This window comes from Clostridium sp. AM25-23AC, from assembly GCF_003435125.1.
Classification (GTDB): domain Bacteria; phylum Bacillota; class Clostridia; order Lachnospirales; family Lachnospiraceae; genus Pilosibacter; species Pilosibacter fragilis.
This window is the reverse complement of sequence record NZ_QWGI01000019.1, coordinates 1-57,671: the sequence shown is the minus strand read 5'-3', so window position 1 is coordinate 57,671 and position 57,671 is coordinate 1. Positions and strand designations below refer to the sequence as shown.

The 57,671-nt window shown below is 49.6% G+C and carries 51 protein-coding genes (1 of these 51 running past the window's edge); 40 read left to right on the top strand and 11 right to left on the bottom strand.

Features of this window, described 5'->3' with window-relative positions; genetic code table 11:
* The 11 genes from DW677_RS12200 to DW677_RS12150 form a co-directional block, all read left to right on the top strand.
* Positions 1–448, top strand: the 3' portion of a protein-coding gene (locus DW677_RS12200) for a hypothetical protein (protein ID WP_117470792.1). The gene continues 98 nt to the left of window position 1, outside the view; only the last 448 of its 546 coding nucleotides appear in the window; the start codon falls outside the window, past its left edge; the stop codon is at positions 446–448.
* Positions 449–645: 197 nt separating this feature from the next.
* Positions 646–1,389 carry a lysophospholipid acyltransferase family protein gene (locus tag DW677_RS12195; protein WP_015553585.1) on the top strand — a complete coding sequence of 248 codons (744 nt, stop codon included), beginning with the start codon at positions 646–648 and terminating at the stop codon, positions 1,387–1,389.
* 102 nt (positions 1,390–1,491) lie between these two features.
* Positions 1,492–2,655, top strand: a complete 1,164-nt coding sequence (pheA, locus tag DW677_RS12190) for a prephenate dehydratase (RefSeq protein ID WP_347473191.1) — start codon at positions 1,492–1,494, stop codon at positions 2,653–2,655.
* Positions 2,656–2,775: 120 nt separating this feature from the next.
* Complete coding sequence (locus DW677_RS12185) at positions 2,776–4,341, top strand: exopolyphosphatase (RefSeq protein WP_021904852.1); 1,566 nt, start codon at positions 2,776–2,778, stop codon at positions 4,339–4,341.
* A 46-nt stretch (positions 4,342–4,387) separates the two neighbouring features.
* A complete protein-coding gene (locus DW677_RS12180) occupies positions 4,388–6,592 on the top strand; it encodes an RNA degradosome polyphosphate kinase (protein ID WP_117567403.1) in 2,205 nt (734 codons plus the stop codon).
* Between the two features lie 254 nt (positions 6,593–6,846).
* The gene (gene htpG, locus DW677_RS12175) at positions 6,847–8,853 is read left to right on the top strand and encodes a molecular chaperone HtpG (RefSeq protein ID WP_117567401.1); all 2,007 of its coding nucleotides are present in this window, start codon (positions 6,847–6,849) and stop codon (positions 8,851–8,853) included.
* The gene (locus tag DW677_RS12170; protein WP_117567400.1) at positions 8,843–9,808 is read left to right on the top strand and encodes a CPBP family intramembrane glutamic endopeptidase; all 966 of its coding nucleotides are present in this window, start codon (positions 8,843–8,845) and stop codon (positions 9,806–9,808) included. The genes htpG and DW677_RS12170 overlap by 11 nt, the downstream gene beginning before the upstream one ends.
* 237 nt (positions 9,809–10,045) lie before the next feature.
* The gene (locus DW677_RS12165) at positions 10,046–10,561 is read left to right on the top strand and encodes a deoxyuridine 5'-triphosphate nucleotidohydrolase (RefSeq protein ID WP_117567398.1); all 516 of its coding nucleotides are present in this window, start codon (positions 10,046–10,048) and stop codon (positions 10,559–10,561) included.
* Positions 10,562–10,671: 110 nt separating this feature from the next.
* Positions 10,672–11,478: a tetratricopeptide repeat protein gene (locus DW677_RS12160; protein ID WP_117567396.1), complete on the top strand. Its 807-nt coding sequence runs from the start codon at positions 10,672–10,674 to the stop codon at positions 11,476–11,478.
* A gap of 8 nt (positions 11,479–11,486) precedes the next feature.
* Positions 11,487–12,740, top strand: a complete 1,254-nt coding sequence (gene hflX, locus DW677_RS12155) for a GTPase HflX (protein WP_117567394.1) — start codon at positions 11,487–11,489, stop codon at positions 12,738–12,740.
* Between the two features lie 36 nt (positions 12,741–12,776).
* Entirely contained in the window at positions 12,777–13,646 is an 870-nt protein-coding gene (locus tag DW677_RS12150; protein ID WP_117470798.1) for a YitT family protein, read from the top strand.
* 194 nt (positions 13,647–13,840) lie between these two features.
* Here the strand turns inward: DW677_RS12150 and DW677_RS12145 are convergent, their stop codons facing one another.
* Together DW677_RS12145 and DW677_RS12140 are read right to left on the bottom strand one after the other, a co-directional pair.
* Entirely contained in the window at positions 13,841–14,791 is a 951-nt protein-coding gene (locus DW677_RS12145) for a transporter substrate-binding domain-containing protein (RefSeq protein WP_117470799.1), read from the bottom strand.
* A 419-nt stretch (positions 14,792–15,210) separates the two neighbouring features.
* Positions 15,211–15,684 carry a hypothetical protein gene (locus DW677_RS12140; RefSeq protein ID WP_117567420.1) on the bottom strand — a complete coding sequence of 158 codons (474 nt, stop codon included), beginning with the start codon at positions 15,682–15,684 and terminating at the stop codon, positions 15,211–15,213.
* A gap of 287 nt (positions 15,685–15,971) precedes the next feature.
* Here DW677_RS12140 and addB point away from each other — a divergent pair, with 287 nt between their 5' ends.
* Positions 15,972–19,520 (top strand): helicase-exonuclease AddAB subunit AddB, encoded by a 3,549-nt coding sequence (gene addB, locus DW677_RS12135; protein ID WP_117567392.1) that lies wholly within the window; start codon positions 15,972–15,974, stop codon positions 19,518–19,520.
* Positions 19,520–23,191, top strand: coding sequence for a helicase-exonuclease AddAB subunit AddA (gene addA, locus DW677_RS12130; RefSeq protein ID WP_117567390.1), 3,672 nt, complete (start codon positions 19,520–19,522; stop codon positions 23,189–23,191). The genes addB and addA overlap by 1 nt, the downstream gene beginning before the upstream one ends.
* Positions 23,192–23,403: 212 nt before the next feature.
* On the opposite strand, the gene DW677_RS12125 is transcribed toward addA, so the two are convergent.
* On the bottom strand, positions 23,404–24,024 hold the full coding sequence (locus DW677_RS12125) for a hypothetical protein (RefSeq protein WP_117470727.1): 621 nt from the start codon (positions 24,022–24,024) through the stop codon (positions 23,404–23,406).
* Between the two features lie 204 nt (positions 24,025–24,228).
* Between DW677_RS12125 and DW677_RS12120 the strand changes: the two genes are divergently transcribed.
* The 6 genes from DW677_RS12120 to DW677_RS12100 all read left to right on the top strand — a co-directional run bounded on the left by DW677_RS12120 (position 24,229) and on the right by DW677_RS12100 (position 30,162).
* Positions 24,229–24,900, top strand: a complete 672-nt coding sequence (locus tag DW677_RS12120; protein WP_117567388.1) for an MBL fold metallo-hydrolase — start codon at positions 24,229–24,231, stop codon at positions 24,898–24,900.
* Positions 24,901–25,026: 126 nt separating this feature from the next.
* Entirely contained in the window at positions 25,027–25,155 is a 129-nt protein-coding gene (locus DW677_RS19100) for a hypothetical protein (RefSeq protein WP_278286998.1), read from the top strand.
* Positions 25,156–25,282: 127 nt separating this feature from the next.
* A complete protein-coding gene (locus DW677_RS12115) occupies positions 25,283–25,801 on the top strand; it encodes a dihydrofolate reductase (RefSeq protein WP_117472104.1) in 519 nt (172 codons plus the stop codon).
* Positions 25,802–26,270: 469 nt separating this feature from the next.
* Complete coding sequence (locus DW677_RS12110) at positions 26,271–27,155, top strand: sulfide/dihydroorotate dehydrogenase-like FAD/NAD-binding protein (protein ID WP_015553565.1); 885 nt, start codon at positions 26,271–26,273, stop codon at positions 27,153–27,155.
* A gap of 22 nt (positions 27,156–27,177) precedes the next feature.
* Entirely contained in the window at positions 27,178–28,572 is a 1,395-nt protein-coding gene (gene gltA, locus DW677_RS12105) for an NADPH-dependent glutamate synthase (RefSeq protein ID WP_117484773.1), read from the top strand.
* A gap of 219 nt (positions 28,573–28,791) precedes the next feature.
* Positions 28,792–30,162, top strand: coding sequence for an MATE family efflux transporter (locus tag DW677_RS12100; protein ID WP_181968347.1), 1,371 nt, complete (start codon positions 28,792–28,794; stop codon positions 30,160–30,162).
* Positions 30,163–30,361: 199 nt separating this feature from the next.
* Here the strand turns inward: DW677_RS12100 and DW677_RS12095 are convergent, their stop codons facing one another.
* Both DW677_RS12095 and DW677_RS12090 read right to left on the bottom strand, forming a co-directional pair.
* Positions 30,362–31,381 carry a GGGtGRT protein gene (locus tag DW677_RS12095; protein WP_015553562.1) on the bottom strand — a complete coding sequence of 340 codons (1,020 nt, stop codon included), beginning with the start codon at positions 31,379–31,381 and terminating at the stop codon, positions 30,362–30,364.
* Positions 31,382–31,512: 131 nt separating this feature from the next.
* Entirely contained in the window at positions 31,513–32,205 is a 693-nt protein-coding gene (locus DW677_RS12090; protein WP_015553561.1) for a hypothetical protein, read from the bottom strand.
* A gap of 499 nt (positions 32,206–32,704) precedes the next feature.
* Between DW677_RS12090 and DW677_RS12085 the strand changes: the two genes are divergently transcribed.
* The 3 genes from DW677_RS12085 to rpoN all read left to right on the top strand — a co-directional run bounded on the left by DW677_RS12085 (position 32,705) and on the right by rpoN (position 35,078).
* The gene (locus DW677_RS12085; RefSeq protein ID WP_015553560.1) at positions 32,705–32,956 is read left to right on the top strand and encodes an acyl carrier protein; all 252 of its coding nucleotides are present in this window, start codon (positions 32,705–32,707) and stop codon (positions 32,954–32,956) included.
* Positions 32,957–33,095: 139 nt separating this feature from the next.
* Positions 33,096–33,749 (top strand): endonuclease III, encoded by a 654-nt coding sequence (gene nth, locus DW677_RS12080; protein ID WP_117567386.1) that lies wholly within the window; start codon positions 33,096–33,098, stop codon positions 33,747–33,749.
* A gap of 6 nt (positions 33,750–33,755) precedes the next feature.
* Positions 33,756–35,078 (top strand): RNA polymerase factor sigma-54, encoded by a 1,323-nt coding sequence (gene rpoN, locus DW677_RS12075; RefSeq protein ID WP_117470721.1) that lies wholly within the window; start codon positions 33,756–33,758, stop codon positions 35,076–35,078.
* 200 nt (positions 35,079–35,278) lie between these two features.
* Here rpoN and DW677_RS12070 read toward each other — a convergent pair whose 3' ends face one another.
* Positions 35,279–36,121 carry a D-amino acid aminotransferase gene (locus DW677_RS12070; protein WP_117470720.1) on the bottom strand — a complete coding sequence of 281 codons (843 nt, stop codon included), beginning with the start codon at positions 36,119–36,121 and terminating at the stop codon, positions 35,279–35,281.
* 444 nt (positions 36,122–36,565) lie between these two features.
* Here DW677_RS12070 and DW677_RS12065 point away from each other — a divergent pair, with 444 nt between their 5' ends.
* Positions 36,566–37,297 carry a GTP pyrophosphokinase family protein gene (locus tag DW677_RS12065; RefSeq protein ID WP_015553556.1) on the top strand — a complete coding sequence of 244 codons (732 nt, stop codon included), beginning with the start codon at positions 36,566–36,568 and terminating at the stop codon, positions 37,295–37,297.
* Positions 37,298–37,355: 58 nt separating this feature from the next.
* On the opposite strand, the gene DW677_RS18805 is transcribed toward DW677_RS12065, so the two are convergent.
* Entirely contained in the window at positions 37,356–38,216 is an 861-nt protein-coding gene (locus DW677_RS18805) for a GNAT family N-acetyltransferase (protein ID WP_242992164.1), read from the bottom strand.
* Between the two features lie 291 nt (positions 38,217–38,507).
* On the opposite strand from DW677_RS18805, the gene DW677_RS12055 reads away from it, so the two are divergent.
* From DW677_RS12055 to purD, 16 genes are all read left to right on the top strand, one after another.
* Complete coding sequence (locus tag DW677_RS12055; protein WP_015553554.1) at positions 38,508–38,867, top strand: CidA/LrgA family protein; 360 nt, start codon at positions 38,508–38,510, stop codon at positions 38,865–38,867.
* Positions 38,868–38,869: 2 nt separating this feature from the next.
* On the top strand, positions 38,870–39,544 hold the full coding sequence (locus DW677_RS12050) for an LrgB family protein (RefSeq protein WP_015553553.1): 675 nt from the start codon (positions 38,870–38,872) through the stop codon (positions 39,542–39,544).
* Positions 39,545–39,869: 325 nt separating this feature from the next.
* Positions 39,870–41,663 carry an oligoendopeptidase F gene (gene pepF / locus DW677_RS12045; protein ID WP_117567384.1) on the top strand — a complete coding sequence of 598 codons (1,794 nt, stop codon included), beginning with the start codon at positions 39,870–39,872 and terminating at the stop codon, positions 41,661–41,663.
* 290 nt (positions 41,664–41,953) lie between these two features.
* On the top strand, positions 41,954–42,721 hold the full coding sequence (locus DW677_RS12040; RefSeq protein ID WP_117567382.1) for a nitroreductase family protein: 768 nt from the start codon (positions 41,954–41,956) through the stop codon (positions 42,719–42,721).
* A gap of 179 nt (positions 42,722–42,900) precedes the next feature.
* Positions 42,901–43,818, top strand: a complete 918-nt coding sequence (pyrF, locus tag DW677_RS12035; RefSeq protein ID WP_015553547.1) for an orotidine-5'-phosphate decarboxylase — start codon at positions 42,901–42,903, stop codon at positions 43,816–43,818.
* A gap of 127 nt (positions 43,819–43,945) precedes the next feature.
* Positions 43,946–44,779: a dihydroorotate dehydrogenase electron transfer subunit gene (locus DW677_RS12030; RefSeq protein WP_117567380.1), complete on the top strand. Its 834-nt coding sequence runs from the start codon at positions 43,946–43,948 to the stop codon at positions 44,777–44,779.
* Complete coding sequence (locus DW677_RS12025) at positions 44,776–45,678, top strand: dihydroorotate dehydrogenase (RefSeq protein ID WP_117567378.1); 903 nt, start codon at positions 44,776–44,778, stop codon at positions 45,676–45,678. The genes DW677_RS12030 and DW677_RS12025 overlap by 4 nt, the downstream gene beginning before the upstream one ends.
* Positions 45,679–45,708: 30 nt before the next feature.
* A complete protein-coding gene (gene pyrE, locus DW677_RS12020) occupies positions 45,709–46,383 on the top strand; it encodes an orotate phosphoribosyltransferase (protein WP_015553544.1) in 675 nt (224 codons plus the stop codon).
* A 14-nt stretch (positions 46,384–46,397) separates the two neighbouring features.
* Positions 46,398–46,547 carry a hypothetical protein gene (locus DW677_RS18335; protein WP_015553543.1) on the top strand — a complete coding sequence of 50 codons (150 nt, stop codon included), beginning with the start codon at positions 46,398–46,400 and terminating at the stop codon, positions 46,545–46,547.
* Positions 46,548–46,742: 195 nt separating this feature from the next.
* Positions 46,743–47,210 carry a VanZ family protein gene (locus DW677_RS12015; protein WP_015553542.1) on the top strand — a complete coding sequence of 156 codons (468 nt, stop codon included), beginning with the start codon at positions 46,743–46,745 and terminating at the stop codon, positions 47,208–47,210.
* Positions 47,191–47,508: a DUF6142 family protein gene (locus DW677_RS12010; protein WP_021904813.1), complete on the top strand. Its 318-nt coding sequence runs from the start codon at positions 47,191–47,193 to the stop codon at positions 47,506–47,508. Before DW677_RS12015 ends, DW677_RS12010 begins: the two co-directional genes overlap by 20 nt.
* An 85-nt stretch (positions 47,509–47,593) precedes the next feature.
* Positions 47,594–49,663: an aminopeptidase gene (locus tag DW677_RS12005; protein WP_117567376.1), complete on the top strand. Its 2,070-nt coding sequence runs from the start codon at positions 47,594–47,596 to the stop codon at positions 49,661–49,663.
* Between the two features lie 402 nt (positions 49,664–50,065).
* Positions 50,066–50,584 (top strand): 5-(carboxyamino)imidazole ribonucleotide mutase, encoded by a 519-nt coding sequence (gene purE / locus DW677_RS12000; RefSeq protein ID WP_015553540.1) that lies wholly within the window; start codon positions 50,066–50,068, stop codon positions 50,582–50,584.
* A 208-nt stretch (positions 50,585–50,792) separates the two neighbouring features.
* Positions 50,793–51,824 carry a phosphoribosylformylglycinamidine cyclo-ligase gene (purM, locus tag DW677_RS11995; protein WP_117485311.1) on the top strand — a complete coding sequence of 344 codons (1,032 nt, stop codon included), beginning with the start codon at positions 50,793–50,795 and terminating at the stop codon, positions 51,822–51,824.
* Entirely contained in the window at positions 51,818–52,411 is a 594-nt protein-coding gene (gene purN / locus DW677_RS11990) for a phosphoribosylglycinamide formyltransferase (protein WP_015553538.1), read from the top strand. The genes purM and purN overlap by 7 nt, the downstream gene beginning before the upstream one ends.
* An 80-nt stretch (positions 52,412–52,491) precedes the next feature.
* Positions 52,492–53,775, top strand: coding sequence for a phosphoribosylamine--glycine ligase (gene purD / locus DW677_RS11985; protein WP_117503539.1), 1,284 nt, complete (start codon positions 52,492–52,494; stop codon positions 53,773–53,775).
* 1 nt (position 53,776) lies between these two features.
* Here the strand turns inward: purD and DW677_RS11980 are convergent, their stop codons facing one another.
* Entirely contained in the window at positions 53,777–55,120 is a 1,344-nt protein-coding gene (locus tag DW677_RS11980) for a recombinase family protein (RefSeq protein ID WP_242992165.1), read from the bottom strand.
* Between DW677_RS11980 and DW677_RS18800 the strand changes: the two genes are divergently transcribed.
* Positions 55,004–55,243 (top strand): hypothetical protein, encoded by a 240-nt coding sequence (locus DW677_RS18800; protein WP_242992166.1) that lies wholly within the window; start codon positions 55,004–55,006, stop codon positions 55,241–55,243. The two genes, DW677_RS11980 and DW677_RS18800, sit on opposite strands and share 117 nt — an antisense overlap.
* 412 nt (positions 55,244–55,655) lie before the next feature.
* Here DW677_RS18800 and DW677_RS11975 read toward each other — a convergent pair whose 3' ends face one another.
* From DW677_RS11975 to DW677_RS11965, 3 genes are read right to left on the bottom strand one after another with little or no spacing between them, the layout of a single operon-like run.
* The gene (locus tag DW677_RS11975; RefSeq protein ID WP_117485321.1) at positions 55,656–56,120 is read right to left on the bottom strand and encodes an ImmA/IrrE family metallo-endopeptidase; all 465 of its coding nucleotides are present in this window, start codon (positions 56,118–56,120) and stop codon (positions 55,656–55,658) included.
* A gap of 17 nt (positions 56,121–56,137) precedes the next feature.
* Entirely contained in the window at positions 56,138–56,875 is a 738-nt protein-coding gene (locus DW677_RS11970; protein WP_117567374.1) for a Fic family protein, read from the bottom strand.
* Between the two features lie 20 nt (positions 56,876–56,895).
* Positions 56,896–57,219, bottom strand: a complete 324-nt coding sequence (locus tag DW677_RS11965) for a helix-turn-helix transcriptional regulator (protein WP_117485327.1) — start codon at positions 57,217–57,219, stop codon at positions 56,896–56,898.
* Positions 57,220–57,671: the final 452 nt, after the last annotated feature.

The window sequence follows — 57,671 nt, the reverse complement described above, 5'->3', positions numbered from 1 at the left end:
CGGTCTGACGGGATGGGGACTTGAGATCCTTTTGACTTCCGTGGAAGGCTTTGCGGCTGGAGATATGAAATTCATGGGAAAGACATCAATATACATGTTCCCGATATATGGAATGGGAATCCTTTTGGGGCCCATCGGGAAATGGGTGGACAGTTGGATCGGAGACCGGGGACAGATCGCGGTAAAGGACAGGATCTTCCGACATGGGATCCTGGACATGGTCCTGATCTTTTTCGCAGAATACCTCACGGGGACATTCTTGAAAAGCCTTGGGATATGTCCGTGGGATTACACCGGGCGAATGCTGAGCGTTGACGGCGTGATCCGGCTGGATTTTGCTCCGTTCTGGTTCATGACAGGACTTCTCTTTGAATATCTGACAGGAGGAAAAGAGGAAATCCTTTCCAGAGATCCGGAAACGGAAAAGCCAATATATAGACAGATTTGAGCTGGATTTTAGATGGATTCGAGGTGCATTTGAGTTGCAAATAAGAGGTTTATTTAATATAATATAACTTATGAACCTCATTGCTGTAACTCTTTAAAGTGTATGAAAGGCAATTGTTCAATAGGTGGGCACACCTGCTGTGCTGACCGTAAGAGAGCACCGTTACTGTTAAAGAAAATATGGGAGGTTTGTTACTTATGATAAGATTATTACTTGTCCTGTTCACACTGGTGGGATTTTTGATCTTCAGCTATCCGTTCCTTGTGGCACAGGTATCGCTTGGAAAGAAAGATCCCCACGCGCGGGATCTGGAGACGATCAAGGTCGTCCGGTCCGTGTTCAAGGTACTCTTAAAGCTGGCGGGGGTGACCGTGACGGTGAAGGGCGCGGAAAATATACCGGAAGACACAGCGGTCCTCTATGTTGGAAACCACAGAAGCTATTTTGATATTCTTGCGGGCTACACGACAGTTCCGACACTGCTCGGTTTCGTCGCAAAAAAGGAGATGGAAAAGATCCCACTCTTACGCACCTGGATGGTGAACGTGAACTGCCTGTTCTTAGACAGAAAGAACATCAAAGAAGGCTTAAAGATGATCCTTCAGGGAATCGAGAAGGTAAAAAACGGCGTTTCCATCTGGATTTTCCCGGAGGGAACGAGAAATCCGAACGAAGATATCACGGAGCTCCTTCCGTTTAAAGAGGGGAGCTTAAAGATTGCGGAGAAATCCGGCTGTCCGGTGGTCCCGGTGGCGATGACAGGAACGGCGGAGGTGCTGGAAAAACACTTCCCGTTTATCACCCCGTCCCATATTACGATCTACTACGGAAAACCGTTCTATGTAAAAGAATTGGAAGCCGAAGATCGGAAACATCCGGGTGCTTACACTAGAAATGTATTGATCAGAATGCTGAAAGAAATGCAGGAAGAAAAACAATAAGGTTTCAGGCGGATAAAATGGCTTGAAATGATATGACAGGACAAGGTTTCGGAGAGATCTGCTGAAAAAGCAAAAGAAATTTTGGGAAATACCTGGGGAGAAATGACAGAAAGCAGAGGCATAAAATATATGAAAAATCTTGACTTAAAAGAATGCAGGGACAAGCTGGACGTGATCGATAAAGAGATCGTCCGTCTGTTTGAGGAGCGCATGTCCGTATGCGGAGATGTGGCGGAATATAAGATCGGAACAGGAAAAGCCGTTTACGATGTGGCGAGAGAGGCACAGAAGATCGCAGCGGTCCAGGAGCTGGCCCACAGTGAGTTCAATAAAGAGGCGGTAAAGGAGATCTTTTCCCAGTTAATGTCCGTCAGCCGCAGATACCAGTACAGCCTGTTATCCGCTCACGGTATGGGAATGGACACCGGATTTACGGAAGTGGAGACCATCGGGAAGAAGAATAAAAAGATCGTCTTCCAGGGCGTCGAGGGCGCTTACAGCCATGCCGCCGCGAAGTTATATTTCGGCGAGGACGCGGATCTTTACCATGTTCCGGAGTTCGAGGACACGATGCGCGAGGTGGAAGAGGGACGCGCTGATTATGCGGTACTTCCCATCGAGAATTCCACAGCCGGTTTCGTGATCAACAACTACGACCTGCTCTTAAAGTATAAGAATTACATAGTCGGCGAGGTCTATGTCCCGGTTGCCCATATGCTGCTCGGCGTTCCGGGAGCGGAGCTCTCCGATATCAGGACCGTTTACTCCCATGCCCAGGCTCTGGCCCAGAGCTCTGATTTCCTGTCCGCCCATAAAGACTGGAAGCAGATCGCTGTCTTAAACACGGCTGTAGCTGCAAAGAAGGTCATGGAGGAGAAGGATCCGTCCCAGGCGGCTGTCGCAAGCCGTACAGCGGGAGAACTCTATGGAATGGAGATCCTCGCAAAGGAGATCAACAACGTCAAGGGAAATACGACAAGATTCCTGATCCTCGGAAAAGAGCCGGTGTACGCAAAGACCGCCGGAAAGATCAGCGTGGCTTTCGAGATCGCCCATAAGAGCGGTTCCCTATACAACATCCTTGGAAACTTCATTTTCAACAATGTCAATATGACGATGATCGAATCCAGACCGATTCCGGAAAAGAGCTTCGAGTACCGGTTCTTCGTGGATTTCGAAGGAAATTTAAGCGATGCGGGAGTGAGAAACGCGCTGACCGGTCTTGCTGCGGAAGCTTCCGTCATGAGAATTTTAGGTAATTATTAGAGAGATACGGTCCGGGAAAATCCGGACCGATTCTTGTATCAACAGATATTTGATGCAGACGATATGGCGGACACAAAACGGGTCCGGCGATCGTCGTGCACAGAGCAAGGAGGAAAAAACATGGCAGCCCTTACATTTGCAGCCATCGATGTGGGATCCTTTGAGGTGGAGATGGGGATCTATGAGATCTCAAACCGCAACAAGATCCGAAAACTGGATCAGATCCGTCACGTCACTGCGCTGGGAAAAGATACCTACAATAACGGAAAGATCAGCTATGAGATGGTGGAGGAGCTTTGCGATGTGCTTGCGGATTTTGCAAGGATCATGAAATCCTATAAAGTCACGGAATACCGTGCCTACGCCACAAGTGCGATGCGCGAGGCGAGAAACAATAGGATCGTTCTGGATCAGATCCGTGTCCGAACCGGGATCCAGGTACGGATTATCAGCAACTCGGAACAGCGATTTCTGGGCTACAAGGCCATCGCGGTGTCCGATGACGAGTTTGATGAGAATATCCAGCAGGGAACCGCGATCGTGGACGTGGGATTCGGCAGCATGCAGATATCCATGTTTGATAAAAACCTTCTGGTGAATACGGAAAATCTGCCGTTAGGTGTTCTGAGGATCCGCGGTACTCTGGAAGAGGTCGATACGACGATGGAACAGTACCGGGAGCTTATTGATGAGATGGTGGACAATGAACTCCAGAACTATAAAAAAATGTATTTAAAGGAGCGGAAGATCAAGCATCTGATCGGGATCGGTGAGAACATCCTGTATCTGTTTCGGTACGAGGAAGACGGAAAGCCGCTTTCGAGGATCACGAGAGAGCAGTTTGAAGAGTTTTACACCCGCCTGAGCACGATGAATGAAGAGCAGATGGAGGAGCATTTCGGGGTGAACCGGGAGTACGCTTCCTTACTTATGCCATGCGCGGTGATCTATAAGAAGTTTCTTGAGATGACGGGAGCAGAGATGATCTGGATCCCCGGGGTACGGCTCTGTGACGGGATCGCGGCGGAGTTCGCGGCGGACAAGAAGCTTATAAAATTCCGGCACAATTTTGATAACGATATTATCAGCACTTCCCGTTCCATGGCAAAACGCTACCAGTGCTTAAGCCGGCACACGGAGACTGTCGAGAAATATGTGCTCCAGATCTTCGATACAATGCGGAAATACCACGGAATGGGGCAGAGAGAGCGCCTGCTTTTGCAGATCGCGGTGCTGATCCATGCCTGCGGAAAGTTTATCAGTGTCCGGAATTCCAATGAGTGCGCTTACAACATCATCATGTCCACGGAGATCATCGGTATCTCCCATTTGGAGCGGGAGATCATCGCAAATGTGGTCCGCTATAATATCCGGGATTTCGATTACAATATGGTTCGGATGGAGACAGAATTAGATGAAGTGACGGACAGCTTCAGCGGTCAGAACGAGGTCATGCTTCTGATCGCAAAGCTCACAGCGATGCTGCGTCTGGCGAATTCCATGGACCGCGGACACAGTGCGAAGCTCGCGGACTGCCGGATGACCGTGAAGGATCAGAACCTGATCATCACGACAGATTATCACGGCGATATTACGCTGGAGGCTGTTTCTTTTGAGCAGAAAGCAGCGTTCTTTGAGGAAATTTTTGGAATTCGGCCGGTGCTTCGCCATAAAAAGTATGTATAGTCAGGTCTGACCGGAACCAACGCATTCAGGGAGGCGGAAAAGAAAGATGAAAAAAGAAGAAAAAAAAGACAATGCACAGAAGGCCAGAAAAGGAAAAGAACAGGGAATTGAGTATTTTCAGGATCCTAAGAATTATGTAAACCGAGAACTGAGCTGGCTGGAGTTTGACTGCCGTGTACTGGAGGAAGCCAGAGATAAGACCAACCCACTCTTTGACCGTTTAAAATTCTTAAGCATCACGGCATCAAATCTGGATGAGTTTTTCATGGTCCGCGTGGCCTCCTTAAAGGACATGGTCCATGCCGGATATAAAAAACCGGATATTGCCGGAATGACGGCTCAGGAACAGCTGGATAAGATCAGCGTCCGGACCCATGAACTGGTGGTTCAGCAGTATAATACCTACAACCGGTCCCTGCTCCCGGCACTCAGAAACAACGGATTAAATCTGATCGAGTGCCATGAGGACCTGACACCGGAACAGGGAGTGTTCGTGGACCGGTATTTCAAGGAAGAGGTCTATCCGGTACTCACCCCGATGGCGGTGGACTCCTCGAGACCGTTCCCCCTTGTCCGGAATAAATCCTTAAATATCGCGGCACTGCTGAAGAAAAAAGACGGCGATGAGGAACTGGAATTTGCCATGGTACAGGTTCCGGCGGTACTCCCGCGGATCTTAAGCCTCCCGGTGACCACCGATGAGAACCACAACGAGACGCGGAATGTGATTTTCCTGGAGGAGATCATCGAGCGGAACATGCAGCAGCTGTTCTTAAACTACGATATCGTGACCTCCCACCCGTTCCGAATCATGAGAAATGCCGATTTCTCCCTTGACGAGGAGGAAGCTGTGGATCTTCTCGAGGAGATCGAGAAGCAGTTAAAGCGCAGGCAGTGGGGCGAGGTCATCCGTCTGGAGATCGAGGATAAGGCGGATCAGAGACTCCTCAAGGTATTGAAACGGGAACTTGAGGTCAATGAGGAAGACATCTTCGAGATCCCGGGCGCTCTGGATCTGACGGTCCTTATGAAGATGTACGGCCTTGACGGATACGACCATTTAAAGACACCGAAATATACGCCTCAGCCGGTTCCGGCACTGATGAATGATGATGATATCTTCACGAATATCCGGAAAGGTGATGTTCTCCTGATGCATCCTTACGAGACCTTTGATCCGGTTGTGGATTTTGTGAGAAGCGCGGCAAGAGATCCGGAGGTGCTGGCGATCAAGCAGACCCTCTACCGTGTCAGCGGAAATTCCCCGATCATCGCGGCCCTGGCTGCAGCGGCGGAGAACGGAAAACAGGTATCGGTACTTGTGGAGCTGAAAGCCAGATTTGATGAGGAGAACAACATCATCTGGGCGAAGAAACTTGAGAAAGCAGGCTGCCATGTGATCTACGGTCTTGTGGGCTTAAAGACCCACTCGAAGATCACCCTTGTGGTCCGGAGAGAGGAGGATGGCATCCGCAGATATGTTCACCTCGGAACCGGTAACTACAACGATTCCACCGCAAAGCTCTATACGGACTGCGGAATCATGACATGTCATCCGCTGATCGGTGAGGATGCCACAGCAGTTTTCAACATGCTTTCCGGTTATTCGGAACCCTTGAACTGGAATATGCTCTCTGTGGCACCGCTGTGGCTGAGAACAAAATTCCTGCGTCTCATTGAGCGTGAGACGAAGAATGCCCGGGCAGGAAAGCCGGCTTCCATTATTGCAAAGATGAACTCTCTCTGTGATAAAGAGATCATCGCGGCCTTATATGAGGCGTCCTGCGCTGGTGTCAGGATCCATCTGGTGGTCCGTGGAATCTGCTGTCTGAAGGCAGGAATTCCGGGACTTTCCGAGAATATTGAAGTCCGCTCCATCGTCGGGGAATTTCTGGAACACGCGCGGATCTTTATCTTCGAGAATGACGGAAGCGAAGAGATATACATGGGAAGCGCCGACTGGATGCCGAGAAACCTGGACCGCCGCGTGGAGATCCTGTTCCCGGTACTGAGGGAAGAGTTGAAAGACAGGATCCGGAAGTATATGGAGCTGGAGCTTGAGGACAACTTAAAAGCCCATGTCTTACAGCCGGACGGAACATACGAGAAGCCGGACCGCCGTGGAAAACTCCCGGTGGGATCCCAGATGGCACTCTGCGAGATGGCTGTGGCTGCGGCGAAGAACGAGCGGAAGAAACATGAGCAGGAGGAGACTGCAAGAGTGTTTATTCCGATCGAGAGCGAGAATTAAGTGAGATCATAAATTGACTGACCCGCCCATAGCAAAGGCGAAAGAGAAAAAAGTTTATAAAAATTTTATTAGCACTCATCAAAAATGAGTGCTAATTTTATTGACATTTTGATTTCCTGGTATTAAAATATGTCATGTTGAACAGAACAGCTGTTAAAAAGGCAGCTGGAAAACGATAAATGAAAATAAGCGGTCCGAAGGAATTATGAGAAATTCCCCCGCGCCGCAGGAATAGAAATAAGGAGTGGTTTAACATGGCAAAAAGTGGAAGTCTTTCAATCAACAGTGAGAATATATTCCCGATCATCAAAAAATGGCTGTATTCCGATCACGATATCTTCTACCGTGAGTTAGTCAGCAACGGCTGCGATGCCATCACAAAATTAAAGAAGCTGGCCCTGATGGGCGAGTACGAGACACCGGATGATGAGACCTATAAAGTTCAGGTTACTGTAAACCCGAAGGAAAAGACGATCCGGATCGAAGATAACGGTCTCGGAATGACAGAGGACGAGGTTGACGAGTATATCAACCAGATCGCTTTTTCCGGTGCGCAGGATTTCTTAAACAAGTACAAAGATAAAGCAAACGAGGACCAGATCATCGGTCACTTCGGACTTGGTTTTTACTCCGCGTTCATGGTAGCCGACAAAGTAACGATCGATACCTTATCCTACAAGCCGGATGCAAAGCCGGTCCACTGGGAGTCTGAGGGCGGTACCGAGTTCGACATGAAAGAGGGCACAAAGGAAGGACACGGAACCGTGATCACCCTGTACCTGAATGAGGACAGCGCTGAGTTCGCAAATGAGTACCGTGCAAGAGAGATCCTCGATAAATACTGCGCGTTCATGCCGGTTGAGATCTACTTAAACGATGAGACTGCAGAGCCGCAGTACGACACGATCGAAAAGGACGAGCTCACCGATAAAGATACAATTATCGAGACGATCGTAGAGCCTGCAAAGACAGAGGAGAAGGAAAAAGAGGACGGCACTAAGGAGACAGTTGAGGTTTCCCCGGCGAAAGAGAAATATAAGATCGCAAGACGCCCGGTTGCCGTAAACGATACGAACCCGCTCTGGAACAAGCATCCGAATGAGTGCACAGACGAAGAGTACAAGGAGTTCTACCGTAAGGTATTCCAGGATTTCAAGGAGCCGTTATTCTGGATCCACCTGAACATGGACTACCCGTTCAACTTAAAGGGTATCCTCTACTTCCCGAAGATCAATATGGAGTACGAGAGCATCGAAGGCAAGATCAAGCTCTATAATAATCAGGTATTCATTGCCGATAATATCAAGGAAGTCATTCCGGAATTCCTGATGTTGTTAAAAGGAGTGATCGACTGCCCGGATCTTCCGTTAAATGTATCCAGAAGTGCTCTCCAGAATGATGGGTTCGTTAAGAAGATCTCCGACTATATCACAAAGAAGGTTGCGGACAAGCTGTCCGGCATGTGCAAGACAGACCGCGAGAATTACGAGAAATACTGGGACGACATCAACCCGTTCATCAAATTCGGCTGCTTAAAGGATGAGAAGTTTGACGAGAAGATGAAAGACTACATCCTCTACAAGAATCTGGACGGCAAGTACCTGACTCTCGCTGACTGCCTGGAGGAGAACAAGGAAAAACACGAGAACAAGATCTTTTATGTAACTGACGAGAAAGAGCAGAGCCAGTATATCAACATGTTCAGGGAAGCTGGAATCGACGCTGTGATCCTTCCGAATCCGATCGATTCTCCGTTTATGCAGCATGTGGAGCAGAAGAATGAGGGCTTGAAGTTCCTGCGCATCGACGCGGATGTCAACGAGACCTTCAAGGATTCTGAGGAGACAGATGAGGCCGCGAAGGAGCAGGAGAAGAAGGATGCCGAGACTCTTGCGGAGGTCTTCAAGAAGGCCATCGGAAATGACAAACTGAACGTCAAGGTCGAGAAGCTGAAAAACGAGGGCCTCGCGTCCATGATCACTGTGTCCGAGGAGAGCCGCAGAATGCAGGATATGATGAAGATGTACAGCATGTACGGCGGCGGTTCCGATCTGTTCCCGGCGGAGGAGACACTTGTCCTCAACGCAAACAACGGCCTTGTAAAGTATGTGTTAAACAACAGGGACGGCGAGAAGACACCGATGCTCTGCGAACAGCTCTATGACCTTGCAAAGCTCGCTCACGGAAGTCTTTCCCCGGAGCGTATGACAAAGTTCATTGCGAGAAGCAGTGAGATCATGAAGGAAGAATATGGTGCATAAACGAAGAGATTTTCTGATCACGTTTACAATTTTATGCCTTGCCATGTGCGCCTGCTCAGGGTTCCAGTACCTGGGCAGCGCTTTCTATGGCCTGGTATGGCACCGGATCCATGGCCTGGGAAGCGGCGGAGCGCGTCTGCTTTCCGGGCTTTTTGATTCCCCGTGGACGGGAGTCCTGGTGCAGTATATCTTTTCTATCGGAGTTCCGTTCCTTCTGGTAATTCCGATGACATGTTTTGTGAGATCGGATCGGAGACCGGTTCATACACTTCCGGCGGAGGTCTGGATGTCGGCGCTTTTCATGTGCCTGGGACTTGGGTACATCTTTAATTTCCTCGGCGTGTTCCTGGACGTATTTATTTCCATGTTCACGGGAGTTCCGGCTACGGATATGAACCCGGTGATGGACGCTCTGGATGAGCTGACACCGGGAATGGTGATCTACACCTGCCTGATCGCCCCGTTTATGGAGGAGTTTATCTTCCGGGGAGTTCTCCTAAAGAAGGCGAGACGGTTCGGGGACCGGACGGCGGTTGTCTTCTGTGCGGTCATGTTCGGACTCATGCACGGAAATTTAAACCAATGCCTGTACGCGGTGGTGATCGGGCTGATCCTCGGTTATGTGGCGGTGCGGACGAACCGGATCTTCTATAACGTGCTGCTCCATATGGCGGTGAATTCCTTTTCCATGGTTCTTGTGCTGGTGGAAAATGGATTAAATGCGCTGGGGATGGGCGCGATGGCAGCAGCGTTTTCTGCGGCAGGCTTTGTTATGATCCTGCTTCTCGTTGCAGCCGGAATCTATTTTTTCTTCCGGGATGGACGCCGCTACTGGTGGCAGATGGGACGCCAGAACGGGTGGCCGACACCGTACAGGAAGTATGTGTACCTGAATCCGGGATTTATTTTATATGTGATCATTTTCGGGATTGAGATGATATCGTATATTTTATAGAGAAAGGTTTCGGGAAAACAGCAGCCTGGAGAGAACATCTGAGAGTGTCGCGGCTGTTTGGATAACCACATAAAAATGTACGTGCGAGGCGGAATCATCCGGCAGAATATACTGTGGGCAGTGGACACATTGCCGCAATAACGCAGTGCATTCTGCCGGATTTTCTGTCTGAAACGCTTGAAAAGGGGGCGGGGTCTTGGTATAGTAGTGGGAGACCATTTACGAAGAGGAGACATCATGCAGAGAATCGCAAAATTTGAAAAAGTAAGCTTTGAGCAGTTTAAAAAAGACTGGCAGGGGGAACACCCGCAGGATACAGAAGAAGTGATCAGGGAAATCTACGATGGGATCAGACTTCCGAAGCGTGCCACAGCAGGCTCTGCCGGATATGATTTCTTCGCACCGGCAGCGTTCACGCTGAAACCGGGCGAGATGACAAAGATCCTCACAGGGATCCGCGCCCGGATCGATGACGGCTGGGTATTAAAGCTCTATCCGAGAAGCGGACTTGGATTTAAGTTCCGTCTGCAGTTAAACAATACCGTCGGGATCATCGACAGCGACTACTACGGATCTGACAACGAGGGCCATATCCAGGTGAAGCTCACCAATGACAGCCGCGAGGGAAAGACCGTGGAAGTGGAATCAGGAACAGGTTTCTCCCAGGGGATTTTCGTGGAGTACGGAATTACGGTGGATGATGAGGCCGATGAGGTGAGAAATGGTGGATTCGGAAGCACGACGCGTGCGTAAAATGTGGAGAAAGGGAAAGAATTCCCGAGGCCAGAGCGTGCTGAAGCTGAAGGTTCATGAAAAGACTTTACAAAGCGTATAAAGAAACGAAATAAAACGTAAAATTTAAAATGTATAAACAGTATAAGAAAACAAGAAAAATAAGCAAAATAAAAAAGAGCATTGTATCAGCGTTATTTCTATCCGGTATGCTGCTCCTCCTCACCGGTTGCAGCCATGTGACCAGTGAGATGAAGGAGAGCAGGGAGAACGGCATCGCCCTCATGGAAAGCGGTGATTACGAGGGGGCTGTCGCGGAGTTTGACAGCCTGATCGACCAGACAACGCGGGTGACCTCTTTTGAGATCGATGTATTAAAGTACCGCGGTGAGGCAGAATTTATGCTGGGGGACTATGGTGCCGCGGCGTATACTTACGATACCCTGACGAAGGTGGATAAGCCGAGAGCCGAGTATTACTACCTCGGCGCGGTGAGCCTCGCGAATTCCGGGGATCAGGATGGTGCTGAGAACCGCTTGGAGTCCGGTAAGAGCGCGGATGCGAAACATGAGGTTACAGGCTACGCAGAGGCGATGGAAGCCCTGGGGGCGGCATATATGACTGCCGGAGACGAGGAGAAGGCGGATGAGCTCTACCAGACTCTCGTGGATGAGGGCTTTTCCAGCACGGAAGTTTACAACCGCTGGATGATGGCTGCGATGGAAAAAGGCAATTATGAGGAAGCGCTGCAGCACGCGGAGGCGGGACTTGCCCTCTCTGATGACCGGGCAAAGAAAGAGATCGCCTTCAACCAGGCCGTGTGTTATGAGTACCTGGGCCAGTATGAGAAGGCGCTGGAGCTGTTCCGAAGCTACGAGGAGCAGTATGGACAGGACGAGAAGGCAGATCATGAGATCGCGTTTCTCGTGACAAGATAGGAGAAAGAATGGCAGAATTGATAGAGATCGGTGAGCAGCAGGAACGGGTCATCCTGTTTGCTGCCAGCACGAACGCCTCCGATGACACGGAGGAGTCCGTGGAGGAGCTTCGGGAGCTTGTAAAGACCGCGGGAGCTGAGACCGTGGGAGTCGTGATCCAGAACCGGGAAAATATCCATCCGGGAACATACCTCGGAAAAGGTAAGATCCAGGAATTGAAGGAGATGGTCTGGGAGTCCGGCGCTACCGGCGTTGTCTGCGACGATGAGCTCTCCCCGGCACAGTTAAAAAACCTGGAGGACGCTCTGGACACGAAGGTCATGGACCGGACGATGATCATCCTCGATATCTTTGCCGCCCGTGCAAAGACAAGAGAGGGGAAGATCCAGGTAGAACTTGCGCAGTTAAGATACCGCGCCGTCCGCCTTGTGGGTCTCAGGAATTCCCTGTCGAGACTTGGCGGCGGAATCGGTACGAGGGGACCGGGTGAGACGAAGCTTGAGGTGGACAGAAGACGGATCCACGAGCGGATCAGCCAGTTAAAATCGGAACTCCAGGATGTGGAGCGCCACAGGGATGTGGTACGGAAACAGAGAGAGCAGAGCGGAACGCTGACGGCGGCCATTGTGGGTTACACGAACGCCGGAAAATCTACGCTCTTAAATAAGCTCACAGGAGCCGGGATCCTGGCGGAAGATAAGCTTTTCGCGACCCTGGATCCGACGACGAGGGCGCTGACGCTTCCAGGCGGGGAAAAGGTCCTTTTGACGGACACAGTAGGATTTATCAGAAAGCTTCCGCACCATCTGGTGGAGGCGTTCAAGAGCACTCTGGAGGAGGCGCGGTACTGTGATGTGATCCTTCATGTGGTGGACTGTTCGAACCCGCAGATGGACATGCAGATGCATGTGGTCTATGAGACTCTGCGCCGATTGGACATCAAGGACAAGGAGATCATCACGGTATTCAACAAGGTGGACCGCCCGGACGCAGATACCGCCTGCAGGGATATGTCCGCGGATTATAAAGTGAAATTATCGGCAAAGACAGGAGAGGGCATTGAGGAACTGCTGGATCTGTTTGCCATAATTTTGAGAAACCGCAGGATCTACTTTGAGAAGGTATTCGCTTACAGGGATGCCGGACGGATCCAGACGATCCGGAAGAGCGGACAGCTTCTTTCGGAGGAGTATCAGGATGACGGGATCCATGTGAAGGCGTATGTGCCGGTGGAATTATTTGAAGAATTATATCGGGATTAGATGAATTCAGACTGGCAGATATAAGGGGGTAATCTTATGGAAAAGATGAGGGGAAAAGAGCTTGCTCTGGATCTTCTGGCAGATGTGGCGGGCGGCTTTGTACAGGCCGTCGCTCTCCACTGCTTTATCAACAACATTGATATCGCACCGGGAGGAGCCAGCGGTATGGCGATCCTGTTAAACCGTCTGACGAATCTCCCAATCGGTACCCTGACATTTCTGATCAATATTCCGCTTCTGATCGCGTCCTGGATCTATCTGGGAAAGGAGAAGACGATCAAAACACTGAAGACAGTTGCGATCATGACCGTGATTCTGGATGGTCTGGTGACACCGTATTTTCCGGTGTATTCCGGCGATAAGATGGTATCCTGCCTTTTCGGCGGAGTGCTGATCGGAATCAGTCTTGCCGTTATATTCATGCGCGGCTCTACCACAGGCGGAGGCGATATTGCCGCAAAGCTTTTACAAAAGTATTGTCCGCACATGCAGACCGGAAAAGCGGTCATGGCGACGGACCTTGTGATCATCCTGCTTTCCATGGTGGTATTCCGGAATATCGAATCCGGTCTTTATGGACTCATTAACATGGTGGTGGGAACATATGTGATCGATGTGATCCTTTATGGTATGAATAAGAGCACCATGATAACGGTCATTACAGAAAAACCGAAGGAGATCGCCGATGAGCTGATGGATGAGCTGGAGCGCGGCTGTACCTTTTTAAAGAGCGAAGGAGCTTATCGGAAAGAAGATGGAAAGACCGTGATCTGTGTTCTGGACAGAAAGCAGTTCTACAAGGCGAAGAAGATCGTCTATGATATCGATCCCAGAGCGTTTATGATCGTCTCTGAGGCTCAGGAAGTCTACGGGGAAGGTTTTCTGGATTCTGACTGGGAAGTGTAGGAAGAAACAAACGAATGCGGCAGATAAAGATGGAACAAAAAAAGACGAACCGCCAGGTAATTGCGGATCGTCTTTTTTGTCATGAGATATTCTGGGGATAACCTCCCATGACCAAGGGGTTCCGGCACCTGGGGAAGGTACCGGTGAAGGGGTGCGGCCTGACCGCGGCCGCGGGGTTATATCAAAGGATCGAATTATTCGATAATGCCAAGGCTCTTCGCGTACTCCGTATACTCGTCGTACCACTGATTGTAAAGATCTTTCTCAACGACTTCGTCGATGATCTCGTTGATCCGGTCTGTGAGGGCATCCTCACCCTTCGGGATACCGATTCTTGTTCCCTGTGTTTCAGGATCAACTTTGAAATACAGGTTCGGGACGATCACAAGATTGCTGTCCGGGTTGGATTCCAGATATAATCTTGCCATTCTGAGGGCTGCGACTATCACATCACCCTTTCCGGTCTCGACCATCAGGAAACCATCGTTTGTGGAGGAAACACGGTTGTATTTTTTGTAAGCCGGGATCTGCTCCTGTACGAACTGCTCCTGAAGGGAACCATTCTGGGCAACGACCACCTTGTCTGCAAGATCGTTGAAGGATTTGATGCTGTCAACATCTTCCTTGCGGACCAGAATGCCGTATGCTGTCTGCGGATCTTCGTCTCCGAAATAGTAACCCTTGGAGAGGTTCATGGTCTCAGCTCTTGCCGGTGTGTAGGCTAAGGCGGAGATCGCAAGATCATATTTTCCGGTCGTGATGCTTCCGAGAACGCTTGTGAAATCCATCGGTTTCAAACGGACCTCGACGCCGAGGGATTCTCCGATAAACTTTGCAAGTTCGATATCGGAACCGGTGTAGGCGTCCTCACCGCTCTTTGTAGGATCAATGAACTCGTTCGGAGCGAAATACGGCTCGGTGGCGATCTCGATGTAGCCGCGCTCTAAGATGTCGTTCAGACGGTTATTGGAACCGGTTGTCTCGGAGGCAATGATCCCTGCGTCTGTCTGCGGAGTTGTTGTTTCACCGGAAGTCGTCTGTGCTGTCGTAGCGCCCAGTGCGGAGGAACCGGAACATCCGGTGAGTGCCGCAGCGGATAATAAAAGTGTTGTACCTAAGATGAGAAGCTGGTTGAATTTCTTCATGGATGGTTCCTCCTTGTATACTGATTGATTTATCGTAGTATTAAGATTTCGATTTAGCGTGGTAAATTGTTACTATGGTGAAGAGTATACAGGAGGAAAAACGATTTGTCAAGTAGGTAATTTAAAAATAATAAACAAATTGGTTACAGTTCAGCCATTACATCTTCTTGTTTTCATATTCATGAAAACAAGAAGCTTGGTGGTTCCACCATATGCTGATTTGGATGAAAAAGTGCTTATGCAAGCAAGCTTGCAACACACTTTCTCATTCAAACCAGCGCATGGCTGAACTGTAACAAAAATTGAGGAAGAACATGAGCAGTACATAAACACTGATAAAAGCCCGCCATTTTCAGGAAAGAAAGTGCCGGGCTTTAAAGAGCAGAAGGAGAAGGTACTACAGATAGGAGAATTAATTCCTATTCAGATGCTTTGGAGAGTGCCGTCTTTACCGCCGACACCAGCGCCATGGAGGTATACTGGGATCCCGCCGGATATTCCAGCCCTTCAAGACTCTGGTTTTCCAGAATCTGTTCGGAGATCGAATCCATGGCAGGCGCCATCAGGGGATACATGGTCTCCACAGAGTCACTCAAAGGCACGAGAGCCACGGATCGGATCCATGTGTGGTCCACTGCGACCTCCACATTGACGTTCTCGCTGCCCAAAACGATGGGGGACGAATAAAGTCCCGGAACGTATGTAGCGGAGGCAGGAGCGGCCGATGAGGCGTTCTCGGCGGTCTGGTCTGCCGTGCTCCCGGAGATGTTGTCCTTCTTCGGGCGGAACATAAAGAGGAAGAGCATGATGAGGACGATGGCAAAGCCGATAAAAAGCGCGGTGTAGATGATCTCCTTCATTCTGAGGACGATGATCTTTGTTTTTGAACTCATGGAATAGATCCTTTTCACGAAATATTTTGTATATTCTATGAGAACTGCAGGAAAAAGATTCATGATCCCGGAGCCGATAGGAGAGACGTAGGAGAAAAATCCGACTCCGGTAGCTGCGCGATAAAGAACTTGACAATTCCCTTCGGAGCATATACGGTTGAGAGAGAATGATATGTTCCGAGTGTCCGGATGCGCATACCGCGCGAAGGCGCAGACGGTCACAGAAGAGCGTGCACGGTGTGGAAACGTGCCAAGGCACATTCTTTTTCATATAGCAGGAGGATAACATGGGATTATGCATCATCGCCGGCGGTTCCGGTGCCGGAAAAACAGAATATATATACAGGAAGATCATCGAGCTGTCCGCGAAGGAACCGGAGGGCAGGTTTTTTGTGGTGACGCCGGAACAGGCGACGATGCAGGCCCAGAAGGAGATCGTGAGACTCCACCCGAACCACGGGACACTGAACATCGACATCGTGAGCTTTGAGCGCCTGGCTTACCGGATCTTTTCGGAGCTCTCCCTGCCGCAGCCGGAGGTGCTGGACGATACGGGCAAAAATATGGTCCTCAGAAGGCTTGCCGGGGAAAAGATGGACGAGCTCACCATGTTTTCCTCCCACTTAAACCGCCCGGGATTTATCAGTGAGATCAAGTCCATGCTTTCGGAACTCTACCAGTACGGGGCAACTCCGGAGGACTTAAAGGCGCAGACAGCCGGAGAACATGTGGGACAGATTTTAGCTGCGAAGCTCTCGGATATGGAAGTGATCTTTGAGGCGTTCCGGGAGTTTACGAAGGAGAAATATATCACGCTGGAGGAACTTCTTGATGTGCTCTGCCAGGTGGCGGACCAGTCTGCCCTTTTGAAGGACAGTACCATGGTTTTAGACGGCTACACGGGCTTTACGCCGGTCCAGTACCGGCTTATCGGGATTTTACTGAAACTTTGCCGGAATGTCTTTGTGACGGTGTCCGCGACGATGGAGCCGGGGATGGATCTTACGGCAGAGTCGGATGAGACGGATCTTTTTGATATGAGCCGGAAAATGACAGGAAAATTGAAACAGCTGGCGGAGGAAAACGGGGCGAAAATTTACCAGGACCTCGTCTTTTCCAAACGCCCGCTTGTGCGGTTCCGGAACAGCCCGGCTCTTGACCATCTTGAGAGGACGTTTTTCCGCTATCCGTATACCCGGTACTACGGCGGAGAGAGGGAGATTATGCTGGTTCAGGCAAAGAACCCGGCGGATGAGATCGACTTTATCACGAACCGGATCGAGGAACTGGTGAAAAAGGACGGGTACCGCTATCGGGATATCGCCCTGGTCTGCGGGGATCTTTCGGGATATGGCCGGGAGATCACGAGAAGCTTTGAAGAGAATAGGATCCCGTTGTTCTTAGATGAAAACCGGGATGTGTCGGGAAATCCGCTGATCCGGCTGATCCAGAGCGCCCTGGATATTTTGCAGAAGGGCTTTGACTATGAGAGCATGTTCCGGTATCTGAGGACCGGGCTCGTGACAGAGGAGACGGAGGCCGTGGACCGGCTGGAGATCTATGTGCGGGCCATGGGGATCCGGGGATTTGCGAAGTGGGACGCGGCGTGGGAGAAGAACTTTGAGGGCGGAGAAAATTTAAATCTTGTGGAGATGAATGCGTTCCGGGAGAAGATCATGGAACCGCTCCGTGTTTTAAGAGAGCGCTGCGCCGGACGGGGAGTTCCGGTGGCGGTGGTGACGGATGCCTTAAAAGAGCTCCTGGAGACCCTGGGAGCCGAGGAAAAGCTGGAACAGTTTTCGGAGAGGTTCGCGGATTCCGGCATGGACCGGGAGGCGAGGGAGTACGAGGAGATCTATGGTCTTGTCATCGAGCTTTTCGAGAAGTTTAAGAGCCTGTTGGGCGATGAGTGCGTGTCAAGGAGAGAGTACGCGGAGATCCTTTCCGCGGGCTTTTCGGAGCTCTCTGTGGGAATGATCCCCGCGGGGGCGGACCGGGTGGTCTGCGGTGACCTGAAGAGAACGAGACTCGATAAGATCAAGGTCCTCTTTTTCCTTGGTGTGAGCCAGGGCGTGGTTCCGGCGGACCACTCGAAAGGCGGTCTTTTTACGGACAATGAGAGGGAGATCCTAAAGAAGAATTCTATGGAGCTGGCACCAACGGCCAGGGAAGAGGGCTTTATGGAACGATTTTACCTCTATCTCATGATGACGAAGCCGTCGGATCAGCTGATCTTATCTTACCCGACGGTGACGGCGGAGGGAAAACAGACACGGCCGTCCGGAATTATCGGGGAGATGAAAAAACGGTTCCCGGACCTCTTTATCCGGGAGACGGAAGCGGAAAAACGACCGGATGTTTCTGTGACGGCGGCGGGAAGAGCCATACTTTCCTGGCTTCAGGAGCCGGACCGGCTGATGGATCCGGAGAATGAGAAGGCGCGGGAGCTTTACAGTTTCCTGTCTTCCGATGAGGCGAAAGCGAAGGAGATGGAAGATCTCGCGAAAGCCGTGGCCTATTCTTATAAGAAAGGCGGCATCGGCCGGGCGGCGGCGAGAGAGCTCTACGGAACACTTTTAAGGGGCAGTGTGACGAGAATGGAAGGTTACGCTGGATGCGCCTACTCCCACTTCCTGAATCATGGACTTGGGCTCCGGGCGGGAAGGGAGTATGAGCTGGACCTCTCCGACATGGGAAATCTGTTCCACCAGTCCCTGGACACCTTTTTCCGCAATGTGCGTGACCATGGAAAGGATTTCCGGACCATCACGGACGCGGAGCGGCGAGCTCTCGTGAAGCGGGCGGTGGAGGAAGTCTCCGCGAAGTACCGGAACACGATCATGAAGAGTTCCGCGAGAAACGCCTACCTGGAAAAAAAGGTGGAGCGGATCACGGACCGGACGGTGCGTGCGCTGATCTACCAGATCCGGAAGGGCGATTTTGAGCCGGAGGCGTTCGAGGTGGATGTGAGCACGCGGATCCCGCTGAAGGATGGGGAAGCCGTGAACCTTCGCGGGCGGATCGACCGCATGGACGTGTTTGAGGATGAGGACAAGATCTATGTGAAGATCATGGACTATAAGTCGGGAAGCACGTCCTTTGACCTGGCGCTTTTGTACCATGGGCTGCAGCTTCAGCTTGTGGTCTACATGGACGCGGCGTTAAAGCTCCAGGAGAGCCGGCATCCGGGGAAACAGGCGGTTCCGGCAGGAATCTTCTATTACCATATCGATGATCCTGTGATCGACCGGGAGGACGGAATGACGGACGAGGAGATCGAGGCGGGAATCTTAAGGAAGCTCCGCATGAATGGTCTCGTGAACAGCAGTCTCGACGTGATCCGGCATATGGACCGGGAGATCGAGAAGGAATCAGATGTGATCCCGGTGGCACTGAAGGACGGGTATGTGCAGGAGTTAAAGTCCTCTGTGGCTGGAGGAAAACGGTTTGCCCATTTGACAGATTATGTAAATCAGAAGCTCAGGGAGATGGGCGAGGAGATTCTGGATGGAAATGTGGCAGTGGATCCCTACAAGCAGGGGAACCGGACGGCGTGCGATTACTGTCCGTACCACAGTGTGTGTGGGTTTGATCTGAAGACTGATGGGTATGGATTCCGGAGATTTAAGCCTATGAAGGCGCAGGAGATCTGGAAGGAGATCGACCAGGAAGAAGATGGGGAAGAGATGGATTCCGGTGCAGTGGAAGAGGCTGCAGATAAGGTCGATCCTGTACAGCTGGATCCCGGTAAAACGAAGAAGAAAACTTTAGAGGGCATAGAAAGCGGGAAAAGGAAATCGCCTGGAAAAGAAAATGACGGAAAGGAGATTCTGTAATGGCGACAAAGTGGACAGACGAGCAGAAAAAAGTCATTGAGACGGGACACCGGAATCTCCTTGTCTCGGCGGCAGCAGGAAGCGGAAAGACGGCGGTCCTCGTTGAGCGGATCATCCGCATGATCACGGACCCGGAACACCCGGTGGATATCGATAAGCTGTTGGTCATGACCTTCACGAACGCGGCGGCGGCGGAGATGCGGGAGCGTGTGGAGACGGCACTCGGAAAGCTTCTCGACGAGGATCCGGGGAATAAGAATCTGGAGCGCCAGAACACGCTGATCCACCACGCGAAGATCACCACCATCGACAGCTTCTGCTTAAACCTTTTGAGGGAACATTTCCACGAGCTGGATCTGGATCCTGGATTCCGGGTGGCGGATGAAGGCGAGCTGATGCTCTTAAAAGCCGATGTGATGAAGGAACTTCTGGAGGAATATTACGGAAGGGAAGATGAACGGTTCATAAAGTTTGTGGATACCTATGCCACAGGACGGACAGATGGTGGACTGGAAGAGTATATTTTAAAGGTGTGGGAGTTTTCCCAGAGCAATCCGTGGCCGGGAGAGTGGATCGCGGCCTGCAGGAAAGAACTTCGGGCTGGCGGAACCGGTGAAGACAGGGATCCTATGGAGGAGACCGCATGGATGAAGTATCTGATCCAGGATGTGAAACGCCAGGCGGAAGAATTCTTAGATGGACTTTACGGGGCAGCGGATCTTGCAGCTGAGGAAGACGGTCCCCAGGCATATGCGCCGATGTTAGCGGAAGACATCCGGGGAATGGAAGAACTCAAGGAAGCTGGAACTTACCGGGAGATCGCGGAGTGCCTTGAGGGGCTGAAATTTGGAAGACTGGCGGCTGTCCGGGGGAAAAATGTGGACCCGGAGAAGAAAGAACAGGCGGCGGCCTACAGGAATGTCGCGAAGGACGGCATCAAGAAGATGAAAGCATTGTACCTGCCGGGAGATATCGACGAGGTGTTTGCGGATCTCGACGCCTGCCGGGAGCCGATCCTGATGCTCCTGGAGCTTGCTGAGGAATTTTCCGCGAGATTCCAGGAGGCGAAGGAGGAGAAGAACCTGGTGGACTTTAATGACCTGGAACATTTTGCACTGGAAGTTCTCACAGGCGGCAGCCTGGACCACAGACCGGGGGCAGTGGCGGACGAGCTTTCGGAAATCTATGAGGAGATTCTTGTGGATGAGTATCAGGACAGCAACGAGGTTCAGGAGACGCTGATCCGCTGTGTTTCCAGGGAGCGGTTCGGGACGCCGAATGTGTTCATGGTGGGGGATGTGAAGCAGAGCATCTACAAGTTCCGTCTCGCAAAACCGGAGCTGTTTCTGGAGAAGTATGAGTCCTACGGGAAAGAGGACGGGCTGTACCAGAAAATCGAACTCCACAAAAACTTCCGAAGCCGCCCGGAGGTGCTTTCCAGCATCAACGACGTGTTCTACCGGATCATGACGAAGCAGCTTGGAAATATTAAGTACACAGATGACGCGGCTTTATATCCAGGGGCGGAATTTCCCGAGACACCGGTGGACGGGCAAGCGAAGACGGAGGTCCTGCTTTTAAATACCGGGGATCCGCTGTTTGACGGCATGGATGAGGAGAAGGCGGACTATACGGCGAAGGAGGCGGAGGCGAGACTTATCGCCGGGGAGATCAAAAAGCTCACGGACCCGGAACACGGGATGAAGATCTTCAACGGGAAGACCGGGGAGTATGAGCCGTTAAAGAAGAAGGACATCGTGATCCTGCTCCGCAGTCTCTCCGGGTGGTCCGAGGAATTTTTAAGTGTCCTTGGAGCAGCAGGGATCCCCGCCTACGCGGAGTCCAGGACAGGGTATTTCACAGCGGTGGAGGTGGAGACAGTGCTCAACATGCTGGCTCTCATCGACAATCCGATGCAGGATATTCCGTTAGCAGGTGTGTTAAAGTCGCCCATCGGCGGCATGAAGGACCGGGAACTGGCCATCGTGATGGCGGAATTCAAGAAGGATCCGGACCGCGGAGAAGATATTGGGTTTTATGGGGCAGTAAAAAGATATATGGAGAAACACGGGGAATCGGAGGAAGATGCGGTTATCTATCGAAAGTTGGCAGCATTCCGAAATCTCCTGACGACTCTGAGAAAAGAATCTATGTACCTCCCGGTCTCCCGTCTGATCTACCGGGTCTTCGACCTCACCGGGTACGACAAGTACGCCGCCGCCATGCCGGCCGGAAAGACGAGACAGGCGAACCTCGCTATGCTGGTGCAGAAAGCGGAAGATTACGAGAAGACCAGTTATCAGGGACTTTTCGACTTTATCCGGTACATCGAGAAGTTAAAAAAATACAACACCGACTTCGGCGAGGCGTCCCGCTCCGGGGAACATGACGACGCGGTGCGGATCATGAGCATCCACAAGAGCAAAGGTCTGGAGTTCCCGGTGGTATTCTTAGCCGGATGCGGAAAGAAATTCAACCGACAGGATGCGAGAGGACGGATCCTGATTGACGAGGAGCTTGGAATCGCAGCGGATTTCTTCGACCCGGAGAAGAAGGTCAAGGCACCGACGTTAAAGAAAAATGTCCTGGCGAGACGGTCAAATCTGGAAAATATGGGCGAGGAGCTTCGTATTCTCTATGTTGCCATGACCCGTGCGAAGGAAAAACTGATCATCACCGCAGGCGACAAGTATATGGACAACAAGCTGGAAAAATGGGGCGGGATCCCGGCTGGCGGCGCGCTGCCGTTTACGACCTTAAGCGCGGCATCCTCCTATATGGACTGGATCCTGATGGCGTCAAACGGGGCGAAAAACACCCTCGATGTGAAGAATGTTCCGGTGAAGGACCTTCTCGTGGAGGAGGCGAAGAACCAGGAGGAGAAGGCAAAGATCTATCTGGAACTGGAACAGCTGCGGAAAGCGCAGCCGGAGGAAATTCCGGGGCTCATCGGGGTAAAATATCCTTACGCGGCGGACCTTACGCTGCACGCAAAGATGTCGGTTTCGGAGCTTAAGGAACAGGGGCAGTTTGTGGATGACGCGGAGAGTGCGTTTTTGATTAAGAACGTCAGGGAAAAAGAAGATTCAGAAATTATTGATAACAGGTCTGATACAGCGTCCGAAGAAAAAGCCAGAATAAAGCGTGCCTCCGACCGCGGTACCGCCTACCACCGTGCCCTGGAGCTGATCCGCTTTGCGGAAATTTCCGGTTACGATGATATCGTAAAAGAACTCGACCGGATCAGTGAGGAAAAGCGGATGCAGGAGACCGCCATCGACATGGTCTATCCGGGTGTCCTGACGAAGTTTTTCCATTCTGATATTGCAGCCCGTATGAAACAGGCGGACCGGAACGGAAAATTGCGGAAAGAGAGCCAGTTTGTGGTGGGTATCCCTGCACGGGAGATGGACAAGGCGGATTCCGATGCGCTGATCCTGTTACAGGGTATCATCGACGCCTGGTTCGAGGAGGATGACGGTCTCGTACTTGTGGATTACAAGACAGACCGGGTAAAAGAAGGCGGAGAGAATATACTTCTGGACCGCTACCAGATCCAGCTCTTCTACTACGCAAAGGCACTTACCCAGATCACCGGGAAAAAGGTGAAGGAAGCCGTGATCTACTCTCTGGCGCTGCAGAAAGAGATTCCGGTCCCGATCAATTTATGATAAGATATGATCAAAAACTGCCCGGCACCATAACTAAGGCGCCGGGCAGCGGTTTTTTATGTAACAGGAAATTCAGAGGAATTCCCTGTTACATAAAAAGGCACAAAGATGCGCACTCGCGCGAAGACGTAGATTGTCGCAAGCGACCGCGCGAGGCGCGAGAATGTGCCAAGGTACATTCTTTTTCAAGTTATGAAGTTATCACAAAAAAATTAGTCCGCAATGATCAGCTCTTTTGCATACGGCAGAGTCCCGATCCAGTCACAGAAGGTATGCCACTCCACAAGCTTGTGAGCCTTTCTCGCATGATAAATATTGACGAGTGTCTCATAGTTCATCGTGCAGGTGCGCATCTGGTTGTAGCTGGACGGGAGAAGCTGGATCATGTCGTACCAGTCCTCCTTATTTTTTCCCTCGTTCATGTATTTCAGACGGATCTGCTCAAGGCGGTCTACAACGGTCTGCATGTAAGCGAGAGTGTCCGGAGTCATATGGTCATGGCTGAAATCATCGATGTCGAACGGCTTGGAGTGGATTTTATGCATGGTGCTTGTGGAGTTTGCAACAGTCGCCACTTTGTAGGTGTCATATTCCTTCCACCAGTAGAGCGGAGCCGTAATATCCACGGATACAAAGATCTGGCGGATAAACTTTCTGTGGTCGCTTCCAGCCATGCGGAGACGCTTCGCAAGATCGAGATCGTTCGGTCCAAAGACAAAATCTCCGTCCTCATTATAGCTGCTGTCCATACGTCCCCAGCTGTTCATCGGGTTTCTTGCGCCGCGCATGGCATTTTCAAAGTTCATGACGCTTGTGCGTTCAAATTTTATCATAATGTGTTCTCTCCTTGGTTAAAGTCTGGCGAAAAGCAGTCCGGTGCTTCCGAGCACCGTCCACACCGCCGGATGCATTCCCATTATAACGGCTTTTTTTTGTATACACAAGATGAAAACTTGCCAATCACAGAGAAATTCATTATAATAGGGATTCGAAAAAAAGAATGGACTTCGGCGTGTGCCGGTTGAACGGAGGACAAAATGAAAAACGACTATATCGTCTGCGTCTGCGGAGACGCGAGCCGGGCGGCTTACCTCATAAAGGGAGAAAAAAACGTGCTCTTTGACGCCGGAATGGCATATTCTGCGGACAAAATGATCGAAAATATAAAACGGGAACTGGGAGACAGGCCATTAGACGCGGTTCTCCTGTCCCATTCCCATTATGACCATATTTCCGGTGTCCCGTTTCTCAGAAAGGAATGGCCGGATCTTGTGGTCTATGGAAGTGCTTACGCAAAGAAGATCCTGGAAAAACCGTCAGCAAAAAAGACGATGCGTGAACTCTCCGACGCGGCAGCGCAGGGGGCCGGACTTACAAAAGCCCCGGACTACCGGGATGAAGATCTTGTGGTAGACAAGGTCGTAAAAGAGGGAGATATCCTGGATTTCGGTGATCATAAGATCACGGTATTCGAGACACCGGGACACACGAAATGTTCCCTGTCCTACATGGTAGACCATGATGTGATCTTTGCGAGTGAGACTGTGGGTGTGACCACCAGCGAGGTTTACATGCCATGCTATCTTGTAGGGTATCAGATGTCTCTGGACGCGGTGGAAAAGCTGCGCCATGCGGGAGCAAAAAGGATATTCATCACCCATGTGGGGATCCTGACACCGGAGGACGCAGGGACAGCGCTGCTTCCGTGATTAAAGAAGGAAGAATTTTCCGCGGACCGGGTATGGGATTATCTGGAAGCGGGATTAAAACGGACAAAAGATGAGATCGTTGAGATCATCAGGAAATACCCCACAGAGGAAGAGCAGCTGAAAATCATGCTCGCAACATACCATAAAGGCGTAAAGCAGGAAGAACAGCCGGATTTTGCGTTTCTCTTAAACGCGGCGGCGACATTGAAGGTCATCCGGCGGGAATGCATGAATGACGCGGATCCAGAACGATAAAATGTTAAACAATGTAATAAACAGCGTAACTGCTGCCGGGGACCAGGAAAAAAACTGTCGGTGCAGGTTCAGCAGGCGAAGGTACGGAACAGTTACGAAACGGCAGGATATAAAGGAGGAAACAGCCATGAATATCATTGCGGCAGTAGATAAACACTGGGCCATTGGAAACAGAGGGAAACTCCTGGTGACGATCCCGGATGACCAGAAGCTTTTCCGTGAGGAGACAAAGGGAAAAGTGATCGTCATGGGAAGAAAGACACTGGAAAGTCTTCCGGCAGGACAGCCATTGGCAGGACGAAAAAATGTGGTCCTCACGAGAGATGAGGCGTACAAAGTAAAAGGATGCGAGATCTTTCATAATTTAAAGGATGCCATGGAATTCTTAAAGCAGTTCAAGTCGGAGGACATCTACATCATTGGCGGCGCTGAAATTTACGAGGCATTCCTCCCGTACTGCGACACAGCCCACATCACATGGATCGATTACGAGTACATGGCGGACACCTGGCTTCCGAACCTGGATAAAGACCCGGACTGGGAAGTTACAGCGGACAGCGATGAGCAGACATATTTTGATCTCTGCTATGAATTCCGCAGATATGAGCGGATTGGAAAAAAAGCGCTGGAACTGGGAGAAGTCTAGAAATTGTCAGGTACAGCTGCAGAAAAGAAGTGGGCTTGTGAAAATAATCGTAACGATTCCGTACCTTCATAGTTACGTGCAAAAATCCATTCCAGATCAGCTTCGCTGATGGGATTTTTGTCTTCCAGCCTATGTTTTCTTACGGTCAGCGCAGCAAGTGCGCAGAACTACTGAACAGTTACAAATAATCACTGCGTTACAGGAAAGTGATACAGAAGTACAGAAAAATAAAGGAAACTATGTTGCGCATCCAGGCAAAAGATGATAAAATATCTCTAATATTGCCGTATTGCTGTAAGAACAGCGGGCAATAAGTGTGTGTGAATGGTCTGATATCCGAAAACACATCGGAGTCAGATCTGCAATCAGTGTGTGATGGATGAGAAAGCAGCCATTGTGCTGCAATCGTATGATTTCTGTGCCGAAAATCTCAGGTGCAGAAAGACTCAGGAAACAGGAGGTATGGGATATGTATCCTATTTTAGAGGCAAAAAAGCTTGCAGATAAGATCTATCTGATGGTCGTAAAAGCCCCGAGAATTTCCGCGAACTGCAAACCGGGTGAGTTTGTGATCGTGAAGATGGATGAGAAGGGCGAGCGCATTCCGCTTACGATCTGTGATTATGACCGTGAGAAGGAGACGATCACCATCGTATTCCAGACAGTGGGCGCGTCCACAGAGCGTATGTCCGCGTTACAGGCCGGAGATTCCTTCCGCGACGTTGTCGGGCCGCTTGGAAATCCGTCTGATTTCGTAAAAGAAGATATCGAAGAATTAAAGAAGAAAAAATATCTGTTCGTTGCGGGCGGTGTCGGAACCGCTCCGGTATACCCGCAGGTAAAATGGTTAAAGGAACATGGGATCGATGTTGATGTCATCATGGGATCCAAGACAAAGGATCTGCTGATCCTTGAGGAGGAGATGAAGGCTGTTGCCGGAAATCTCTATGTGACAACAGATGACGGCTCTTACGGACACAAGGGAATGGTTACCGAGGTCATCAAGGATCTTGTAAACAATCAGGGCAAGAAATACGATGTCTGCGTTGCGATCGGACCGATGATCATGATGAAATTCGTATGTCTTCTCACAAAAGAACTTGAGATTCCGACAGTCGTAAGCTTAAACCCGATCATGGTAGACGGAACCGGTATGTGCGGTGCCTGTCGTGTGACCGTAGACGGCAAGGTGAAATTCGCCTGCGTAGACGGACCGGAATTTGACGGACATGCCGTAAACTTCGACGAAGCAATGAAACGTCAGCAGATGTATAAGACCGAGGAAGGCCGTGCGCTTTTAAAACTCCGTGAGGGCGATACCCACCACGGCGGATGCGGTAACTGCAGCGAATGATCGGTGATATGGAGGAAATGACATGGATGGAATGAAAAAAGTCCCGGTAAGAGAGCAGGAGCCGAAGGTTCGCGCAACGAACTTCGAGGAAGTCTGCTATGGATATAATGAAGAAGAAGCTGTCGCAGAGGCGTCCAGATGCTTAAACTGCAAGAACGCGAGATGTGTACAGGGATGTCCGGTTAGGATCGATATCCCGGCATTCGTAAAAGAAGTAAAAGAAGGAAATTACGCAGAGGCTGCAAAGGTCATCGGCAGATCTTCCGCACTTCCGGCTGTCTGCGGACGTGTCTGCCCGCAGGAGAGCCAGTGCGAGGGCCAGTGTGTCCGCGGCATCAAGGGCGAGGCTGTCTCCATCGGCAAGCTCGAGCGTTTCGTAGCTGACTGGTCGAGAGAGAACGGTGTTGTTCCGGAGAAGCCGGAGAAGACAAACGGCATCAAGGTCGCTGTCATCGGTTCCGGTCCGTCCGGTCTTACCTGTGCAGGCGATCTCGCAAAACTCGGCTACGAGGTAACGATCTTCGAGGCTCTTCACGAGCCGGGCGGAGTTTTAACCTACGGTATCCCGGAGTTCCGTCTCCCGAAACAGGGCGTTGTACAGCCGGAGATCGAGAATGTGAAGAAACTCGGCGTTGACATCGAGACAAACGTAATTATCGGCAAGTCTGTAACAGTCGACGAGCTGATGGATGAAGAGGGCTACAAGGCTGTCTTCATCGGTTCCGGTGCTGGTCTTCCGAGATTTATGGGAATCCCGGGCGAGAACGCGAACGGCGTATTCTCCGCGAACGAGTACCTCACAAGAAGCAACCTGATGAAGGCGTTCCGCGATGACTACGATACTCCGATCGCAGCAGGAAAGAAGGTTGCTGTTGTCGGCGGTGGAAACGTTGCGATGGATGCAGCGAGAACCGCTCTCCGTCTCGGTGCGGAGGTTCATATCGTATACAGAAGAAGTGAGGCTGAGCTTCCGGCAAGAGCGGAGGAAGTTCACCACGCAAAGGAAGAGGGAATCATCTTCAACCTCTTAACAAACCCGACGGAGATCCTGACCGATGAAAAGGGCTGGGTCAAGGGCATGACCGTAAGAAAGATGGAACTCGGTGAGCCGGATGCATCCGGAAGACGCCGTCCGGTCGAGATCGAAGGTTCCGACTACACCATCGATGTTGATACCGTCATTATGGCTCTCGGCACTTCCCCGAATCCGCTGATTTCCTCCACAACAGGCGGACTTGAGATCAACAAGCACAGATGCATCGTTGCAGATGAGGCGAATGGCCAGACATCCCGCGAGGGTGTATTCGCAGGTGGAGATGCCGTAACCGGCGCCGCTACCGTAATTCTCGCCATGGAGGCAGGAAAAGCAGGAGCGCGCGGAATCCATGAGTATCTGAGCGGTAAGAAAGCAGAATAAAAAGAGGCGGGTCAAGACCGGACCGGTTTCCATATAGGGACCGGACCGATTTTGACCGGATGATAAAGAGCTGCTGTGGAAGAGGACTTCCGTCGGCGGCTCTTTTGATTCACAGGAGCTTTCTGTGGATCAAAAAGGCACGACTGTGCCGAGGAAGCATACTTGCGCGAAGAAGTAGGTTGCATATCTGTAAAAAAATAAGATACGGAGGAAGCAAGCATGAGGAGTCCCATGACTCAGGAAGAACGATATATCAAAATGACAGAAACCCCGATCTCCCGGCTGATCCCCAGTCTGGCGATCCCAACGATCATCAGTATGCTGGTGACATCCATCTATAATATGGCGGACACCTTCTTCGTCAGTCGGATCAGCACCAGTGCATCGGCAGCGGTAGGCGTCAGTTATTCGCTGATGGCGATGATCCAGGCACTTGGATTTACACTTGGAATGGGAAGTGGAAATTATCTTTCCAGAGTCCTTGGAAGCCGGGATGAGGAGAAGGCCGAGCGGATCGCCTCCACCGGTTTTTATACGGCTATTTTTGTAGGACTTGTGTTTGCGGCGGTCTGTCTGCCGAATCTGGATCTGCTGGTGCGCCTTTTAGGGGCCACCGATACGATCGCACCATATGCGAAGGATTATGCGAAATACATTCTGATGGCAGCACCTGTCATGACGGGAGCCCTTTCTATGAATAATCTGCTCCGGTTTCAGGGACTTGCCGTTTACTCCATGATCGGAATCACAACCGGTGGGATCCTGAATATGATCCTGGATCCGATCCTTATTTTTGGCCTGAATCTTGGAATCTCCGGTGCGGCTCTGGCAACGGCGCTCAGCCAGTGCATTAGCTTTGGAATCCTGTTCTTCCAGAGCCTTCTGAGAAAGGATTGTGTCCATCTCAAACCGGGGAAGATCACCTTGTCTCTTTCACTCTATGGAGAGATCCTCCATGGCGGAATCCCGTCACTTTGTCGTCAAGGCGTTGCGAGCATTGCAACCGCAGCGTTAAATGTAGCGGCGAATCCGTTCGGAGATGCAGCGATCGCAGCACTTTCCATTGTGAGCCGTTATATGATGTTCATTGGTTCGGCCATGATCGGCTTCGGACAGGGCTTTCAGCCGGTGTGCGGATTCAATTTCGGTGCGAAACGGTATGACCGCGTATTGGAAGCTTTCTGGTTCTGCGTTAAGGTCGCTGTGGTATTTCTGGTGACGCTTTCGGTCGTAAGCTTTGTCGGCGCTCCGCAGATCATGCGGATCTTCCGGAAGGAAGATCTTGATGTGATCGAGATCGGAACCTGGGCATTGCGCTTCCAGTGCGTTACACTGCCGTTGTCGGCATGGATCGTTATGTCCAATATGATGACGCAGACGATCGGATATGGCTTCCGCGCTTCCCTTGTGGCAGCAGGACGTCAGGGATTATTCCTGATCCCGGCACTCTTTGTTCTTCCGGTGAAATTCGGAATCCGAGGTCTGCAGCTGTGCCAGCCGGTAGCAGATGCTCTGACCTTTGTGCTGGGAGTAGTGATTGTTCTGGGGATTTTGCGGGAGCTGAAGGAAAAACAGGAGCAGGCAGAATAGACGAGAAGAACATAAAACAGGATTTTATCCGAAAGAAGATCATTTGAATTCATGAATCTGGGGCTGTCGCACTAATGTGCGGCAGCCCCAGATTCTTTGGTATACAAGTGTGGTATACAAATAATCGACAAATGAACGACTTTTTATTACTATCCCACACTATGAACGACTTGAAAAAGTCCCATAAAATAAGGATTTTTTAGAACTTACCTTCATCAGCAGCCTGCTGTACGGAAACAGCAACAGCAACTGTCGCACCAACCATCGGGTTGTTGCCCATACCGATCAGACCCATCATCTCAACGTGAGCCGGAACGGAGGAGGAACCTGCGAACTGGGCGTCAGAGTGCATACGGCCCATGGTATCTGTCATACCGTAGGAAGCCGGACCTGCTGCCATGTTATCCGGGTGAAGGGTACGGCCTGTGCCGCCGCCGGATGCTACGGAGAAGTACTTCTTGCCTTTTTCTACGCATTCCTTTTTGTATGTACCTGCAACCGGATGCTGGAAACGTGTCGGGTTTGTGGAGTTACCGGTGATGGAAACGTCTACGCCCTCTTTCCACATGATTGCAACACCCTCTGTTACGTCGTTAGCACCGTAGCAGTTTACCTTTGCACGCGGGCTCTCCGGATCTGTGGAGTAGCATTTGCGGAATACTTCCTCAACCTCGCCGGTATAGTAGTTCATTTTTGTCTCAACATATGTGAAGCCGTTGATACGGGAGATGATCTGTGCCGCATCTTTTCCAAGACCGTTTAAGATAACGCGGAGCGGTTTTTTACGAACCTTGTTTGCCTTCTCTGCGATACCGATCGCGCCCTCAGCAGCAGCGAAGGATTCGTGTCCTGCGAGGAAGCAGAAGCAGTCGGTCTCTTCCTCAAGGAGCATCTTACCGAGGTTACCATGTCCAAGACCTACTTTTCGCTGGTCAGCAACGGAACCCGGGATACAGAAAGCCTGAAGACCTTCACCGATCGCAGCAGCAGCATCTGCAGCACGGCGGCAGCCTTTCTTGATCGCAATCGCAGCGCCTACTGTGTAAGCCCAGCAAGCGTTCTCAAAGCAGATTGGCTGGATCTTCTTTACCTGATCATATACGTTAAGGCCAGCATCCTTTGTGATCTTCTCAGCTTCTTCGATGGATGCGATGCCATAGCTGTTTAATACGGAATTGATCTTGTCAATTCTTCTCTCATAGGATTCAAATAATGCCATTTTATTCTCCTTCTTCCATTAAACCTCACGGAAATGTCACGTCAGTTATTCTTTGTGAAAACGGGAAACGCGAACTCCGCGCTGCTCCGTTTGCGTAGCGTAAAATTTCCCACAAGGCGTGAAATTTTACTTTACTCCTGACGCGGATCAATGATCTTCACTGCATCTGCTACGCGGCCGTACTGTCCTTTTGCCTTCTCGTAAGCAGTTGTCGGATCGTCGCCTTTTTTGATGAAGTCAGTCATCTTACCAAGATTTACGAACTGGTAGCCGATGATCTGGTCCTCAGCGTCAAGAGCGATACCGGTTACATAGCCTTCAGCCATCTCAAGATAACGCGGTCCCTTCTTTAAAGTACCGTACATGGTACCAACCTGAGAACGGAGACCTTTACCAAGATCCTCAAGGCCTGCGCCGATCGGAAGACCTTCTTCGGAGAATGCACTCTGAGTTCTTCCGTAAACGATCTGGAGGAAGAGCTCTCTCATTGCTGTATTGATCGCATCACAGACAAGGTCGGTGTTTAATGCTTCGAGGATCGTTCTGCCCGGAAGGATCTCTGCTGCCATAGCTGCGGAGTGGGTCATACCGGAACATCCGATGGTTTCTACAAGTGCTTCCTGAATGATACCCTCTTTTACATTCAGGGTCAGCTTACAGGCACCCTGCTGCGGAGCACACCAGCCAATACCGTGTGTCAGACCGGAAATATCTTTGATTTCCTTAGACTGTACCCATTTCGCTTCCTCCGGGATCGGAGCTGCGCCATGGTTCACGCCCTGCGCAACCGTGCACATCTGTTCTACTTCATGTGAATAAATCATGTTGAGACTCCTTTCAATATATGGTTCTTAATGCTCGTTAAAAAAATCACATCATACCCGTTTCATTTTCTCACAAAAATCATGTTTCGTCCATACCTTTTTCCAAAATATTCAAATTTTGAGAAGTAATTTTAACAGAAATCGGAGCTATGACAGGACAGCAGAACCCGGGATTTCTTATAGTGGAATGAGTTTTATATCTCGGAAAATCATGTTCTAAATATGTCTTGGCACATCCATATGCCTGGCATAGATGTTCGCGGCGGCAAGCAATTTCATACTGGTATGCATTGCAGATTACTGTACACGGGAAGGAATTTTCTGAACTGAAAATTCCGTACAGGACAGTGGTGGGAGTGGATTTTGCCGATTTGGCATGCGGCATCTTTTTGAAAGGAAAATCATTGTAAACCAGACATTTCAGCGTTATACTAAAAGGAACGTAACTTCGTCTTCCTGGATGTTCAGATCCTGGGAGCACATAAACGGAGGTGGATAAATGGATCCTCAAAAAAATGATCTGACAGAACAGGAAGAACTGAAAATTCTCGGAGAGATCCTGGAAGCGTACATCGACACACCGATCGAAAAAGACGCATTTCTGATCAGTGATCTCGGGCTTGATTCCTTCCTGATCGTATACTTTATATCGGAAGTGGATGACCGGTTCGGCGTGACGATTGAGATGCCGGAACATGTGGAATATATGACGGTCCAGGACGTGCTGGATCAGCTGAATCAGAAAAACTGACTGCCTGAAAATTGCGGACAGCATCAAATTCTAGAACAACTGCCGAAGAAAATTCTGGCTGGTGTCTATGAAAAACATAAACGGCAGCTGATTTTGGACATGCGGGGAAAACAGGCAGGAAATATACAGGAGCATACATATGGAAAAAACACTTGAAGAAAAGAAGAAACTTGCGGCAAAAGTGATTGCGGCATTAAAAAAAGAATACCCGGATGCCGGCTGCACCCTGGATTACAACGAGGCGTGGAAACTTTTAGTCAGTGTCCGCCTTGCGGCTCAGTGTACCGACGCCAGAGTCAATGTGGTAGTCCAGGATCTCTACAAAAAGTTTCCGGATGTGAAGGCATTGGCGGAAGCAGATGTGGACGAGATCGAGGAGATCGTCCGCCCCTGCGGCCTTGGAAGAAGCAAGGCCCGGGACATCAGCGCCTGCATGAAGATTCTTTACGAGCAGTATCACGGAAACGTACCGGATGATTTCGATGCCCTCTTAAAGCTTCCGGGCGTTGGAAGAAAGAGTGCAAACCTTATTATGGGGGATGTATTCGGAAAACCGGCGATCGTCACTGATACCCACTGTATCCGCCTGACGAACCGGATCGGTCTTGTGGACGGGATCAAGGAGCCGAAAAAAGTGGAGATGGCTCTCTGGAAGATCATCCCGCCGGAAGAGGGCAATGATTTCTGCCACAGACTTGTAGAACATGGCCGGGCTGTCTGTACAGCGCGGACGAAACCGTACTGTGACAAATGCTGTCTGGCAGAATTTTGTGAGAAGAACGGAGTGGAGTAAAGAGACATGGAGATAAAGACAGGAATTTCATTGCAGACAAAGCAGCAGCTTTCGCAGCTTCAGGTAGAGTCTCTGAATATTCTGGCAATGTCCATGACGGAGTTAAAGGATTTTCTGCAGAATGAGGAGATCGAAAATCCGCTGGTGGAATATACATCGGGAAAAGAAGAAGCAGCGCCGATTACCTATAAAGAGACGGAACGGTTTTACAATGGTACAGACCGGGATGAGAGAAGGGAAAATGAGCTGTACGAGATTGAGGACAGCGAGAAATCATTGGAAGACCTTGTGAATACGCAGCTCCAGTGGGAGCAGATCGGGGAGACGGAACGAAAGATCGTGGACTTCTGTATCCAGTCCCTGGAACAGAGTGGATATCTGATGATTCCGCCTAAAGATATTGCGAAAGATCTTGGAGTTGCGGAAGAACAGGTGGAGGAAGTTCTCTCTATGTTGAAGGAGCTGGAGCCGCAGGGACTCTTTGCGTCAGGACTTGAAGAATGTCTTCTGATGCAGGTTCGTGGGATGGATGAGGAAGAACTCCTGTCCGACATAATAAGGAACCATCTCCAAGACATCGCGGAAGGAAAGATCAGCACGATTTCGCGAGGCTTGAAAATTTCTTCAGCAGAGGTGAGAAAACTGATCCATGTGATCAAGAACTTAAATCCGCGCCCATTAAATGGGATCGGCGGTGAGAAAGCCCAATATATTCTACCGGATGTGATCCTGGAGTTTCAGGATGGGCAGTGGAACATCGAACTGAATGATAAATGGACTGGAAATCTCCAGGTCAGCGATTTCTACATTCATATGATGGAGACCGCCCAGGATGAGGAATTAAAATCATATTTTGAGAATAAACTGCGCAGAGCCCGCTTTATTATGAACGCGGTGAAGCAGCGCAGAACAACAATTTTGGGAATCACACGGGAAATCCTGAAACGACAGGAAGATTATTTCCTCGGAAAAGGTCAGCTGAAACCGATGACACTGGAGGATATCGGCGATGTACTGGAGATCCACAAATCCACGGTCAGCCGCGCGATCCGTGACAAATATCTGAGAGTGCCGTCGGGATGTGTCCTGTTCCGCAGCTTATTTACGACTGGAATCGTCTCATCGGACGGAAACGGCGATGTGAGCAGAAATACAGTAAAGACAAAGCTGAAAGAACTGGTTGCGGCGGAGGATAAGAAAAAGCCCTGGAGCGATGAACAGCTCGCAGGTCTTTTACAGGATGCAGGAATGCCGATATCGAGAAGAACCGTTGCCAAGTACCGGATGGAGCTTGGAATTGGAGGCGTGTTCCAGAGAAAAGATGGATAAGGGTAACTGTTCAGTAGGTCTGCGCACTTGCTGCGCTGACCGTAAGAAAACTTGGGCTGGAAGGTAAAAATCCCATCGGCGCAGCCGATCTGGAATGGATTTTTGTATGTAACTGTGAGGGTACTGAACAGTTACGGATAAAAATGGGGGCTGCCGTCTCAGTGATATGTGAATATCGCTGAGCGGCAGCCCCTGATCATTTACATGGTCTCATTTTCAAATTTTTCCGTATACTTCTTCTGGATCAGATCCACTAACTCCGGTGCCTTTCCTCCGATCGGAGTGCCATTCATCTCGCAGGCCGGGGAGCAGAATTTTGTGGAGCTGGAGACAATGATCTCGTCGGCATCCATGAGTTCTGCCATGGTAAATGGTGTCTCGTCGACGATGATTCCGTTATCCTTGCAGATCTGGATGATGTGCATTCTTGTGATTCCCGGTAAAATATAGTGGTCTGTCGGGTGGGTCTTAAATACGCCGTCCTTGATGATGGAGACGTTGCTGTGGGCGCACTCAGTGACGATATCGCCGCGGTGGAAGACACATTCGCCGCATCCGAGGGACTCCGCTTTCTCTGCAGCCATGACGTTGACAAGAAGGTTCAGAGTCTTGATATTGCAGTGCAGGAAACGCGTATCCTCCATATCAGTGAGCTTTAAGCGTTTGCCGGAGTCGGCCGGTTTTCCAGGTTTCATGAAGATCCAGAGATTCGGCTTTGTTCCTTTTTCCGGGAACTGGTGCTGACGGATACCGGTTCCCCGGGTCATCTGCCAGTAGATGAAGATATCCTTATCGTCCATCTTTGCCAGCATATCATAGAGAATTGCTGCCAGCTCGTCTTTAGTGTAGGGAATATCGATCTTGATCAGACCTGCGCTGTTGAAAAAACGGTCCAGATGATCTTTCAGGGCGAAGATCTTTCCATTTCTTGCCAGCGTTGCCTCGTATACTCCGTCTCCGAAGTAACATGCGCGGTCGTTCATCGGAACGGTCATCTCTTCCAGAGGCCCGAATTTGCCGTTGTAGTAGCCAAGTGTTTTCATTTACATTTCCTCCTGAACTCACGAAAAATTTTTCGGATATAACTGAAATTATACTATTGCTATCATAGCATGGAACAGGAGGAAAGTAAAGGAAAGAGGAAGAATTTCAGCCAATGTTTTTGGACGTATTGTATAAAACGCCCTATATTTTCCCATTGTCATATGTGAGAATTTCCTGTATAATATAGAATAATTGTAACTGTTCAGTAGGTCTGCGCATTTACTGCGCTGACCGTAAGAAAAATTAGGCTGGAAGGCAAAAATCCTATCGGCGCAGCCGATTTGGAATGGATTTTTGCGCGTAACTGTGAGGGTACTGAACGGTTACGCGTAATTATGAAAATCTTGCAGGGCGGAAGCAAAGCAGCTTTTCGCGGCATGGCGGCAGATATCTGGAAAAGATCTGTCGCATAAATAAAATCAGGAAAGTGCAGGGAGTTACCAATGAACATCAGTATGAACCCAAACGGCGAACTGTACCAGTCTGCTGTCAACGCGCCGGGAACGATCGAGATCCCGGAGAGTTTTTTAAATGAGGCACGTCAGTTCCGGGAATTGAATATGCGTTACACATGTGCGATCCGGGAAGTGAAGACGAAATTAGAGGTATTGAACGATGATCTGGCGATTCGGAATCAGAGAAACCCGATCCAGATGATCAAATCCAGGGTGAAGAAGCCGGAGAGTATTATTGAGAAGCTTCACCGCCGCGGTTTCCCGATCTCCGTAAAATCGGTACGGGAGAACCTTTACGATGTGGCGGGGATCCGCGTGATCTGTTCCTTCGTGGACGATATCTATACGGTGGCTGAGATGTTAGCACGCCAGGATGATATCAATGTCCTTATGGTAAAGGATTATATCCGATGCCCGAAGGTCAACGGATACCGCAGTTACCATATGATCATCGAGGTTCCGGTATTCTTTTCCGACCGGAAAGAAAATATGCGCGTGGAGGTCCAGATCCGGACCATCGCGATGGATTTCTGGGCTAGTCTTGACCACCAGATGAAGTATAAGAAAGATGTGGAAGATGCAAGTGAGATCAGTGAAGAGCTGAAGGAATGCGCTGAGGTGATCGCGCAGACAGATCTAAAGATGCTGTCGCTCCGCCGGAAGATCGAGGACCGGGAGAGTAAGGAAAATCTGCTCCAGTTCGATAAGGATCCGATGTAAGGAGCGGTTCGGGGACTGCGGAAGCGTAAAGTCCACAGCAGTCCCGATAAGGTATGACTTAATAGAGATAGCAGCACAGGGTTTCGGTGATACGGAACCCTGTTTTTTTGTACAGGGTGAGAGCCGGGGCGTTGCCGCCGGATACCTGGAGAAGGACCGGGCGTGGGGCAGTATTGTCAGCAGCGGCACCTGCGCTTCTCACGTCTGAAATATGGTACGAAGTTTCCGGCGAAAGTGGTGAATGCTCGATGGCGGCTGCGTTACCGTTCAGCAACTGTGCAAGTACTGTACTTAAAAACTTTGTCCCATATCCCTTACCGCGGAAGGATTTTTCCACTTCAAAGCCATAGAGGTAGTAGTGGGAAGGGAAGACGGAGAAGTTGATAACGGCGTGGTCAGAGTGAAAGCGGAGAGTCAGAGTGCCGTCAAGATTCAGACATTCAGAGTGAATATCAGCAATTAAATCAAGGGCACTGACATCGGATCCTGTCTGGCTGGAGTGGCAGTCAATGATGGAAAAGTTTTCTGGCAGCAGCTTCATCATATGTTCTTCGGAATTCATTTCTGCTCCGATCGCCTCCAGAACGGCAGCAGCGGCAGAATTTCTCTTATCCGCATAAAAAATCAACTCCGAATCTTCCGGAAGTTCATCGATTCCCGCATCCAGAAGCCCAGAAAAGTGTCCATGACCGCGAAACTCCGGATCCGTGAAGGCAGAGCATTCATAGAGCAGGCCCTCTATAGGGATAAAAGCGATGGCGGAGACGATGGAACCGTCGTGTTCAAAATAGAGAAAGAGATCAGCCTCATCAAACGGGAACGAAAGTCTGGTTCCGTCAGAATCGGTGCATTTATTTACCATGGTTTGGAGCTGTCTGATCTGGGAAGAATCAAGGGAATGGACCCTGTGTAATTTCATAAAAAAATCCTCCTGAAAAAGCCGGAAAATTTCCGAAAGTCATTTACTGGAATACCATACTGATTCCGGGCAGTGGAATGCTTTGCGGATTGCCAGAGCACGCAGTGCGGAGTGATCCTGTATCGGAGAGAGTAAAAGCTTTTTGTCTCCAATATCATGAACATAAGTATATACAGAAAAATCGACCAATTCAAGAAAAATTCCGTGCTTTTTTCTATTGCCGTTCCGCATAAGCGGTGCTAAAATGGTTGCTAGTCTTTGCGTGAGACAACAAAATGAGGAGGAAACATTATGAAGTACGTGAAGGAAATTGTGATCATCTTCGGGATCACAATGGTCGGAGAACTCTTAAATAAGTTCATTCCGCTTCCGGTACCTGCCGGAGTATATGGTCTGTTCATTCTTCTTGGCGGTCTGTGCAGCGGAATCATTAAGCTCTCTGACGTGGAAGTTACGGGAAACCTGCTTCTGGATTTGATGCCGGTGATGTTTATCCCGGCGGCTGTGGGAATTATTGATAAGATCGAAGAGCTGAAGGCTGTCATGATCCCGATGCTCATCATTACCTTCGTGACCACATTCATCGTCATGTCCATCACCGGAGTGACGGCAGAGTGGATCATCAAGAGACAGAAGAAAGGGGAGAAATAGAGATGCCGTTATATTTTGGAGTATTTGTCAGTCTTTTTGCATACCTGATCGGTATGGAATTAAAGAAGAAATTCGGCTGGCCGGTGTTAAATCCGCTGCTTGTGGCGATCATTCTCGTAATCGCGTTTTTAAAGGCCACGGGGATCACCTACACGGATTATAATGAGGGAGCGTCCTATATCAGCTATTTTCTGACCCCGGCGACGGTATGCCTTGCGATCCCGCTTTACAAGCAGCTGGAACTGTTGAAGAGAAACTTGACGGCTGTTGCGACGGCGATCACCGCGGGTGTCATCGGAAGCGTTGTCAGCGTCTATGTGATGTCCATGATCTTTAAGCTGGAACATGTGCACTATGTATCCCTGCTTCCGAAGTCCATCACCACAGCGATCGGAATGGGCGTATCTGAGGAAGCAGGTGGGATCGTGACCATGACCATCGTGAGCATCATCATCACAGGAATTCTTGGAAATATCGTTGCGGACGGCTGGTTCAAGCTCATCGGAATCAAGGAGCCGATCGCGAAAGGCCTGGCACTGGGAACATCCGCCCATGCTATTGGAACAGCAAAGGCCCTGGAGCTTGGTGAAGTGGAAGGTGCCATGAGCAGCCTGTCTATCGCGGTAGCAGGACTTATGACGGTTGTGAGCGTGCCGATCATGTCGGGATTGATCTGATCGTTAGACGTATTTTTATAGCTGTATTGGTCCGACCAATAAATGGAGAAATGTGTCCTGAATGCATGACCCTGCGCAAATGTGTAAGCTGCTGTATGTGGCTGTGCGGGGCAAATCAATGTATCGGGGCACATTCTTTTACATACGAAATATACCAACATTGAATTCTGTCACTGGTGAACATTCATGACCTTTGCTTCGTGATGAACGGAGTGGGGGGACACGCAATAATTTGAGAAAAAATTAAAAATGGGATGGATTTTTGCGCGGGATTGTGCAAAAATTAGATCATGAAAAAGATCTGATTTAAGAAGGAGAGAAAGCCATGGCTGAGAGTGTAAAGAAACGTTCAGAGATCGAAGAACAGGATACCTGGAAACTGGAGGACATGATCGAATCACCGGAAAAGTTCGAGGAACTCATGGACGGTGTGGAGGAGCGGATCCAGGAGTATGAGGCATACCGGGAAAAACTTGGAAACTCCGCGGAATACCTGAAGAACTATCTGACATATGATGAGTCTGTGGACGAGACACTTTCTCTCCTTTATGCGTATGCGATGCAGAGGCGGGACCAGGATACCTCCGTCAGCGAGAACCAGGCGCTGGTGTCGAGAGTCCAGTCCCTGGCTGTGAAAGCGATGGCGGCATCTTCCTTCGCGGATCCGGAGATTTTAAGTATCCCGGATGAGAAGATGGCAGAATTTCTTGCATCTCCGGAGCTTGCCCACTATAAGAAACAGCTGGAACGGCTGCTGGCGAAAAAGGCTCACAGGTTATCGGAGAAGGAGGAGGCGATCTTAGCTGCCGCCTCCGAGATCTCGGGAACGCCATCATCGGTGTTTGCCCTGTTCAACAACGCGGATCTGAAATTTGAGCCGGTGAAGGATGAAAACGGGGAGCTGGTGGATGTGACCCACGCGAGATACGGAAAGCTCATCGAGAGCAGGGACAGGAGTGTCCGCGAGGCAGCGTTCCATTCCCTGTACGCCTCCTACCGTCAGTTCGCAAATACCGTTGCCGCAAACTATGAGGGAAATGTCAAACAGGGAAATTTCTATGCGAGAATGAGAAAATATCCGTCCGCAAGAGCCATGTACCTGGCGGGGAATGAGATCCCGGAAAAGGTTTACGACAACCTGATCGAGTCCGTCCATAACGCTCTGCCGCTGATGCACCGGTACATGAAATTCAGAAAGAGCTATATGAATGTCTCTGAGCTCCACATGTATGATCTCTATGTGCCGCTGACGGAAGATTATGAGAAGACCTACACCTACAAGGAGGCGCAGGAGCTGATCTTAAAGGCGCTAAAGCCGTTAGGAGAGGAGTATCTGAATCTCCTGAGAACAGGATTTGAGAACCGCTGGATCGACGTCTATGAGAATGAGGGAAAAAGAAGCGGCGCGTACTCCAACAGCGCTTACGGCGTTCACCCGTATGTGCTGATGAGCTTTGATGGAACATTGAATTCTGTCCTCACGCTGGCCCATGAGATGGGGCATTCCATTCACTCCTGGTATTCCAACGCGAACCAGAGCTACACCTACGCAGGATACAGGATCTTTGTGGCTGAGGTGGCCTCCACCTGCAATGAGATCCTGCTCTTAAACTACATGATCAACGAGGCAAAGGACAGAAAAGAGAAGTTTTATCTGGTGAACCAGCTTGCGGAACGGTTCCGCACGACACTTTTCCGTCAGGCCCTGTTCGCGGAGTTCGAGTGGGAGACTTATAAGCTTTCCTGGAATGGAACCCCGCTCACAAAAGATTTGCTCTGTGGTCTTTACCATGAGCTGAATTCGGAGTATTATGGGAAAGAGACCGTGATCGACTCCGACATCGACCACGAGTGGGAGCGGATCCCGCACTTTTACATGCAGTTTTATGTGTACCAGTACGCCACCGGATTTTCGGCGGCGATGGCCATCGCGAGACGGATCCTGGCAGGCGACACGGAGACGAAGGATGGCTATTTCCGCTTCTTAAAAGGCGGCTGTTCCAGGACTCCGGTGGAATTACTGAAGCTTGTAGGTCTTGACATGGAAGAGCCGGAGGTTGTGAATGAGGCTGTGAAGGTGTTTGAGGGGCTGCTGGATGAGATGGAAGAGCTGGCGTAAAAAGGAATTTTTTGTCAGAGATTTCTGGTTCGTACCGACGCAGTACGGACTGAAAGGTATCAAAAAACATAAAGGATTGCAGCTGTTCAGCATGTGCATGGCGCAATCGAGAATTCATTTCAAAGTATTTTGATGAAATTTTGTTATGCTCCATGTGATGGATTTTTAAGGTCTGCATAGTAAATACGCAGATCTGCTGAAAGGCTGTAATTCATTGGCTATGAAATTGGAGTTCAGTGTTTGCTGATCAAGGGATGAAGAGTCGGCATGAGGAGAAGAGGCGAGCAGTTATGAGTATTTATGAGGCAATTTTTAACCGGTGTTCCGTCAGAGAATACCGGATGGAAAAGATTGAGCCGGAGAAACTGGAGGGGCTGAAACGGTACCTGAAGAATGTAGCGCTTTTAGATGAGGAAAAGCCGGTAGAATTTGAGATCGTGGACAACACCGACAAAAAGCTGAAGGTCCACGGACTCTGGAAGACGGAAGCACCGTACTACCTTGCGGTATACTGCGGCGATGACCGCCTTTCCATGCGAAATGCCGGGTACGCAGCAGAGCAGGCAGTCCTCTACCTTACATCGAAGGAACTCGGAACCTGCTATCTCGGAGCGACAAAAGCAGGGGAGGATAAAAAAGACGGACTGAAGCGTTTCCTCGTGATCGCCTTCGGCAAAGCATCCGCAAAGCCGTTCCGCGATTCGTCCATGGCACACAGAAACTCCCTGGCAGCTCTCTGTGCCTTCAAGGATGAACCGGGAGAACAGGTAAAGTCGATCCTCCGCGCCGCCCGCCTCGCCCCGTCCTCCTTCAACTCCCAGCCCTGGCGCTTCGTCGTTTACTCCGACCGCCTCTACATCTTCATGAAAAAAGCCGCCCCATTCTCCGGAAAAGGAGCGAAGGCCTTCAAGGAGTTCAACATGGGAATCATGCTGTCACATATCATGCTGGCAGCAGAGGAATACTGGATGAACATGGAGACGCTGGTGGAGGAGCAGTTTGCTAAGAAGGATTATAAGAATGGGGAGTATGTCTGTACGATTGTGTTTCATAGTTGAAAAACGCCACACCGCATCTGTCTGGCCTCCTCCCCATCTGTCACAATATTCCCCGATTCTCCTCAAATTGCAGAAATTTTCCCAACCTCTATATTTCTACTTGAAACCGGAAACACCATATGCTAAAATTGGAAAGAATAAGGTGTTGTAGAAACGCAACTACATCGGAGGAGGAAACTATGATCAGTCAGCTCATACAGAAGATTCAGAAGACAAAGGCACCGATCTGCGTCGGTCTTGACCCTATGTTAGGTTATATCCCGAACCATATTGTCCAGAGAGCATTTAAGGACTTCGGCGAGACCATGGAAGGAGCTGCCGAGGCTGTATGGCAGTTTAACAAAGAAATTATTGATAACACTTATGATTTGATTCCCTCAGTGAAACCGCAGATTGCAATGTATGAGCAGTTTGGCATTGAGGGTCTTAAAATATATGCCCGCACGATCGAATACTGCCAGAATAAGGGACTCCTTGTGATCGGAGATGTAAAGAGAGGCGATATCGGATCCACTTCCTCCGCATATGCAGTTGGACATATCGGAAGTGTAAAAGTTGGAAGCAATGAATGCCGCGGTTTTAATACGGATTTTATCACAGTAAACCCGTACCTTGGAACAGACGGAATCAAACCGTTCGTCAATGTCTGCAACGATGAGGACAGAGGCCTTTTTGTTCTCGTTAAGACATCCAACCCGTCCAGCGGCGAGTTCCAGGACCGCCTTGTAGACGGAAGACCGCTCTACGAGTTAGTCGCAGAGAAGGTCGTTGAGTGGGGCGAAGCAAGCATGGACGGCGATTACAGCAACGTAGGCGCTGTTGTGGGCGCTACATATCCGGAGATGAGCAAGATCTTAAGAAAGCTCATGCCGAAGACATACTTCCTTGTACCGGGCTACGGCGCACAGGGCGGTACCGCGAAAGACTTAATGCACTGTTTCAACGAGGATGGTCTCGGAGCTGTCGTAAACTCCTCCAGAGGAATCATCGCTGCGTATAAGCAGGAGAAATACGCAAAGTTCGGTCCGGAACATTTCGCAGAGGCATCCAGACAGGCCGTTGTGGATATGATCGCGGATATCAACTCCGTATTATAATAGTACATTGAAAATTTATCAGCCATGGCGTATGTCCGTGGCTGATGTGTTGTAACCATATAAAAACAGTGTTCCGGAAAGTTGGAAAAGCACCGGAATACTGATAGTAAACCACCAGGAGGAAACCATGGCACAGAAAAAAGTAAACGCTGTGATCCACAGCCAGGAAAAACTGGCAGAGGGAATCTACAGCATGTGGCTTGACGCACCGGAGATGGCAAAAGCAGCCGTACCGGGACAGTTTATCGCTGTTTACACCAATGACCAGTCAAAGCTTCTGCCGCGTCCGATCAGTATCTGCGAGGCAGACAAGGAGAATGGAAGACTTCGGATCGTTTACCGCATCGCGGGAGCCGGAACAAAGGAATTTTCCGCATACGAGGAAGGCGATACCCTCGATATTATGGGACCGCTGGGAAATGGATTCCCCTTAAAGAAGAAAAAAGCATTCCTGATCGGCGGCGGAATCGGAATCCCGCCGATGTTAGAGCTTGCTAAGAACCTTGACTGCGAGAAGACAGCAGTCATCGGTTACAGAGATAAAGAGACCTTCCTCGCGGACGAGCTTCGCAAATACGCCGATGTCGTGATCGCGACAGAGGATGGAAGTGTCGGAACAAAAGGAAATGTCATCGACGCGATCCGCGCGGAGAAGCTTACCGCGGATATTATCTACGCATGCGGACCAACTCCGATGTTGAAGGCATTAAAGACCTACGCAATGGAGAACGGGATCGAGTGCTATATCTCTCTGGAAGAAAAGATGGCATGCGGAATCGGTGCCTGTCTTGGCTGTGTATGCCACAGCAAGGACATTGATGAGCACAGTAACGTGAGAAACAAGAGAATCTGCAAGGACGGTCCGGTATTCCGCGCTGAAGAGGTAGAACTTCTGACTCCGGATGAGCAGCGCGAGCGCATCGCCTCCGGCATCATGATCAAGAAGGAGGGGCAGGCATGAATACAAAAGTAACACTTGCCGGTGTAGAGTTAAAGAACCCGGTTATGACCTGTTCCGGTACCTTTGGTTCCGGTATGGAATACGGCGAGATGATCGATCTTGACCGTCTCGGCGCTGTTGTAACAAAAGGAATCGCAAACGTGCCGTGGCCGGGAAATCCGACCCCGCGAGTGACGGAAGTTTACGGCGGAATGTTAAATGCTATCGGTCTTCAGGGACCGGGCGTCGACGTGTTCATGAAGCGCGACGTTCCGTTCTTAAGACAGCATGACACAAAGATCATCGTTAATGTCTGCGGAAAGTCCGAGAGCGACTATGTGGATGTTGTGGAGCGTCTTGCTGACGCTGATGTGGATATGCTTGAGATCAATATCTCCTGCCCGAACGTGAAAGAGGGCGGAATCGCATTCGGTCAGGATCCGAAATGTGCGGAGCAGATCACAAAGGCGGTAAAGAAGGTTGCAAAGCAGCCGGTGATCATGAAGCTCTCCCCGAACGTTACGGATATCGCTGAGATGGCGAGAGCCGTTGAGGCAGGCGGAGCGGATGTGGTATCTCTGATCAACACCATCACGGGAATGAAGATCGATATCAACAAGCGCACATTCGCCCTGGCAAACAAGACCGGCGGTATGTCCGGCCCGGCGATCAAACCGGTGGCTGTCCGCATGGTATATCAGGTTGCCAACGCCGTGAAGATCCCGGTGATCGGAATGGGCGGCATTATGACGGCTGAGGACGCGCTGGAGTTCATCCTCGCAGGTGCGACAGCAGTGTCCATCGGAACCGCGAATTTCATCAACCCGGATACGACGATCCAGGTGATCGAGGGCATCGAGGCGCACATGAAGAAGTACGGTGTGGAAGATATCCACGAGTTAATTGGTGCTGTGCACTAAGAATATTATTTTGAAAGGAAGTTTTAGGTAATGGAAAAGTACAAGCAGGAATTTATTGAATTCATGGTTGATTGCGGCGTATTAAAATTTGGAGATTTCGTAACAAAGAGCGGAAGAAAGACACCGTTTTTCGTAAACACAGGCTTCTACCGCACAGGCGCCCAGCTCAGAAAGCTCGGCGAGTACTACGCGAAGGCAATCAATGATACATTCGGAACAGACTTCGATGTTCTCTTTGGACCGGCTTACAAGGGAATCCCGCTGACCGTTGCAACAAGCATGGCGATCAGCGAGCACTTCGGCGCGGACATCAAGTACTGCTCCAACAGAAAAGAAGTAAAAGACCACGGTGACAAGGGAATCCTTCTCGGCAGCCCGATCGCTGACGGTGACAAGGTCGTTATCATCGAGGACGTGACAACAGCGGGTACATCCATCGAGGAGACACTTCCGATCATCAAGGCACAGGGCGATGTCGATGTTCTCGGTCTTGTTGTATCCGTAGACCGCTGCGAGAGAGGTAAAGGCGAGAAGTCCGCTCTTACCGAGATCCAGGAGAAATACGGTTTCCGCACAACAGCGATCGTAACCATGAAGGAAGTAGTTGAGCACCTTTACAATAAGGAGTACAAGGGAAAAGTGATCATCGACGATACATTAAAAGCTGCGATCGACGCATACTATGAGCAGTATGGCGTAAAATAAGAAGGAGCGGTTTTATGGAAAAGATTTATAAGACCATGAGAAACACAGGGGCAGCGAGCATCGCGGTCGGAGTTATTGTTGCCTCTGTCGGACTTGCTGCCGGAATCATCGCGATCGTGAACGGGGCACTGCTTCTTAAGAGAAAATCTGAGATCACGTTTTAATCGGATCAGGGCGGTTTTAACGCGGCTGTGCAAACAAAAAGAGCGGTGAAGCATGCCTGAAAAGTGAGATGAACGGAGTGGGAGATGTGGCCTTTATGGCGGCATCTCCTTTCCTGCTTAAAAATTCGGAGAGTATCCGGAGAGAAGGACCACGAAACAGGACCCCTGTTTTGGTGGAAATGGAGAATTTTAAAAATGAAAAAACACAGACATCGGATTCTCGGGGCGGTTCTTTTCGTCCTGTATCTGGTTCTGCTGACATATTTCCTGTTTTTCGCCGAAGAAATGGGGCGCAGCCCCGATGTGAGGGCCGAATATTCCTACAACCTGACCCTTTTTAAAGAGATTCGGCGCTTTCTTTTATACAGGAACATTCTTGGCTGGCGCGCGGTGTTCTTGAATATTTTCGGCAACGTGCTGGCATTTATGCCCTTTGGCTTTTTTCTGCCGGTCATCTGGGTGCGGACGAGACACTGGTATATCACAGTACTCTTAAGCTTTGCCATGAGTCTTCTTGTGGAGACGATGCAGCTTGTCGGCAAAGTCGGAAGCTTTGATGTGGATGACCTGCTCTTAAATACCATCGGTGGTTTTGCCGGGTATATTATTTTTGTCCTTGCGAGAGGCGTTTGGGAGAGATACAGTGGAACGAATCGGAAATAAAGTATCGTATATAAAAAAGCCGTTTGCAAAGAATAGTTTTGTGGCGGCAGGGCTCGCAGCGGCGGCACTTGTCTTTTATGCCGCCGCCATCAGCTTTTCGTACTATACCCAGGGGAATGCACCGCTTGCGGCTGCGGCTCTGGGTTTTTGCAGTATTATCATTGCGGTGTCATCGGTGGTCTATGGTGTATTTGCCATGATGGAGAAAGAGAAGAATTATCTTCTGGCGAAGATCAGCCTTGCGGCGGCGGGGATCCTGCTGCTGGTGTGGGTACTGATGATCGTGTTTGCGCTGTAAAGATGACAGGGCGGAACCGGGAATAGCGGTCCGGAGCGCATCTTTTTCAGGTGCGGAAAATGAACGTGAAATGGAGGCATGACACATGGAACAAGATCTGATCAGAGAGCGCTATGACCTTTCCATGGCGCGGATCCAGGAAATTCTGACGGAAGAGACGGTACCGGAAAACTACCGGGATTATTTTAGAAAAGTGACAGAGTTCATTATCCAGTGCGGCGAGGTCTTAAAGGCGAAAGAGGACGGAAGCCTGGATCAGATGACACTGGAAGAGGGAAGAACGTTAAACCATAAGCTTTATGCGGATGTTCTTCCTGAAAACTATGAGACAAGCTATACGAATCCGGCTTACGCGGTGAAGACACTGGGGGAGGAGTACGGAAAGCTTCTTTCCTATCTCTATGCGGAGATCCGCGGGGATATCATTTACGCGTTTGAGGGACGTGTTCTGGATCTCGTGATCGGAAACGAGGCACTGATCGAGATCTACAATCTCTTTGAGGGCGAGACACTTCCGGCAGCGAAGGAGATCAAGGACGTGCTCTACTGGAGCGCCAGCGACTACTGTGATGTGACTCTGACTTACCGTGTACAGGAAGGCGTGGATCCAAAGCTTGACTTCGCGAAAAAGATCATCATGGAGAGTGACCTTTCCGATCTCTCGTATCTCTACCGGTTCGGTGCGTATATTTCCCCGGAAGAGGAGAAGACAGCGGCGTTCTTAAACAGCCTGCCGGAGGAAGAGATCAGGAAGATGGCAGATACCTATACTGACGGATATATCCGTGGATTTGAGGTCATGGGCCGGGATCTTTCGAAGAAGAAGACGGTGTCAGTGCGTTATCCGATCGGTTTTGAACGCATGGTACGCCAGGCAGTAAAAAATTTCGAGTCAGCGGGGCTTTCGGTGATCTTTTGCAGAAGTGCTGTGGGCAGCATCAACCGGAATCCGGCAGGACACAGCGGATACGCATCCTCTTCCCCGAACAGACAGTATGATTATGACCATCGTTATGACAGCGCAGTCTATATGGATAAGGCGTTCCGTGACCGGAAGATCGGTGTCTTAAAGACGGCCTACGAGCAGTATAAAGAGGACGCAGCCGCTTACGCGGGACCGGCGGTCATCGAGACCTTCGGCGAGCCGGGCTTTGAGCCAGTGAATAAGCCGGAGGCATGGGCGTTTACGGAGAAACAGCAGAACCTTTATCTGGAGTACAGGAATCTCTCTATGACGGTGGTGAACGAATATATTCCGGGGGATGAGACGAGCTTTACGATCATCGCGTTCCCGGTTCCGGCAATCGGGGAACTGTTCCCGGAGATCTTTAAGGAGACGATCCGGATCAACACACTGGATTACGAACTTTACCGTGACATGCAGCAGAAGATCATTGATGTTCTCGATACGGCGGAGTATGTGGAGATCACCGGAAAAGGGGAGAACCAGACGAACATGCAGGTCCAGCTGGCTGCGATTTCCAACCCGGAAAAGCAGACGAAGTTTGAGAACTGTGTGGCGGATGTAAATATTCCGCTTGGCGAGGTGTTCACTTCCCCGAAGCTTGCGGGAACGAACGGAATCTTAAATGTGGGAACGGTTTATATCGGAGATATCCAGTACCGGAACCTCCGCATGGAATTCAAGGACGGCCGTGTGGTTTCAGCGGTATGCGATAACTTCGTGGAAAATGGAGTGATCGATCAGGAAGCCGGACACCGCCTTATCGTGCAGGGAATCATGAACGGTCACGAGACGCTGCCCCTCGGTGAGTTTGCCATCGGAACGAACACGACGGCTTACGCGATGGCGGAGAAGTTTGGAATTCTGGACCGTCTGCCGATCCTTATCGTCGAGAAGATGGGACCGCACTTTGCAGTTGGCGACACCTGCTACAGCTGGTCTGAGGACAGCCCGATGTACAATCCGGACGGCAAGGAGATGATCGCGAGAGACAACGAAGTTTCTATATTAAGGAAGGAAGATGTCTCGAAGGCGTACTTCGGCGTCCACACGGATATCACGATCCCATATAAGGAGCTGGAGAGAATTTCCGCAGTCCATACAGACGGAACGAAGACAGATATCATTCTGGACGGAAGGTTTGTTCTGGCGGGGCTGGATGAATTGAATAGGCCGCTGGATGAAAAATAAGAAAAAGTTGTAACTGTGAAGATACAGAATCGTTACAAAAAGTTTTATCAGACTGCAAAACCGGAATAGCATAGAGAAAATTATGAACACAGTGGTTATGCAGCTGATGACAGGACACCTTGAAATATGTAATTCATTTATGTATTTCAGGGTGTTTTTACATAATTACACTGAGTGTGGACACCTGTGATTCCAGGAAAAGCCGCTGACAGACCGATGGATGGGAAGAATATTATATTTTGCAGTATCACATCACTGCATGAAGTTGGCAGAATCTACGGATTCCTACTTGACGCGCATAAAAAAACCTTGTATTATGATTGATAAGGAAATATTGTTACTAAAAAGCTATTTATTAGAATGACTTATCAATAATCGTTACACTCATAAGGAGAAAAAACAATGGCAAAAGTTGGAATTGTAATGGGCAGTGACTCTGATATGCCGATCATGGCACAGGCTGCCGAGGTACTGGAACAGTTTGGTATTGATTTTGAAATGACGATCATTTCCGCTCACAGAGAGCCGGATACATTTTTCGAGTACGCGAAGAGCGCCGAGAGCAAAGGCATGAAGGTCATTATCGCCGGCGCAGGCAAGGCAGCTCATCTTCCGGGTATGTGCGCAGCGATCTTTCCGCTTCCGGTCATCGGAATCCCGATGAAGACTTCTGACTTAGGCGGCGTGGATTCCCTCTATTCTATCGTACAGATGCCGTCCGGAATCCCGGTAGCGACCGTAGCGATCAACGGAGGAAAGAACGCCGGAATCCTTGCGGCAAAGATCCTTGCGGCATCCGATCCGGAACTCCTTGAAAAATTAAAAGCTTATTCCGAGAAGATGAAGACGGAAGTTGAGAGCAAGGCTGAGAAGCTCGACAAGATCGGATACAAAGAGTATCTTGCTTCCATGAAAAAATGACAAGTAACAGAGATATTAAAAACAGAGTTCCCGCAGACAGAAAAGGGAGTAGCTGCCGGGCATTGTGTTTCCAGCAGGGTCTGATGAAGACACAGTGTAAACTCATATAAGCATAAAAAATATAGAAATCGGGACATGATCGCGCATGCAGCATGCAGAATGTGCAGAGAATGTCCGAGAACATAAGATTCTCCAGGAGGAAATACATATGGATTACAAGAAAGCCGGAGTTGATATCGAGGCTGGTTACAAGTCTGTAGAACTGATGAAAGAGCATGTTAAGAAGACCATGCGTGAGGAAGTTTTAGGTGGTCTTGGCGGATTTTCCGGTGCATTCTCCCTCGCAAAGATCAAAGATATGGAGGAGCCGGTCCTTCTTTCCGGTACTGACGGATGTGGAACAAAGGTGAAACTTGCGATGATCATGGACAAGCATGACACCATCGGTATCGACGCAGTTGCCATGTGTGTCAACGATATCGCGTGTGCAGGCGGTGAGCCGTTATTCTTCTTAGACTATATTGCATGCGGCAAGAACTATCCGGAAAAGATCGCGGATATCGTAAAAGGTGTTGCGGAAGGCTGTCTCCAGTCTGAAGCTGCCCTGATCGGCGGTGAGACCGCAGAGCATCCGGGTCTCATGGCAGAGGATGAGTATGACCTTGCAGGTTTCTCCGTTGGCGTCTGCGATAAAAAGGATATGATCACAGGTGAGGATCTTCAGCCGGGTGATGTGCTGATCGGAATGGCTTCCACAGGCGTTCACTCCAACGGTTTCTCTCTTGTCCGCAAGGTATTTGAGAAAGAGATGACTGCGGAGGGCTTAAATACATATTACGACGAGCTTGGAAAGACTCTTGGTGAGACACTTCTCGCTCCGACAAGAATCTATGTGAAAGCTTTAAAGAACGTGAAAAAAGCAGGCGTTACCGTAAAGGCATGCAGCCATATCACAGGCGGCGGCTTCTACGAGAATGTTCCGCGTATGTTAAAGGATGGCGTCCGCGCTGTGATTCATAAAGACAGCTACCAGATCCCGCCGATCTTCCCGCTGATGCAGAAAAAGGGCGAGATCGATGAGAAGATGATGTACAACACCTTTAACATGGGAATCGGCATGGTCGTTGCAGTCGCTGAGGAAGATGTCCGCACAACGATGGCAGCCATGAAAGCAGCAGGAGATATCCCGTATATCATCGGATCCATCGAGGCAGGAGAAAAGGGAGTGACCTTATGTTAAGAGTCGGCGTTCTTGTTTCCGGCGGAGGAACGAATCTTCAGGCGATCTTGGATGCCATCGACGCGGGAACGATCCGCAATGCGAAGGTAGAGGTCGTCATCAGCAACAACGCAGGCGCGTTTGCTTTGGAGCGCGCGAAAAAGCATGGGATTCCGGCTGAGTGTCTTTCCCCGAAGGATTTTGCGTCCAGGGAGGAGTTCAATGAGGCACTGGTTGCTAAAATCGATTCCTATGAGCTGGACCTCATCGTGCTGGCAGGATATCTCGTGAAGATCCCGGCAGCCATGATCGAAAAATACAGAGATAAGATCATCAATATCCACCCGTCTTTGATTCCGTCCTTCTGCGGTGTCGGCTTCTACGGATTGAAGGTCCATGAGGCTGCTCTTCGGAGAGGTGTAAAGATCACCGGTGCGACGGTACATTTTGTGGACGAGGGAATGGATTCCGGTCCGATCATCTTACAGAAGGCTGTTGAAGTGGAAAAAGGCGACACGCCGGAGGTCCTTCAGCGCCGCGTCATGGAACAGGCAGAGTGGAAGATCCTGCCGAAGGCCATCGACATGATCGCAAACGGAGAGATCTGATACAGGATAGAAGACAGCCGTTCCTGGCTGCGCGGGGCGTATACAGGAACGGCTTCACTGATAAGCAGGAGGAAAAACGAATGAAGGTTTTAATCGTTGGCAGCGGCGGAAGAGAGCATGCGATCGCATGGAAGGTCGCACAGAGCAAGAAGGTCGATAAGATCTACTGTGCCCCGGGCAATGCAGGTATTTCTGAAGTAGCGGAGTGCGTGCCGATCGGTGCCATGGAATTTGATAAATTAGTTGCTTTCGCGAAAGAAAAAGAGATCGATCTTACCGTGATCGGTATGGACGATCCGCTTGTAGGCGGAATCGTTGATGTCTTCGAGAAAGAGGGACTCCGTGTATTCGGACCGAGAAAGAACGCGGCGATCCTCGAGGGTTCCAAGGCATTCTCTAAGGACCTTATGAAGAAGTACAATATCCCGACAGCGGCTTATGAGACATTTACAGACCCGGAAAAGGCGCTGGAGTATCTTGAGACCGCAAAGATGCCGATCGTACTGAAGGCAGACGGTCTTGCGCTTGGAAAGGGCGTTCTGATCTGCCAGACATTGGAAGAGGCAAAAGAGGGCGTTAAGACCCTGATGATGGATAAGAAGTTCGGCTCCGCGGGTGATGAGATCGTTATCGAGGAGTTTATGACAGGACGTGAGGTATCCGTACTGTCCTTCGTGGATGGAAATATCGTAAAGATCATGAGCTCTGCCCAGGACCACAAGCGTGCAAAGGACGGCGATCAGGGCTTAAATACCGGCGGTATGGGAAACTTCTCCCCAAGCCCGTTCTACACAAAAGAAGTCGACGAGTTCTGTAAGAAATATATCTATCAGGCTACCGTTGATGCCATGAAGGCAGAGGGAAGACCGTTTAAGGGCGTTATCTTCTTCGGACTTATGCTGACACCGGACGGACCGAAGGTTCTCGAGTACAACGCGAGATTCGGCGACCCGGAGGCGCAGGTCGTTCTCCCAAGACTGGAAAACGATATTGTGGACGTCTTCGAGGCATGTATCGACGGAACGCTCGATCAGGTCGACTTAAAGTTCGACAATGACCGCGCGACAGTATGTGTGATCTTAGCGTCCGACGGCTACCCGGTAGAGTATAAAAAAGGATTCCCGATCGAGGGACTTGAGAAGTTCAAGGGAAAAGACGATTATTATGTCTTCCACTCCGGCACAAAATTCAACGAAAACGGTCAGATCGTCACCAACGGCGGCCGTGTCCTCGGTGTGACCGCCACCGGAAAAGATCTGAAGGAAGCCAGAAAGAAGGCTTATGAGGCTACGGAATGGATATCATTTGAGAATAAGTATATGAGACATGATATTGGTAAGGCGATCGACGATATTCACTCATAACCTAAAAGGTCCAATGAATCTCAAAATCTCCATTTGAATTGATCATTATATGATTGATCAATAGGCAGACGAGATTGTGCTTTTCGGTATCATCCAATTCATCAATGTTGGACATGGACAGGATACTTTTCACATCGGCAGTATCTTTCTGATCAGCTGTAGCATTCTCAATTTCAAGAGAGAGGGTATCTCTTTCGGAATAGAGGATCTGCAGCTGATTTTCTATATCCTTTTCTTCGACTGAACCAAGCGAGTAGAGCCTGATCGTGCGGGCAATTTGCTTTTGTATATTTTCCAGACGTTTATTTAATGTTTCAACAAGAGATGAAGAGTCCGCAGCGGGGGAATTGGAAACTTCATCAAAATAATCAGGATCCAGCTGGAGATGACGGATTTCATTTAAAACAGCATTGTCTAAGACCTCGACTCTTATGTTGGGAGACATACATTTTGGAGATCCATCACGCCAGTTGTAAGCACGATTACGACATTTGTAATATTTATAGCGATGCTTTTTCGTGCCTACATAATGAGCAGAATATGTGGCCCCACAGGAAGCACATCGGCATAGCCCAGAGAGAAGATACTGACCGTAGTGCCCGGTATGTTCTTTTTTGTAGTATTCAGCGATCTGGGTAACCTTTTTCTGAACTTCATTAAATGTGGTTTCGTCTATAAGTGGTTCGTGGATCCCGTTAATATATCCAGTATTTGTTTTTATCTTTCCAATGTAGATAGGATTTTGCAGTATTAAAGAAATCGTATTATAACCAACTTTATAAGGTCCATATTTGGTAGTGTATCCAGACATGGAGCGGGCAATATCAGAATAGGAATATCCGCGGATCGCCAGATCGAAGATCTGTTTAACCTGCGCTGCTTCGTATTCGTTCGGGATAAGATAGTCGTTAATAAAGTCATAGCCGATTGGGACATTTCCGCCGCCGTGCCATTTTCCCTGCTTTGCCCGCCCTTCCCGTCCCATTGCCATTCGTTCCTTAATTTGTTCCCGCTCTAACTGCGCGAAGACACTTAAAATTCCGATCATGGCCCGCCCAAACGGGGTACTGGTATCAAAATTTTCCGACATGGAGATGAAATCCACATGGTTTGTAAGGAAAAGGTCCTCGATAATATAGAGGGTATCTTTCTGGGAACGGGATAATCGATCCAGTTTGTAGACAAGAACGGTATCAAAACGTTTTTGTGTGCAATCAGCAAAGAGCTTTTGGAGAGATGGACGGTTCATATTTCCGCCAGAAAAGCCCGGATCCGTATATACTTTATAGATCTTCCAGGAATGAGCTTCGCAGAATTTTGTAAGCCGGTCGATCTGCTCCGAAATGGAATATCCTTCAACGGCCTGTTCCTGGGTGGAGACCCGGACGTAAATAGCGACTTTTTTCATATAACACCTCCAGAAAAAGGTATAAAAAATACACCCCTTGCCGAGATGCCTGGAAGATGATATAATTCAGTTGTTCAGGCTGATTATATCTTTCCGGAGCATCCGGCAAGAGAAAATCTATGAAAATCCGTTCGGTGCTGGTAACACCGGGCGGTTTTTCTATTTATGTGATTTGACAAATTATTTCCGGACCTGTATAATATACTTAACGAGAGAGCCGAAAGCTAGAGTACACCTAGCCGCCGGCAAGCATCAACCTAAAAAATAGCGCCTTATCTTACCAGGACGAGGGCGCTATTTTTTGTGTGTAAAATAAGCAACGAGGGTTATTACAGCACAAAGCATAATTACAAACTGAAACAGATCAGAATATGTAACCATCAGCACCAGCCTCCTTTCACTTTCGTGTCCGGCGGCTGACATAATCGCCCCTTCGGTTCCCCGGGTAAGTATATTATTTTCAAGGTTCGTTCTATATCTTTTCCATCACCGCCAAGTGCGGTTCAAACATGATCACATATCCATCCAGCTCTGTGTAGCAGCCGTATTTTTCCCGGTAGCATTCCAAGGCTTCGTTCAGAAATTCTTCTGACACTTCCAGACATTCTGACAATTCATGCAAGTTATGGCAATGGTTCCGGTATCCCAGGATGATCCCGGAGAGTCCGATCCGACGGTCGTAGGCCCACAGCCTTGCAAGATGTTCCTGTTTGCGATTAGCCACATCATTCTGATCTAAAATATTGCCGACTGTCATGCGGTGGTGACCAAGCTCTTCCGCGAGAACACAGGACTTTTCTACCGTGGTCATATCCTGACGGATAGCTACCGTACCATCACAATACAGACCGCGGATTCGGTTGTTGTCGAAAGGATAGTCGATCACATTGACTCCATCTTCGCGGGCTTCTTCCTGTAGATATTCGTATGAATTCATAAGAGCCTCCGTAAAAATTATTCCTCCATAAAATACTGACAGCGGTTCCGATAATAATCCTGTTCCAGATGGAATAGAGAACACATTTTTGCCACGGATCCGTTTTCACGATATTCTTTCAACGCTTCCAGATATTCCGGCCGGTGAGCATCCTCTATGATCAACGGTGAAAGATTATGACGCAGGCATTCCCTGAAAAGGATCATTCGACCAGTGCGTCCGTTTCCATCCTGGAAAGGATGAATGCTTTCATAGCGAACATGAAATTCAGCCAGAATTTCAAGAGTGACATCCTGGGAGGAATACCAGGAGAGCAGTTTTCCCATTTCTTCCGGAACTTTGCTTGGAAGAACTGTCTCATACATACCGACAATGTTCGGACGTTTCTTGTAGTCACCGATCGCATACCCGTTGGCGCGATCCTCAAAGACACCGCTTTTCAGTTCATAGTGGAACTGTTTGATCAGTTCCTGGCTGAGAGGCTGGTCAATTGTTTCTAACATCTTATTGAACATTAAGAAATGTCCGTTCATTTCTTCTACATCTTTTGCACGATAATAATCATCTGATTTTGGAAGTGTGCCGGTATCAAAGAGAGACGCCGTCTGTTCTTCCGTCAGAGTGCTGCCTTCGATTTTGTTGGAGTTATAAGCAAGTAAGCGCTGAGTGAGACCGTAGATTCCGGAGCGGTCACGGCGCTTCCATTCTATTTGAAAACGTTCCAGCAGGAACTGAATAAATTCTGTAGTTGTCATGTGCGTCTCCTTTCTGGGGATCATGATTTCTTTCTATTCTTAACAAATTCAGCGAACTGGCGGATCTCATCCAGCTCATCCTCTGTGAAATCGTCACCGTCGAAGTGGGCGGCGATGGTGGTAGGTTGATAGTTATTTTCTGCAACCATTCGCTCCAATTCATCCGCGGTAATTCCTAAAGCATTACATATTTTACAAACATTTATATAACCGGCTTTTTCTGCCCCACGCTCTAAGATTGCTTTTACTGTAGAGTAGGGAAGACCAGATATCTTTACAATATCAGAAACCTTCATGTTTTTTGAGTCCATCAATTTCCGTAGTAATTCAGCTCTTTGATCCATGTGTATACCTCCTACGATGATATTACAATATTGCGCTAAAAAAGTAAACACAAAATTGCAAAATTCTGTAAATAATATGTTGACATTTGCGCAATAATGCAATATAGCAAAGGTACGAATTGCATAATTGCGCAATTTGAAGGAGGTGAAAAAGTTGCGCGGTAAAAATTGATAATCTTGGGGCTGAGATGAAAAGAAAAAAAGTCTCTCGCCTTGAAATTGCAACATATCTGGGAGTTTCATATAGAACGATTCATTCGAGATTCAATGGTAAAGTGCCGTGGGAATATTCAGAATGTGTGAGAATTAGAGATCACTTTTTTCCCAGAACACACATTAGAATACCTGTTCGCAACAGAGGACGAGAGGGGGGTGAGAGAGAACGGACCAAATGAAGAAGACAATATTAAACCTAGATTATTCACGGATCAGCCGTGAAAGTGGCTGAAAGC

Bases quoted from the DNA above. Each gene is read 5' to 3' on its own strand.
- DW677_RS18335 (WP_015553543.1), top strand. From the start codon at position 46,398: ATGGAAAAGATTTATAAGACCATGAGAAACACAGGGGCAGCGAGCATC.
- DW677_RS12040 (WP_117567382.1), top strand. From the start codon at position 41,954: ATGAGTATTTATGAGGCAATTTTTAACCGGTGTTCCGTCAGAGAATAC.
- htpG (WP_117567401.1), top strand. From the start codon at position 6,847: ATGGCAAAAAGTGGAAGTCTTTCAATCAACAGTGAGAATATATTCCCG.
- DW677_RS12195 (WP_015553585.1), top strand. From the start codon at position 646: ATGATAAGATTATTACTTGTCCTGTTCACACTGGTGGGATTTTTGATC.
- DW677_RS12085 (WP_015553560.1), top strand. From the start codon at position 32,705: ATGGATCCTCAAAAAAATGATCTGACAGAACAGGAAGAACTGAAAATT.
- DW677_RS12090 (WP_015553561.1), bottom strand. From the start codon at position 32,205: ATGATTTATTCACATGAAGTAGAACAGATGTGCACGGTTGCGCAGGGC.
- purN (WP_015553538.1), top strand. From the start codon at position 51,818: ATGTTAAGAGTCGGCGTTCTTGTTTCCGGCGGAGGAACGAATCTTCAG.
- DW677_RS12100 (WP_181968347.1), top strand. From the start codon at position 28,792: ATGAGGAGTCCCATGACTCAGGAAGAACGATATATCAAAATGACAGAA.
- DW677_RS12120 (WP_117567388.1), top strand. From the start codon at position 24,229: ATGAAAAACGACTATATCGTCTGCGTCTGCGGAGACGCGAGCCGGGCG.
- DW677_RS18805 (WP_242992164.1), bottom strand. From the start codon at position 38,216: ATGAAATTACACAGGGTCCATTCCCTTGATTCTTCCCAGATCAGACAG.
- DW677_RS12025 (WP_117567378.1), top strand. From the start codon at position 44,776: ATGAATACAAAAGTAACACTTGCCGGTGTAGAGTTAAAGAACCCGGTT.
- DW677_RS11970 (WP_117567374.1), bottom strand. From the start codon at position 56,875: ATGACAACTACAGAATTTATTCAGTTCCTGCTGGAACGTTTTCAAATA.
- DW677_RS12065 (WP_015553556.1), top strand. From the start codon at position 36,566: ATGAACATCAGTATGAACCCAAACGGCGAACTGTACCAGTCTGCTGTC.
- pheA (WP_347473191.1), top strand. From the start codon at position 1,492: ATGACAGAAAGCAGAGGCATAAAATATATGAAAAATCTTGACTTAAAA.
- DW677_RS12115 (WP_117472104.1), top strand. From the start codon at position 25,283: ATGAATATCATTGCGGCAGTAGATAAACACTGGGCCATTGGAAACAGA.
- DW677_RS12070 (WP_117470720.1), bottom strand. From the start codon at position 36,121: ATGAAAACACTTGGCTACTACAACGGCAAATTCGGGCCTCTGGAAGAG.
- DW677_RS12170 (WP_117567400.1), top strand. From the start codon at position 8,843: ATGGTGCATAAACGAAGAGATTTTCTGATCACGTTTACAATTTTATGC.
- DW677_RS12095 (WP_015553562.1), bottom strand. From the start codon at position 31,381: ATGGCATTATTTGAATCCTATGAGAGAAGAATTGACAAGATCAATTCC.
- DW677_RS11965 (WP_117485327.1), bottom strand. From the start codon at position 57,219: ATGGATCAAAGAGCTGAATTACTACGGAAATTGATGGACTCAAAAAAC.
- DW677_RS12005 (WP_117567376.1), top strand. From the start codon at position 47,594: ATGGAACAAGATCTGATCAGAGAGCGCTATGACCTTTCCATGGCGCGG.
- purE (WP_015553540.1), top strand. From the start codon at position 50,066: ATGGCAAAAGTTGGAATTGTAATGGGCAGTGACTCTGATATGCCGATC.
- purM (WP_117485311.1), top strand. From the start codon at position 50,793: ATGGATTACAAGAAAGCCGGAGTTGATATCGAGGCTGGTTACAAGTCT.
- addA (WP_117567390.1), top strand. From the start codon at position 19,520: ATGGCGACAAAGTGGACAGACGAGCAGAAAAAAGTCATTGAGACGGGA.
- DW677_RS12180 (WP_117567403.1), top strand. From the start codon at position 4,388: ATGAAAAAAGAAGAAAAAAAAGACAATGCACAGAAGGCCAGAAAAGGA.
- DW677_RS12160 (WP_117567396.1), top strand. From the start codon at position 10,672: ATGTATAAACAGTATAAGAAAACAAGAAAAATAAGCAAAATAAAAAAG.
- DW677_RS12055 (WP_015553554.1), top strand. From the start codon at position 38,508: ATGAAGTACGTGAAGGAAATTGTGATCATCTTCGGGATCACAATGGTC.
- DW677_RS12050 (WP_015553553.1), top strand. From the start codon at position 38,870: ATGCCGTTATATTTTGGAGTATTTGTCAGTCTTTTTGCATACCTGATC.
- DW677_RS12145 (WP_117470799.1), bottom strand. From the start codon at position 14,791: ATGAAGAAATTCAACCAGCTTCTCATCTTAGGTACAACACTTTTATTA.
- addB (WP_117567392.1), top strand. From the start codon at position 15,972: ATGGGATTATGCATCATCGCCGGCGGTTCCGGTGCCGGAAAAACAGAA.
- pepF (WP_117567384.1), top strand. From the start codon at position 39,870: ATGGCTGAGAGTGTAAAGAAACGTTCAGAGATCGAAGAACAGGATACC.
- DW677_RS19100 (WP_278286998.1), top strand. From the start codon at position 25,027: ATGCTCGCAACATACCATAAAGGCGTAAAGCAGGAAGAACAGCCGGAT.
- rpoN (WP_117470721.1), top strand. From the start codon at position 33,756: ATGGAGATAAAGACAGGAATTTCATTGCAGACAAAGCAGCAGCTTTCG.
- gltA (WP_117484773.1), top strand. From the start codon at position 27,178: ATGGATGGAATGAAAAAAGTCCCGGTAAGAGAGCAGGAGCCGAAGGTT.
- DW677_RS11975 (WP_117485321.1), bottom strand. From the start codon at position 56,120: ATGAATTCATACGAATATCTACAGGAAGAAGCCCGCGAAGATGGAGTC.
- purD (WP_117503539.1), top strand. From the start codon at position 52,492: ATGAAGGTTTTAATCGTTGGCAGCGGCGGAAGAGAGCATGCGATCGCA.
- DW677_RS12185 (WP_021904852.1), top strand. From the start codon at position 2,776: ATGGCAGCCCTTACATTTGCAGCCATCGATGTGGGATCCTTTGAGGTG.
- DW677_RS12125 (WP_117470727.1), bottom strand. From the start codon at position 24,024: ATGATAAAATTTGAACGCACAAGCGTCATGAACTTTGAAAATGCCATG.
- DW677_RS12150 (WP_117470798.1), top strand. From the start codon at position 12,777: ATGGAAAAGATGAGGGGAAAAGAGCTTGCTCTGGATCTTCTGGCAGAT.
- DW677_RS12165 (WP_117567398.1), top strand. From the start codon at position 10,046: ATGCAGAGAATCGCAAAATTTGAAAAAGTAAGCTTTGAGCAGTTTAAA.
- DW677_RS12030 (WP_117567380.1), top strand. From the start codon at position 43,946: ATGGCACAGAAAAAAGTAAACGCTGTGATCCACAGCCAGGAAAAACTG.
- pyrE (WP_015553544.1), top strand. From the start codon at position 45,709: ATGGAAAAGTACAAGCAGGAATTTATTGAATTCATGGTTGATTGCGGC.
- nth (WP_117567386.1), top strand. From the start codon at position 33,096: ATGGAAAAAACACTTGAAGAAAAGAAGAAACTTGCGGCAAAAGTGATT.
- pyrF (WP_015553547.1), top strand. From the start codon at position 42,901: ATGATCAGTCAGCTCATACAGAAGATTCAGAAGACAAAGGCACCGATC.
- hflX (WP_117567394.1), top strand. From the start codon at position 11,487: ATGGCAGAATTGATAGAGATCGGTGAGCAGCAGGAACGGGTCATCCTG.
- DW677_RS12140 (WP_117567420.1), bottom strand. From the start codon at position 15,684: ATGAGTTCAAAAACAAAGATCATCGTCCTCAGAATGAAGGAGATCATC.
- DW677_RS12015 (WP_015553542.1), top strand. From the start codon at position 46,743: ATGAAAAAACACAGACATCGGATTCTCGGGGCGGTTCTTTTCGTCCTG.
- DW677_RS12110 (WP_015553565.1), top strand. From the start codon at position 26,271: ATGTATCCTATTTTAGAGGCAAAAAAGCTTGCAGATAAGATCTATCTG.